Source organism: Ruegeria sp. AF2 (assembly GCF_056542025.1).
Genome location: NZ_JBQFZC010000006.1, coordinates 1 through 57,671, shown reverse-complemented (window position 1 = coordinate 57,671; position 57,671 = coordinate 1). Strand labels below are relative to the sequence as shown.

Here is a 57,671-nt window from a genome sequence, read left to right as displayed (position 1 = left end):
AAAAAGTCCGGCGGACAGGAAAAAGATGCGAAACCCCTCGCCCAATACGCGCGCGATCACTGCCGACATGCCTGTTCTCCTCGGCCTCAATGGCTGTTGGAACAGGTTTAGCAAGGCCGACCAGTGATGGACTTAACCGAAATCAAGCATCCGAAAAACATGTCCCTGAAACTCAGGTTTTCCCTTTGTTTTATGGCTCATTATAGCCCGTCAATTTCCAATTTGCGCGCGCTCCGTTGACTTTCGTCAAGGATGACAAACGCGTGATGTTTCACCCTAGGACCTGCCTCACCAGCAAATGGAGAGTGATCATGTCACTTGGAATCAGCTACAACAGAACTGGCCGCGCCTTAGGGGTCGGTTTGGCAATGTTGCTGGGCAGCGTCGCTGCGCCAGTCTTTGCCGAAGAGCCAACCCTGAGCAAGGAAGCCTTTGAATCATCAAAACAACTTTACTTTGAACGCTGCGCCGGTTGTCACGGTGTGTTGCGCAAAGGGGCAACCGGCAAAAGCCTTGAGCCGCTGGTTGAAACGAAGAATGACGATGGTACCGTAACCGAGTCGGGCACCCTGAAACTGGGGCAGGAGCGGCTGGAAAAAATCATCGCATGGGGCACCGAAGGCGGGATGAACAACTTCTCGGACGTGATGTCCGAAGAAGAAATCCGCGATATGGCGACCTACATCCAGATGGAGCCACCCCAACCGCCAGAAATGTCGCTTGAGCAGATGATGGCGACCCGCAAGGTCTATGTCGAACCCGAAGACTACCCGACCGAACCTCTGCATGGCCGCAACTGGGAAAACTTCTTTGTCGTCATCGAACGTGACGTGGGCAAGGTGGCCGTGATTGATGGTGACACCAAGGAAGTGCTGGCGCATATCCCAACCGGTTATGCGGTGCACGTTCTGAAAGCCTCGGAACACCACAAATTGGAAGAACCGGAAAACCCGGGCCGCTTCTGGTACACCATGGGCCGCGACGGGAAGATGACCAAGATCGACCTGTGGCAGAACCCCGAGAACATGCTGGTTGCCGAGGTTACCATTGGTTATGACGCTCGCGACGTGGCGGTATCGGGTGACGGTAAATACGTCATCGGTGGCGCCTATTGGCCCCCTCATTTCGCCATCGTCGACGCCGAAACCATGGAGCCGAAAAAGGTTGTCTCGACCCGTGGCTACAACGTGGACGGGGATTATGTGGAAGAGGCCCGCGTGGCCGCCATCTACACCACCCCGAACGAGCCCACGTGGATCGTGGCCGTCAAGGAACTCGGTCAGCTGTGGCAGGTGGACTACTCCGATCTGGACAACCTGCGTATCGACAAGATCGACAGCGCAAAGTTCCTGCATGACGGGTTCTTTGATCCGACCGGCCGTTATTTCCAGATCGCCGCAAACGCGTCGAACAAGATGGTCGTGGTCGATACCGAGACTCACAAGCTGGAAGCTATGATCGATACCGCGCCGCTGCCGCACCCCGGCCCGGGCGCCAACTGGGATGACCCGAATTGCGGTCCTGTTGCCGGTACGACCCACTTGGGCGAAGGCACGGTTACCGTTTGGGGCAACGACCCCGAAGGCCGCCCGGACGATGCCTGGAAGGTCTGCTATGAGGTGGAAACCGACGGACCCGGTCTGTTCATCCGGACCCATCCGAACTCGGACTACATCTGGGCCGACCAGACCAAGCACCCCGAGCCTGAGATCCAGCAATCGGTGCAGGTCATCGACAAGGCAACCGGTGAGATCGTGAAAACGATCCAGATCACAGAAGAGGAAGGCAACGTCGCCGTCCACTTCGAGTTCAACCAAGACGGATCCGAGGTCTGGGTGTCCAAGTGGAACCGCTCGACCTCGAAAGAGCCAAATGGCGAGATCGTGATCTTCGACGCCAAGACGCTGGAAGAGATCGGCCGCGTGAAGGGACTGTTTGCACCCACCGGCAAGTTCAACGTCTACAACCGTTCGAACCACGTCACCTGACGGGTTTTGTACTCAGCACCGGAAAGGGCGGGCCCCTCGCCCGCCCTTTCCTCGTTTGACTCATCAGCCAAATCCACAGGCCTGACATCCAGGGCCAGAAAAAGAAGCCAAAACGGAGACCGGATATGACCTCCGAACCGGAAAAGAAAAAACCAATCTGGCGCCGGTATTTCCTGTGGGGAATGCCCGTGGCCGGGATCGCTGCGGCCTTTGCCGCCGGCATCATCTTCTGGGGCGGGTTCAACACCGCTATGGAAGCTACCAACACCAAGGAATTCTGCGTCTCGTGCCACGAGATGCGAGATTTCGTTTACGAAGAATACACCGGCACAATCCACGACGTGAACCGTTCGGGCGTAGGCGCGGTCTGTTCCGACTGTCACGTGCCCAAGGATTGGACTCACAAGATCATCCGCAAGATCAAGGCGTCCAAAGAACTGTATGGCAAGGTGGTCGGCACCATCAACACCCGCGAAAAGTTTGAAGCCAAGCGCGTACATCTGGCTATGAACGAATGGGAGCGGATGAAATCCACGGACTCGCGCGAGTGCCGCAACTGCCATGACTTCGAGTCGATGATGCCCGAGTTCCAGAAACCCCGCGCCCGTCAGCAGCACCTGAACGCGATGACCGTCGGACAGACCTGTATTGACTGCCACAAGGGGATTGCGCACTCGGACGCCCGCGACCGGGCCGACGAAGAGTATCTGGAAAAGCTTGAAGCGCCGAACCCAGATTTCATTCGCGAAATCCCCGCCGAATATCTGGCCAGTCTCGAGCGGATCGAAGCCAAAGAAGCCGCCGATGCCGAGGCTGAGAAAGCCGCGCGTGTAGCCCAGCAAGAGGCTGTTCAGGCCCAGATCGCAGCAGCGGTTGACGCAGCCGTCGCGGAAGAGCGTGCCAAAGCTTCTGGCGAAGATGCCGCAGCCCCGGCAGGTGGCGGCAGCGATGTTGGCACAAATATCGATTGGGCCGCTGTCCCCGGTGCAGATATGAAACTGTTCTATCCCGGTCAGGCCTCGTTTGAATGGGTTCAGAACGGCAGATCCCACGGCGGAGCACGTCCTTTGACCAAGGGCGGAGACAAGTGCACCACCTGTCACGCTGCCGAACTGGACGCGATCGGCAACAAGATCGTGGCCGGTGGGGATCTGGAACCAACCCCGATCCCGGGCAAACGCGGCGTTATAGACGCCACCGTTCAAGCCGCGCATGATGATGAGACCCTGTATATCCGTCTGCAATGGCCGGATGCGGGCCACAACCCCGCCCCCTTTGTCGATGGCGGCAAGATGGACCCGGACAACCAGATCAAGGTGGCCATGATGATCACCGGCACTGGGATTGAGCTGGGCGATCAGGTCGGCTGCTGGGCCTCGTGCCATGCAGACAACAGCTACATGCCCTTTGACCCGGGTGCCGAGGCGATTGCCGCAAATGGCGATGTCTCGGGTCGGCTGAGCACGCAGGACACTGTGACCAAATACATCAGCGAAAGCCGCACCGAGGTCGAGATCAAAGGCCGCCGCGGTAAGGCGCTGGGTGGCTGGGACAAGCTGCAGGCCGCCGATCAGATCGAGCAGTATCTGGCCGAAGGCACCTATCTGGATCTGATGCGCGTCTACGCGGACGGCAGCGCCACCAACGGCTATCTGCTAGAACAGCGCGTGGTCAATGACGGTGAGATCGCCGCCTCGGCCAGCCTTGATGCAGGTATGTGGACCGTGGTCTTCACGCGCCCATTGAACTCGGGCGCAGCTGGTGACGTGCCGCTGGAGGCCGGTCAGACCTATACGGTGGGCTTTGCCATCCACGATGACTTTGCCGCCGCACGGTTCCACCACGTGACGCTGGATACCAGCCTGGCATTGGACGACGACAACGCCTTTATCAACGTCGTCAAACAATAAGGAAGAGGGGCCGGGCGATCCGGCCCCTTCCGCTTAAAAGAGGAGACTTGGACAATGAAACCCAAACACCTTCTCCCTGCGCTGCTGCTTCTGGCCGCGCCCGCATGGGCAGAGGACACCGCCGCGCTGTGTGCCGAAGCCGAAGAGCGCTATGTCGAGCTGTTCGGTCAGCCCTCCTCCGCCGTTGAGGATGCCGATGTGGTGCTGATGTACAAATACACGTTCTGCCCAGCCGAGCTAACCGTGAAACCGGGCACAACCGTGCGCTGGGTGAATGTCGATAAGCGCACCAGTCACTCGGTCCTACTGAAAGACGGCAGCGAGCCCGAAAGCGACCGTCTGTTTCCTGAGGAGACGGTTGACCTGACCTTCCTCACCCCGGGTCCGCAGGACTATCTGTGTGGCCCGCATTGGGAGACACAGAACATGATCGGCATGATCACCGTCGAACCCTGAGCCGAGGCAATCATACAGGCAAGCCGAAAGGAGCGCGGGGCAATTCCCGCGCTCCTTAACTTTAGTCAAGGAGGTTCCTTTCCGATTACGCCAGTCTGCCCGCATGACACGCCCGGCTCACCCAGCAACGTCCCCTGATCGCGCAGGAATTCCGGGCTCCGAAGACATTCAGACCAAGCGAGTTTGCACATGAGCGGTAAGGTTTTTCTGATTGGCGCAGGCCCCGGTGACCCCGAACTTATGACCCTGCGCGCGCTGCGGATGCTGCAAGAGGCGGACGTGGTGGTCTATGACCGTCTGGTCTCGGCCGATATCCTCAATCTGCACGCTGATGGCGCACGGCTGATCCCGGTTGGGAAGGCCCCCAAGTGTCATACCGTGCCGCAGGATCGCATCAACGAAATCCTCGTCGAGGAAGCCAGCGCCGGTCACACCGTTGCTCGCCTCAAGGGGGGTGACCCGATGATCTTCGGACGCGGCTCGGAAGAGGCCGCGCACCTGATGGCAAACGGCATCCCAGTCGAATACGCGCCGGGCATTACCGCAGCGCAGGGGGCATCCTGTTCGACAGGCGTGCCGCTGACCCATCGCGGGTTGGCGACATCAGTGCAATATGTCACCGGGCACCGACAGGCCGACAAGGTGCTGGATCTGGATTGGAAACGTCTGGCCGACCCGGACTCGACCTTAGTCGTCTATATGGGCGTCGCCAATATCGGCCAGATCGCCATGGGACTGATGACCGAGAACCTGCCCGACTCAACTCCGGTTTTGGCGGTAGGCAAAGCGACCACACCTGATGAGCGCCGGATGGTATCCCGGCTGGATCGGCTGGCCGCTGATGTGCGCAAGGCCGGGCTAAAGGCGCCCACGCTGTTCATCATCGGCAAGGTAGTTTCACTTTATGCAGAACGGCCTGTGGCCGACCTTTTGGAGCAGGCGCATGGCTAAGTTCGGTTCCGGAAGGCCGGCACAGCAACCGGCTGTGAGAGGACGCAAAGGATGGGCAGCACGTGCTGTCCTCACTTCCGCAGTGCTTGTTGCCACCACGGCCTTCGCTGCTGACACGCTTGACCCCAACGCACTGAAACGCCTTGTCCATCAGGACTGCGGCTCTTGCCACGGGCTGTCGCTGAAAGGTGGTCTCGGCCCTGATCTGAGATCCGAGACTCTGGAGCACTACGACGCGGACGTTCTGACCGGCGTGATCCTCGACGGCATCCCCGACACCGCGATGCCCCCATGGCGGCCTCTGATCAGCGAAGAAGAGGCCGAATGGATCGCCCGTTACCTGCTGGCACAGGAGGCACAATGAAACAGCTCATCCTTACCCTCGCCGCCACCCTTATGATGACCACCGCCCAGGCTGAACCCACGGCGACCGGCGACCTAGGACTTGTGATCGAACGCGCCAAGGGCTCGGTTCTTCTGGTGGACCAATCCGACCGCGCAGCGCTGGCGCGGATCGAAGGTCTGGGCGATCTGTCCCATGCCTCGCTGGTCTATTCACCCGATGAACGCTTTGCCTATGTATTTGGACGAGACGGCGGCCTGACTAAGGTGGATATCGTCACCCGCCAGATCGTGAACCGGGTCGTGCAGGCGGGCAACGCCATTGGCGGTGCCATTTCGGATGACGGCGAGCTGGTCGCTGTATCGAATTATGAACCTGGCGGTGTGCGCGTCTTCGATGCGGACACGCTAGAGATGGTCGCGGACATTCCTACCGACAGCAAAACCATCGGATTGGTCGATGCACCCGGCCGCCGGTTTGTTTTTACCATGTGGGACACGGGCGAGACCTGGATTGCTGATTTCTCCAACGGCGCACCCGCGATCACCAAGATCCCCGACATGGGCAAGAATCCTTACGACGCGCTGATCACCGCAAATGGCCGCACCTATATCACCGGCTTGTTTGGCGAGGATGGCCTGACCGCGCTGGACCTTTGGGCCGAGACGCCCGAACCCATCCGCGTGCTGCCCAACTATGGGCGCGGGCAAGAGGAGATACCGGTCTACAAGATGCCTCACCTCGAAGGCTGGGCGCTGACGGGGCGCGAATTTGTGCTGCCTGCCGTCGGCCATCACGAGGTTCTGTGGATCGACGCCGACACTCTGACCGAGACCGGACGTACGCAGACCCATGGTCAGCCGGTCTTTGCCATGGCCCGTCCTGACGGGCGGCAGGTTTGGGTAAACTTTGCCCACCCTTTGAACGACACCATTCAGGTTATTGATTCTGTGACCAAGGAGATCATTCACGAATTCAAACCCGGCCCTGCCGTACTGCATATGGAGTTCACTCCGCGAGGGCATGAGGTCTGGATCAGCGTGCGCGACGCCAACAAGGTTATGGTCTACGACACGCAAACGTTTGAAAAACTGCGCGAGATTGAGGCCGACAGCCCATCCGGCATTTTCTTCACCGCCCGTGCGCACAGAATGGGGCTTTGACATGCAACACATCACCGATCCCATCGACCGCCGTTTGCTGGACGAGTTTCAGCGCGACTTTCCGATAACAGAGCGTCCGTTTCTGGTGTTGGCTTCTTTGCTAGGGCTGGACGAAGCCGAGGTGATTGATCGCCTAACTCGCATGCAGGCCACCGGGCGGATTACACGCGTGGGTGCCACCATCGCTCCGGGCGCGGTTTCGGCCAGCACCTTGGCCGCTGTTGCGGCCCCCGAACATCGGTTGGAAGAGATTGCAGCCCTGATCGACGCCGAACCGGGCGTGAACCACAACTACCAGCGGGAGGATGACTGGAACCTCTGGTTCGTCGCAACCGGCCCGGATCGCACCCATGTCGATGACACCCTTGCACGGATATCGCAGCGTTCCGGACTGCGGGTTCTGGACCTGCGCCTCGTACGTCCATTCAACGTCGATTTGGGCTTTCGTATGTCGGGAAAAACACGCAATGTTCCTGGCCTTCGTAAGGTGGATCGCTCAGCCATGCAGCCCGGAGATCGCGAGTTGCTGCAGGCGCTCAGCTCGGGCCTGACCCTGACAGAGATTCCTTATGCCGCATTGGCACAAACGCTGGGCAGAGATGATTCCAACGTAATGGGACGTATCGAAGCGCTGCAAACAGCAGGCATAATCTCTCGTCTCGGGGTTATCGTGCGCCACCGGGCGCTCGGCTGGTCAGCCAATGCGATGGTTGTTTGGGACATGCCGCCCGAACAGGTGGACACGGCTGGACCGGCGCTGGCGGCCTATCCCGGCGTGACGCTGTGCTATGAGCGCAACCCGGTCAAGGATGTCTGGCCCTATCGCCTCTATTCCATGATCCATGCACGCTCGCGCCCCGAAGCGATGGAGGTTCTGGCCGCAGCCGCCGCTCTGCCCGAACTGGCAGGCGCACGGAACAAAGTGCTGTTCTCGACCCGTTGTTTCAAACAGACCGGCGCGTTGATCCAACCGAAAGAGGCAGCAGCATGACTATGGACGCAACCGACCGCGTAATCCTGAACCGGATGCAGGATGACCTGCCGCTGACCGCGCATCCCTTTGCCAGTGTAGCCCAGGAACTTGGGATTCCCGAAGACGAACTCCTAACCCGTCTCGCACGAATGAAAGAGCAGCGGATCATCACACGTTTCGGCCCGTTTTTCGACGCCGCTGCAATGGGTGGAGCGTTCTGCCTGTGCGCCATGGCCGTGCCAGAGGATGCATTCGAAACCGTCCTGACCAAAGTCAATGCGCACGCCGAGGTTGCCCATAATTATGAGCGTACGCACCGGCTGAACATGTGGTTCGTGCTGGCCACCGAAACGCCTGAGGGGATCGAGGCCGCCGCTGATGCGATCGAACGGGAAACGGGGATCGAAGTTCTCCGTTTCCCCAAACTACAGGAATTTTTCATCGGCTTCCGGGTGGCAGCATGATCGACGTTCAGGACAGAGAGATTATCGAAGCGCTGCAAAGCGGTCTGCCGCTTGTGCCTGCGCCTTATGCAGCCGTTGCCGAAACACTTGGGTTGGACGAGGATGCCCTTTTGTATCGTCTGGCAGAGCTGAAATCCCATGGTGTTATCCGCCGCATCGCCGCCGCTCCGAACCACTACAAGCTGGGGATGACGGCAAACGGGATGACTGTTTGGGATGTAGACGACAGCCAGATTGCGGATTTGGGCACACAGATCGGGGCGCTGCCCTTTGTCACCCACTGTTACGAACGTCCCCGCGCCCTGCCCGATTGGCCCTACAACCTGTTCGCCATGGTCCACGGTTCTGACCGGGACGAAGTCGAGAAAAAACGCGCCGAGATCACCGCCATTCTGGGCGAGGCCTGCCGGGCCAAGGACATCCTCTATTCCACGCGCATCCTGAAGAAGACAGGGCTGCGGTTGAAAAAGAAAGGCTGAGACATGTTCCGCCTGACCGAATACATGCAGCAGCTCGTCAAACCGACACCGGTGCGCAGACGCCGTCCCGGCCCGGTGAAGCCGGTAGTGATCTGGAACCTGACGCGGCGCTGCAATCTGAAATGCCGCCACTGTTACACCGTTTCAGCAGATGTCGCGTTCCCCGGTGAGCTCAGTCACGAGCAAGCCATGGTAACCCTTGAGGATCTGGGCCAATTCCGCGTCCCGGCCCTGATCCTCTCGGGTGGGGAACCGCTGGACCGGTTCGATTTCTTCGACATCGCCAAACGCGCTCGCGATCTGGTGCCGATGCTGGCACTGTCGACCAACGGTACGCGGATTTACGACGAAACCGCCGACATGATCGCCGACGTGGGCTTCAACTATGTCGGCATTTCGCTGGACGGGATCGGGGCCACGAATGACTGGTTCCGGGGCGTCGAAGGCGCCTTTGCCGATGCTCTGCGCGGCGTACGCGAATGTAAGAAACGCGGTATCAAGGTGGGCCTGCGGTTCTGCCTGACCGAAGGTACGCAACATCACCTGCCTGACCTGCTGCAACTGTGCGACGATGAGGGTGTCGACAAGTTCTACCTGTCTCACCTCGTCTATGCCGGGCGCGGTGACAAGAACCGAGGCGAGGATGCCGAGCATTTGCGCACCCGTAAAGGTTTGGATTTGTTGTTGGAACGCGCGTGGGAAGCCGTCTCAGGCGGTCGTCCGCTGGATATCGTGACTGGCAATAACGATGCCGATGCCGGGTATTTCCTGAACTGGGTTCGGTCGCATTTCGGCCATGACAAAGCTGCCAATGTGCGGGAACATCTTGCGGCGTGGGGTGGCAACTCTAGCGGTTTGGGCGTGGCCAATATCGACAACCTCGGCCGCGTGCATCCCGATACCTATTGGTCCGATTACACTGTTGGCAATGTGAAGACCAAATCGTTTTCGGAACTCTGGACCAGCGATGACCCGATGCTCGCCATGCTGCGTACCCGTCCGCGTCCTTTGAAGGGGCGTTGCGGGGCCTGTCAATTAAAGGATGTCTGCGGTGGCAACACCCGCATCCGTGCCTTGCAACTGACCGGCGACCCGTGGGCCGAGGACCCGGCCTGCTATCTATCAAACGAAGAAATCGGCGTGCAGGGCGCAGGCGAGCGTCTGCAGGTCACGCCGTTCCGAGGGAAAAGCCATGATCCGGCGCATCAATTCTTTTGACACCTTGAAAATCGGCACATTCTGCTCGCTGCTGCTGACCGGCGCAGCTTGGGCTGATGCACCTTTGGATTATGCCGAATTCTGTGCCTCATGCCATGGTGAAAACCGTCTGGGTGGGGTCGGTCCGGCGCTGATCCCCGATACGTTGAAACGGATGCGTGGGCCACGCGTGGCGGCGGTGATTGCCGAAGGGCGTACGGCCACCCAGATGCCTGCGTTTTCGCACGAGTTGGACGCGTTGCAGATCGAGGAACTGGCGGGATGGTTGAAATCTCCGCTGGAGACCGATCCCGAATGGGGCGAGGCCGATATCATGGCCAGCCGGACTCTGGATGATGAGTACGTATCGGTTGACGCGCCTGTCTGGGACAGCGACCCGATGAACATCACGCTGGTGGTGGAAACAGGCGATCATCATGTCAGTGTGCTGGACGGCGATACGTTCGAGGTTCTGGATCGGTTCGAAACCCCGTTCGCCGTGCATGGTGGGCCGAAGTTCAGCCCCGATGGGCGCTATGTCTTCATCATGTCGCGCGATGGCTGGGTGCAGAAATATGATATCTGGGCGCTGAAACAGGTGGGCCGCGTGCGCGCGGGGTTAAACAGCCGCAACATCGCCATGTCGGGTGACGGCAAATGGGTGGCAGTAGCGAACTATTTACCGAACTCACTGACCCTGCTGTCGACAGAGGACTTGTCGGTCGCGAAAGTCATTGAAGTCAAAAGCAAAAAGGGCGTTCCCAGCCGTGTTTCCGCCGTTTATCAGGCACCGCCGCGCGAAAGCTTTGTTCTGGCGCTGAAGGATGTCCCCGAGATTTGGGAGGTGTTCTACGGGGCCAACCCGCCGCAATCCGGTATAGGCCACGATTTCCGCATCGAGGGGCAGTTCAAGAACCCCGACCCGTTCCCCGTGCGCAAGATCACCACGCCTGATTATCTGGACGATTTCTTTTTCGATCAAAGTTATGAATACGTTATGGGCGCCTCGCGTGATGGCAAGGGCGGGCAGGTGATTGATCTGGTGATCGGTCATAAGATCGCAGATCTGGACCTGCCGGGGATGCCTCACTTAGGTTCGGGGATCACCTGGCAGCAGGGCGACACCACCGTGATCGCGACGCCGCATCTGACCGATGGCACGGTCTCGGTGATCGACATGGGAACATGGGAAACCGTCAAGCGGATCAAAACCGAAGGGCCAGGATTTTTCATGCGCAGCCATGAGAACTCGCCTTACGTCTGGGCCGATGTGTTCTTTGGCCCGAACAAGGATGCCATGCACGTGATCGACAAGCAAAGCCTTGAAATCGTGAGAACTTTGCGCCCCGCGCCGGGTAAGACCGTGGCGCATGTAGAATTCACCAAGGATGGCAGTCACGCGCTGGTTTCGATCTGGGAAGATGACGGCGCGGTGATCGTCTATGACGCGCAAACGCTGGAAGAGGTCCGCCGCCTGCCGATGCGCAAACCGTCTGGGAAGTACAATGTCTGGAACAAAATCACCTTCTCGGAAGGCACCAGCCACTGAAGGCAAATGGCCGGTCTGGAAGCTGGCCATCCTGCTTTATCCGGCCACGGCTCTGACCGTGGCCATCAACCTGTTTCTGGCTGGGCTGATCCTGCACAGCGCGGGGTTTGGTGCGATTGAACCAGTACCTGCGATCTTATGGTCCATCCCCTTGGGCGTGCCCGCCTCATGGCTGGCAGGGCGCTGGGTGCGTGGCCTGATGGATGAGGCAGACGATTGATTTGAAAAGAAAATCAGAAATTTGCTTCACCTAACCTAAGTCAAGTCGCGACTCGGTAGAATCCAATACCCCAAAGGCATAGCTTTCCGAGTCGGAGACTCCATGCCTGCCCTGATCCCTCTGCACAATCTCCCTGTACGCGCAACTCGCGCGGCATGTGGGTTGGCAGGCATATTCCTTCTGTTGTTGCAGGCCTTTGGACCGGTGCTGGCGAGTCCCGGTGAAAGTGTCTGGATGGAGATCTGCTCGGAAGGCGGCGCGGTCTGGGTTGAAGTTGATCTTGAGGAGGACACCGAAGACCCGACCGCGTACTGCCCAAAATGCGCCGATTGCGCGCTGTGCGCTGTCACCAGTGCAGCGCCCGCACCCGAGCTGGTGCAGATACCGCAAATCGGAAACTTCCGTGTTGTACAGCTTCAGAACAGCAAATCTTCCATGTTGTACAAGTCGCATAAGCTGTGGCCCGAAACCCGGGGACCTCCGCGCCCGACCCAAGAAACTGCTGAACGCGCCCTGCGCGCGACCATGGTGTCCACCCTAAGTATCGGAGGTGCGCCGTGGTCGTAAGTCGCGCAATCCATATAATGCTGGCCCTTGCCCTGTCCTGCCTGATGGCGATCAGTGCCCATGCCGACAGCCTTGCCAGCTTCCTGCCCGAGATTGAACCCGCCGATCTGGCCCCCGGTGCTGATGCCATTGGGCCGGTCCGCGATGACGTTCCGGTTGCACCCGTTCTGAAGGCCGGCGAGACCGTTGCCTGGGCCTTCCTAACCTCTGACTTCGTTGGCACCACCGGCTATTCCGGCAAACCGATCCATGTGGTCGCCGCCATCGATGATCAAGCGGTGCTGACCGGTGTGCAACTGGTCAAACACTCGGAGCCCATCGTTCTGATTGGCATCCCCAACGCGCGCATGGTTGAGCTGACCGAAGGCTATGCCGGTCTGGACTTGAAGGTTGAGGCTGAAACCGGCGGTGAGGGGCATGACCTCGATATCATCTCGGGGGCCACCGTCACGATCATGGTGATTGATGACAGTCTTGTGCGCGGCGGCATCAAGGTGGCGCGGGCGCTGGGGTTGGGCGGTTTGTCTCCGCTGCAGGCCGATGGGCCGAAACGCGAAGTCGATCTGGCGCAGGATGCGGTATACGACTGGACCACCCTGTCCGGCGACGGCTCGGTCCGGCGACTAACGCTGGATATCGGGCAGGTCAACGCTGCGTTCGAAGCCACCGGAGATCAGCGCGCCATCAAACGCCCTGAACCCGGCGAACCAGATGACACCTATATTGATATGCATATGGCGTTGGTATCCGTGCCGTCGATCGGCAAGTCGCTGCTGGGTGAGGCCGAATATCAAAACATGGTCGACTGGCTGGACGAAGGCGAGCAGGCCATTCTGGTGCTGGGGCGTGGGGCCTACAGCTTCAAGGGCTCGGGCTATGTCCGGGGCGGGATTTTCGACCGGATTCAGTTGATCCAAGGCGACAATTCGGTGCGATTCTTCGACAAGCAGCAGCGCCGGTTGGGCAAGGTTGCGGCACCCGATGCCCCAAGCTTCACGGAATTGGACATCTTCAAGATCCCCGCTGAGGCCGAGTTTGATCCGGCCGAGCCCTTCCGCCTGCAACTGTTGGCGCAGCGGGCTGTGGGCGCGGTTGAGAAGACCTTTCTGACCTTCGATCTGGGCTACAAACTGCCCGAGCAGTATCTGCTGCCCGTTACGGCCCCTGTAGTCGTCGATGACGCCACCGGCGAGGCAGCAGCCAAGGCCGCGCTTTGGAAACGCATCTGGAAGGATCGCACGGTTGAGATCGGGGTGCTGGGCGTCATGCTTTTGGTGCTGACAGCGACATTCTTCTTCCAGTTCCACGCCACCATGAACGCCCGCGTCTTCGATTGGTTCCGCATCGGATACCTGACCATGACGCTGTTCTTCATCGGCTGGTACGCCAATGCGCAGCTGAGCGTGGTGAACTTGATGGCGCTGGCAGGCAGTCTGCGCACCGGCTTCTCTTGGGATGCCTTCTTGCTGGACCCGTTGGTCTTCATCCAATGGTTCGCTGTCGCTGCCGCGCTGCTGTTCTGGGGTCGGGGTGCTTATTGCGGCTGGCTGTGCCCGTTTGGCGCGCTGCAGGAACTGACCAACAAGATCGCGCGGGCCTTCAAGGTGCCGCAATGGACACTGCCCTGGGGCCTGAATGAGCGGCTCTGGCCCGCGAAATACATGATCTTCCTCGTGCTGTTCGGGATCAGTTTTGTCTCGATCCCGCTGGCTGAAACCTATGCCGAGGTCGAGCCGTTCAAGACCGCGATCATTCTGAAATTCATGCGCGACTGGCCCTTCGTGGTCTTTGCGCTGACCCTGCTGGGGATCGGGCTGTTCATCGAACGGTTCTATTGCCGCTATCTCTGCCCCTTGGGTGGTGCGCTGGCGATCCCTGCCCGTATCCGCATGTTCGACTGGCTGCGCCGCTACAAGGATTGCGGCACCCCCTGTCAGACCTGCGCCAACGAATGCCCCGTTCAGGCGATCCACCCCACCGGTGAGATCAATCCGAACGAGTGCGTCACCTGCCTGCATTGTCAGGTGCTCTACCAGTCCGAGGACAAATGTCCCGTCGTTATCCGCCAGTTGAAACGGCGGGCCAAGACAGGGTCGGTTCAACCGAAAACCCCCCTCGGACAACCACCGGCGAACCATCCGAACGCCAAACCGCAAACCGTTTCCTAAAAAGGAGGAACGATCATGTCGGAACACGATAAGAAACTGAACGTCACACGCCGCGGACTGCTGGGTGCATCTGCAACCGGCGCCGTGTTGGCCGGAACCGGTCTGGGCAGCACCCTGATGACCGCGAAAGAGGCCAGCGCCGCCGCCAATGCCGCGCTGGAGCCCGGCGAGTTGGACGAATATTACGGCTTCTGGTCCTCGGGTCAGACCGGCGAGGTGCGTATCCTCGGCGTGCCGTCGATGCGCGAGTTGATGCGCATTCCGGTATTCAACCGCTGCTCGGCCACCGGCTGGGGCCAGACCAACGAGTCGCTGAAGATCCTGACCGAAGGGCTGCTGCCCGAGACCAAGCAGTACCTGGCCGCCAATGGCAAAGTCACCTATGACAATGGCGACCTGCACCACCCGCACATGTCCTTCACCGATGGCACCTATGATGGCCGCTATTTGTTCATGAATGACAAGGCCAACACACGCGTCGCGCGCATCCGCTGCGACGTGATGAAATGCGACAAGATCATCGAAATCCCGAACGCGCATGACATCCACGGTCTGCGTCCGCAGAAATACCCGCGCACCGGCTATATCTTCGCCAATGGCGAACACGAGGCACCGCTGGTCAATGATGGCGAAATCCTCGACGATCCGTCGCAATACGTGAACATCTTCACCGCCATCGACGGTGATACTATGGAGATCGCATGGCAGGTGATGGTGTCGGGCAACCTCGACAACACCGACTGCGACTATCAGGGCAAATACGCGTTCTCGACCTCGTACAACTCGGAAATGGGGATGAACCTTGCCGAGATGACCGAGAATGAGCTGGACCATGTGGTCGTGTTCAACCTCAAGGGTATCGAAGACGCTGTTGCCGCCGGGAACTATCAGGAACTGAACGGCGTCAAGGTCGTGGACGGGCGCAAAGCGGCCGGTGGCAACCTGACGCGGTATATTCCGATCCCGAATTCGCCGCATGGTGTGAACGCAGCACCCGACAAGAAACACATCATGATCAACGGTAAGCTGTCTCCGACCGTGTCGGTAATCGATGTGGAAAAGGTCGATGCGCTGTTTGCCGACAATGCCGATCCACGCTCGGCCATCGTGGCGGAACCGCAGCTGGGTCTGGGCCCGCTTCACACCGCGTTTGACGGCAAGGGCAACGCCTACACCACCCTGTTCCTGGACAGCCAGGTGGTGAAGTGGGACATCGCCAAGGCCATCGAAGCCTACGGTGGTGCGGATGTTGATCCGATCCTAGACAAAGTGGATGTGCATTATCAGCCGGGCCACAATTCGACCTCGATGGGCGAAACGGCTGAGGCTGATGGCAAGTGGCTGATTTCGATGAACAAGTTCTCGAAAGACCGCTTCCTGAACGTCGGACCACTGAAGCCGGAAAACGAGCAGTTGATCGATATCTCGGGCGATAAGATGAAGGTGGTCCATGACGGCCCGACCTTCGCGGAACCGCATGACTCGATCCTCGTGCACCGGTCCAAGGTGAACCCGGTCAATGTCTGGGACCGCAACGACCCGATGTGGGAAGAAGCGCGCCAGCAGGCTGCCGCCGATGGTGTGGACCTTGAAGAGGGCGCCGAGGAGCCAATCCGCGATGGCAACAAGGTGCGGGTCTACATGACCTCGACCGCGCCGGTGTTCAGCCTTGAGAAGTTCACCGTCAAACAGGGTGACGAGGTAACGTTGTATGTCACCAACCTGGATGACGTGGATGACGTGACCCACGGGTTGTGTCTGTCGAACTTCGGCATCGCGATGGAGGTTGCGCCGCAGGCCACCGCCTCGGTCACCTTCATTGCCGACCGTCCGGGCGTGCACTGGTTCTATTGCCAGTGGTTCTGCCACGCGCTGCACATGGAGATGCGCGGCCGGATGTTCGTTGAGCCGCGGAGCGCGTAACCATGCGTTGGCCCCTGCTCATACCGCTCCTGCTCGGCTCGCCTCTTTGGGCGGCGGATTGGGATGTGCCCAACCGGGCAGGGGCCATCAACGAGATACTGGCGCAGGCGGCGGATGGGGACACCCTCCGCCTGAGCCCCGGCGTTTACACAGAAACGCTGGTTCTGGACCGGCCCGTCACGATTGACGGGCTGGGACAGGCCACCATCGACGGACAAGGCGAAGGCAGCGTCATCACCGTGACCGGGCCGGGTGTGACCGTGCGCGGGCTGACGGTGATCGGATCGGGCTCGGACCATGACGGGATCGACAGCGGCATCCAGTTGACCAAGACGGCCCATGCGCCGGTGGTCGAAGACAATGTGCTGCTAGGCAATCTCTATGGCATCGACATCCATGGGGCCAAGGACAGTATCGTCCGGCGAAACCGGATTGAAGGGCGGCAAGACCAGCGCATGAACGAGCGTGGCAATGGCGTCTATGTCTGGAACGCGCCGGGTGCGGTGGTTGAGGACAACGATATCCGCTATGGCCGCGACGGAATCTTTGTGAACTCGTCGAAGAAGAACACCTTCACCAACAACCTGTTCCGCGACCTGCGCTTTGCCGTGCATTACATGTATGCCGACAATTCGGTGGTCAGCGACAATGTCTCGATCGGCAACGATCTAGGCTATGCGGTGATGTTCACAACCAATGTGACAGTCGCCAACAACGTCTCGATCGGCGACCGCGAACATGGCGTCATGCTGAACTATGCCAACAAAAGCACCATCACCGGAAACGTTGTGAAAGGTGCGAAAGAGAAATGCACCTTCCTCTATAACTCGAACAAGAACGAGTTCACTGATAACTGGTTTGAGGGGTGCGGCATCGGCATCCACTTTACCGCTGGCAGCGAGCGCAACCGCATCGTTGGCAATTCATTCATCGGGAACCGGACGCAGGTGAAATACGTCTCGACCAAATGGGTCGAGTGGTCCGAAGACGGGCGCGGCAACTACTGGTCCGATTTCGCCGCTTATGATGTGGATGGCAACGGCATTGCCGATGCCCCCTATCGCCCCAATGACAGTATGGACCATGTGCTGTGGACCCAACCCTCAGCAAAATTGTTGCTCGGCTCCCCTGCCGTGCAGCTGGTGCGCTGGTCTCAATCGGCCTTCCCGGCGCTGTTGCCGGGGGGTGTGATGGACAGCAACCCATTGATGCAAGCCCCTGAACCCCCAGCTATGAAAAAGGTGCCTCATGACGGATAAGGCCCTGTCAATCGACCATGTTCTCAAGGACCGTGGAAAAAACCGCGTTCTTGACGATATCACCCTGTCTCTTGCCCCCGGTCAGCGCGTTGCGCTGTTGGGCCATAACGGTGCGGGCAAGTCGACGCTGATCAAATCCATCCTCGGCCTGACGCCGATCCATGGTGGCGCCATTCGGATCGGAGACGCCACCCCCGGCAGCGCGCAGGCGCGTCGCGAGACGGCCTATCTGCCTGAAGCGGTGTCGTTTCATCCCGCGCTGACCGGGCGTGAGCAGTTGACCCTGTTTGCGCAGCTTTCAGGTGCAAAGGCCGACGTGCTTGGCCTGTTGGAGCGCGTTGGTCTCAGCGACGCATTGGACCGCCGGATCGGTACCTATTCCAAAGGCATGCGGCAACGTCTGGGTCTGGCGCAGGTGCTGCTGGGCCAACCGAAAGTGGCCTTGCTGGATGAGCCGACAAGCGGGTTGGACCCGATTTCTCGGCAGGACCTGTACGCCATCATCGACGAACTGGCTGCCCAAGGCACCGCCGTTCTGATCGCATCCCACGCGCTGACCGAGGTCGAGGCGCGTACTGATCGCATCGCCATCTTGCGCAAGGGCCGGATGGTCGCTGATGACACCCTGAACAATCTGTCGGCTCTGGCCGGTCTGCCGATCCGCCTGAAGGTGCGCGCCAGTGCCAATCCTGATGTGCTGGCCGCCGAACTGGGTGGCAACCGGATCAATGGGGCATCCGTTGAATTGCTCTGCGCACCCGAAGACAAGATGGAGGCGCTGCGCCGGATCGCCGGGTTGGGCGATGCGGTGGCGGATGTGGAAATGACCCCGCCCAAGCTGGAAGACCTCTATCGCCACTACGCACAGGAGGATTTGCAATGACCCGCTTCCTCGCCATCACCCGCACCGAAATGCTGATCCTGCGCCGCAACCGCTGGCTGTTGGTCGCCACGTTGATCATGGTTCTGTTCGCGCTGGCGCTGACCTTTGCAGGCAGCGCGCCAACCGGCACGCTGGGGGTCGACATGTTGACCGTTTCGGTGGCCTCGATGACCACGCTGTCGGTCTATCTTGCGCCGCTTCTGGCGCTGATGATCGCCTTTGACGCCATCGCGGGCGACGTGGATCGCGGCAGCCTGTCACTGCTGCTGTCTTACCCGGCAGGACGCGGAGAAATCCTGTTGGGCAAGTTCACCGCCCATCTGGCCGCGCTGGCCTTTGCCATGACCATCGGTTTCGGCACCGCTGGCGCAGTGGCCGCCTTCTTTGGCGGCGCGGGTCCGGAAAGCCTGATGGCTCTGGTCCGCCTGATCCTCACATCTATCCTGCTGGGCGCTGTCTTTCTGGCGCTTGGATACTTGCTGTCCGCCCTGGCAAAGGGGGCCACGGCGGCGGCAGGTTTGTCGGCCGGGCTCTGGCTGGTTTTTGTCGTCCTCTATGATCTGGGCCTGTTGGGGGCCGTCGTCATGGACAAGGGCGGCACCTTCACCCAATCCGTCTTTCCATGGGTGATGGTGGCCAACCCGGCCGACGCATTCCGTTTGTGGAACATCGCCGCAACCGAGGGCGTTGCCATGGCCTCCGGCATGACCGGGGCGGCGCAGGCCCTGCCGGTCTGGGCCGCGCCCGCCTCGCTGCTGATCTGGCCGGTGCTGGGCTTTGCCCTTGCGCGTCTCGCATTTCGGAGAGTTGAGCCATGAGATACCTAGCCCTGATCGCTCTGGTCGCGTTGACGGCCTGCAAAGAAGAGGTGGCCGAGGCCCCCGACCCGGTTGATCTCACCCCGGATGCGCTGAGTTATTTCTGCCAGATGAACATCGCGGAACATGGCGGGCCCAAAGGGCAGATCCATCTGGAAGGCTATCCCGCGCCTTTGTTCTTTGCGCAGGTGCGCGACATGCTGGCCTATCTGAAAAGCCCCGAACGCGATGCGAAGATTACCGCTGTTTATGTCAGTGACATGAGCGTCGCGCCCAGCTGGCGGCAACCGGGGATTTCCAACTGGATCGCCGCCGATGGTGCGACCTTTGTCGTCGGCGCCGATGTGGCCGGCGGCATGGGTGCGCGCGAAATCGTGCCCTTTGGCGACCCCGCCGCGGCAGAGGCGTTCATTGCCGAATATGGCGGCGTCGCCCTGCCACTGTCTGATATTCCCGATGCCGAAGTGCTGGGCCCCGTCGATTTGAACCTCGCGCTGGAGACGCCCGCATGACCATTCTGACCCGCCGCCGTTTCCTGGCCATCTCAGCCGCCTGCGCCGCCGTACCCGCTGCTGCTGGCAACGTCGCCCAATGGCGCGGTATCGCGCTGGGCGCACCCGCCAGCCTGAGGCTGGAAGGCTCGACGGGCGCACAGGCCGCGCCGATCTTTGCTGCGGTCGAGGCAGAGCTGAATCGGCTGGAGGATATATTCAGCCTCTACCGGACGCACTCGCAGATCAGTCAGCTTAACCGGATCGGCCACCTGGTCACCCCGGCGCCTGAGCTGCTGGAGGTGCTGAGCCTGTGCTCCACGCTTCACGACGCTTCGGGCGGGGTGTTTGATCCGACGATCCAGCCTCTGTGGCTAGCGCTCGCCAGTGGCGCGGCGGGGTCGCAAGTGGAACATGCACGCCAGGCGATTGGTTGGGACAAGGTTCACGTAAGCGCCGGTGAGATCCGCCTGCCGCATCCCGGACGCTCGGCGATTACCCTGAACGGGATTGCTCAAGGTGCGATCACTGACCGGATTGCCGCTTTGATGCGATCCTTCGATCTGCGCGATGTGCTGGTGGATATGGGCGAAGTCGCCGCCCTTGGCCAGCGGAGCAATGGCGAGCCGTGGCGCGTCGGGCTGGCCAAGCCCGACGGTGCTGTCGCCAAACGGATCACACTGCAGGACCGCGCCGTCGCAACCTCGGCCCCCGAAGGCACCATGCTGCAGGGCGATCAGGGGCATGTCCTGAACCCGAAAGGGTTGGGTGCGCCCTATCAGGCTGTATCAATCTCAGCCTCGCAGGCAGCATTGGCAGACGGGCTCTCAACCGCCCTATGCGTAACCCCGCGTGCCAAAACAAACGCGCTGATATCGCGTTTTCCGGGCGCGCGTATCGAGATGAGTATCTGAGCGCGGGTAAGACTTGTCGTAAGAGGATGGTGCCTCAAGAGGGACTCGAACCCCCGACCTTGTCCTTACGAAGGACCTGCTCTACCAGCTGAGCTATTGAGGCGATGCGGAAGCTCGTTTAACGGCAGCGCGCGGGTCATGCAAGCGTGGATTGCCGGGCCGGTGCGCGGTTGACCACTACGCATTCATCCCGCATCCTGACGCCAACATGATCCGCCCGGCGGGTTACGGTGGTTTATCAGATATTTGGCAAGGTCATTTGGATGTCCGGGAATTCGCAGAAGTCTTATGTGCTAGACACCCACCGGCTGCGCGACCCGGAAGAGACCCTGGCCATCGTCAAACCGTTTCTCAAGCAGATGGGCATAACCCGGATCGCCAACCTGACGGGGCTGGACCGGGTTGGATTGCCGACAGTGATGGTGACGCGGCCAAACTCGCGCTCGGTCGCGGTGTCGCTGGGCAAGGGGCTGTCGCTGAGCGCAGCCCGGGCTTCGGGCGTGATGGAAGCGATTGAATCCTGGCACGCAGAGCGGATCGAACTGCCGCTACGGCTGTCCAGCTTTGCTGATCTGGCGGTGGAGTATGTGATCGATGCCGACCGTCTGCCCAGCGTCACCGGCGGGCAGTTCGACCCTCATCAGGCGATACTGTGGGTGCTGGGGCGCGATCTGCCCTCGGGCCAGCCCTGCTGGGTGCCGTATGAGATGGTGGACACCGATTATACCACCTCGCCCGTGGCTGGGCAGCGGGCGTTTCCGCGAACGACAAACGGGCTGGCGTCCGGTAACAACGTGACCGAAGCCAGTTGCCACGCGATCTGCGAGTTGATCGAGCGTGACGCCACAACGCTGTGGCACCACCGGGGCGCAACCCCGCGTGTTGATCCCCGTACAGTGGACGACCCGCGTTGCCTTGAGGCGATGGAACAGATTACTGCGGCGGGGCTGGATTTGGGAATCTGGGAAACGACCTCGGACATCGGCATCGCCAGCTTTCGCTGCGCGATCTGTGAGGGCGGAAGCACGACGGGCCATATCGGCATCGGCGACGGCTGCCACCCGGATCGCGCCATTGCCCTGCTGCGGGCGCTGACCGAGGCGGCGCAAACACGGTTGACCTATATCTCGGGCGCGCGGGATGATCTGGACCCGGAAGAGTTCTCGGACACTGCCCGGAACTGGCGCAGCGGATACATCCGCGAACTGATCGATGGCTCGGCGCCTATCGGTGATTTCACCGAATGCCCAACCTACGTGACCGGATCTTTCACGGATGACCTGTCTTTGTTGCTGGCGCGCCTGTCCGAGGCAGGCATTGATCAGGTGGTCACTGTTGATCTGTCGCGACCCGAAATTGACATCGCAGTGGTGCGCGCGGTGATACCGGGCTTGGAAGCGCCCCATGACGATCCCGACTTTGTCGCAGGCCCCCGTGCGCGAGCGGTGATGTCATGAGTGTGGTTGTTTTTGTCGGGCCGACGCTACGGGTCGAAGCCGTACGCGAACATCTGAACGCCACTATTCTACCCCCGGTTCAGCAGGGCGATGTGTATCGGGCAGTGCGGGAAAAGCCGCGTGCGATCGGGATTATAGACGGGTATTTCGACGGGGTGCCCTCGGTCTGGCACAAGGAAATCCTGTGGGCCTTGGAGCAAGGTATACCGGTCTTTGGCAGTGCCAGCATGGGTGCGCTGCGCGCGGCAGAGCTGGCGGATTTCGGGATGATCGGGATCGGCCAGATTTTTGAGGGTTACCTGAATGGTGCCATCGAAGATGATGACGAGGTGGCGGTGCTGCACGGCCCTGCCGAGCTTGGCTTTCCACCGCTGAGCGAGCCTATGGTCTCGATCCGCGCCACCATTGCGCAAGCCAAGACAGCGGGTGTGTTGTCGTCAGAGACGGGCGACGCGTTGCAGCAAAAGGCGAAAGACCTGCACTACCGTGACCGGGTTTGGGATCGCATCCTTGAGGGCACTTCGGACCCGCAACCCTTTCTACGATGGTTACCCGAGGGGCAGGTGGATGCGAAAGGGGACGACGCCCGCACGATGCTGGCTGAGATGGCCCGCTTTCTGGATGCTGGAACGAATGTGTCAGACGCACATCGCACCGAACGGACGCTGGTCTGGCGTGACCTCTGCGCTCGTGTGGATGGGGAAGCCGCACAACAGGATAGCGAGGCGCGGGCGCTAGTGGATGAGCTGCGGCTTGATCCGGTTCTCTACGCGCATCTGCGTGATCGCGCGGCGTTAGGCTTGCTGTCCAAAGACGAAACCCGCCGGCAGGGTTTGGAGCCGGATAAAAACGCCGTGGTCAAGCAAATGACAGAGCATCGGCTGGAGGCCAGACTGCCCCGCCACGCGGATTTGCTTGAATGGCTGGAAGAAAATGACCTGACCCTTACGCAGTACGAGGCGATGCTGGCCGACAAATCCCGTGTCGATATCGCAATCCAAACGCTGGCCGAGACAATGGATGCCGCTTTGCTAGCCGAGCTTCGACGCTCGGGCGACTACAGCGCGTTGCGCGACCGGGCGCAGCGCAAAGCGGCGTTGCCGCCGGACCAAAGCAACGCTGCAACCCGGACGCGCGCCTTGATCTGGTATTTTGAAACACGTCTTGACCAGAGGGTGCCGGATGATCTTGACTCCTACGCGGTCGGGCTTGGCCTTGAGGGGCGCGATGCCTTGGTTGATTTGGTTGCCGCCGAGTTCATGTTTTGCCAAGCTGGTGGCGATCTGGTTGACCAAGAGCCCGGATTGGCAGCCGGTCTGCACGCCGGCGGATAACGGGAGGGAAAATTGGCAATCTGGCCCGACTATTCAGAGAATGACCCCCCCGGCACGCGGTTCTTACTATATCCGCAATCGCCCTTTTTAGAGCCGAATTCCAAGCCCGAACTGGTCGAAATATCGGCCCCGCAAGGGACCATAGGCCCAGGCCCATCGGGCCCCCGCATGTATGCGATGTACCCGGTCGACAAAACGACCCCCTATGGCGCGATGATCGAGGGTGAAGACGGCCCCGAGATGTATCTGCCCGCATGGGACGGCTATATCCTGCCGCCGCCCGAGCCCGATGAGTTTGGCAATTTCATCCATATCGATCCCGAGGACCCGGCCTTTGAAGCCGCCCATCTGTTCGGAGCGGCCCATTTCACCATGGATGTGTGGGAGGGCTATTTTAATCGCCCGATCCCCTGGCATTTCGCGCGTGATTTCGAGCGGCTTGAGCTATCGTTGCTGCCAAGTCTAGATAACGCGCATATCGGTTGGGGATTTCTGGAAACCGGTGGCACTCGCGATATCGGTGACGAATACCGCCCCTACAGCCTGAACTTCGATGTGGTCGCGCATGAGATCGGCCATGCCATCATCTACAGCGTGGTCGGCATGCCATCCGAAGAGGATGCGACCGGCGAGTATTATGGGTTCCATGAATCGGCGGCCGATATGGTGGCGCTGTTGGCGTCGCTGCATTTCGGCTCGGTCGTGGATGAATTGCTGAAAAACACGCGCGGCAACCTTTATACCTATAACCGGCTGAGCCGCTTTGCCGAGCTGTCGCAGAACTCGCAAATTCGGATCGCCGCCAATGACCGGACGCTTTCTGAATTCTCGCATGGATGGTCCAGCGAACACGCCCTTTCGGAACCACTGACCGGGGCGATGTTCGATATTCTGGTCGATATCTACCACGAACGACTGGTAGCACATGACGTGATCGACCCGGAGATGGAGGAGCTCTCGGACGAGTTGGAAGGAACCGACGAATACAATGCGATCATGCAGGACCTGTTCGACGAACATTACGCAGCCGACCCCGAAGGCTTTCGGGTCGCCCTGATCGAAGCGCGGGACCTGCTGGGGTCCTACCTTGCAGATGCGTGGGAGAAACTGGACCCCGATATGCTGAGCTACTTCGGCGTTGAACGCGCCTTGGTCATGGTCGATCACGAGGTCACCGGCGGCGCATTCCGGCAGATTATCGAAGGCAATTTCCGCATGCGCCACATCGGATTGACAGCGCCCGGCCCCCGTTTGACCAAGCCCGACGGCACGAGCCATGCCGCGTCGGTTCGTACGCTGTCACCCGAGGTGAATGAACCTTAAAGTCTTTGTTTTTCCCCCGCTATTGTGGCAGGTTACGCGCACGGGGTGATAATAGTGACATTCAACGCGCACTGAATGCGCAAACCGGGACAGGCGAGGCAATCGGCAGCGTCGACCCCCGATAGGGAGAAAGTGATATGTCTGAGTCCTTACTCAGTTTTTCCGAGGTATTACTGTTTGGGCGAGAGTTAAGTGATTTAAAACTGAAACAACGCTCGGTCCGGTTGGCCGAAGAGGTTGAGGAAGACTACGACTTCAGTAAGAAATTCACCAAAATCGACGGCGTACATGTCCGGGAAGACGATCGTGTTCTGGTCCAGGTCGGGGATGCGGCAAACGAAAAGTCCGGAATCTACAAGGTCATCAAGGACGGCGACAAGTTCAAGTTCGACAAGCGGAAGAAGGTTCCGCACGACTCGTTTGTCTATATACGCCGTGGACGTCAGTTCAAGCATACCCACTGGCAGCAGATCGCGAACCGGCACTCGGAACAGCTGTTCATCGAACAGGATGGCCGCCGGAGGGGTCGCGGCGTCAATAATTTCATCGGGGACCAGTTCGGAGGCGATGCACGACTGGCCCGGATTTACGGCTTCGCCTATGACGGCACCTATTACGAGATGCCGGAGCCCACGATCTTTCTGGTGCATGGCGAAGGCGAGAGCGCGACGGGTGGCAACCTGCCCCATGGCTTCAAGCTGCAGACCAGCAATGACGCTAACGCGCCGGACACCACACAACAGGCCGCACGCGCGCCGATGAACCCCTCGGTTTCGGGCGTCGCGGCAGCGGATTACCAGATGGCCAATGATATTCGCGTCTGGAACTACGATCAGGCCGATTACACCATCCGCATGGATATCGCAGCCGGTCAGATCGAAGACGTGCTGCTGGACGTCTATTTTGAGTATGACGCACCGATGATGTCCGGAGCCAAGGTCTCGGGCGCCAAGGTGAGCGGGGCCAAGGTCTCGGGCGCCAAGGTCAGCGGGGCCAAGGTGTCCGGTGCTAAGGTGTCAGGTGCCAAAGTCAGCGGCGCAAAGGCACGTGGTGAATAGGACGGCTGAAATGATCCTGACCTATTGACGTTTGGTTTTATTCCGACGTCTGCTTTGGGTAGGCGGGCCATTTATGCCTGACCCGCCATACCTTTCGAAGATCAGAACTTGCCGTTTTCGTGCGCCATTTCGGCTGGCGTAGGCGAAACTACGTCCCAATGTTCAACGATCTTTCCATCTTCGACTCGCCATAGGTCGAAGAAGGCCCAAGGGTTCCCGCTGACGGTGGCATCTGAGGCGACAAAGACAAAGTTGCCTTCGGCCACCACAATCTGCGGCTCGAATTTGGTGATCACATTCCCCTGCTCTGCCCAGGCTTTGGTGCCCTCGATCAGGCCATCGATCCCATCGGCAAGCATTGGATTGTGCTGCATATAGACCTCGGAATACATCGGAGCTTTCTCGGGCGCGGCACCGCCCAGAACGTCACGCACAAACCCCAGAACCAGCGCCTTGTTTTCTTCTGTTTTCTCAAGATCGGTGATCTCGGTCGGCCCATCTGTCATGCCACGGCCCGACACTGTTGTTTCAGGAACGGGCTGCAAATTGTCCCAATGTTCAGCAACTTTGCCATTCTCGACGCGGAATATGTCAAAGGCGGCGAGGGTCGGTGCACCAAAAGCGTCCGCGTTGTCGAACGTGCTGTGCAATACAACCATATCGCCCTCGGTGATGACCCGGTGGGTAGTTGCAGTCATCCCGGATTGTTCGACCAAAGGGATCAGGCCGGCCAGGCCTTCGGCTCCGGTCGGGACTTGCGGGTTGTGCTGAACATAGTCCGGGGTAACGAGCTGTAGCGCTGCCTCCGGATCATGTTCAGCAAAGGCAGCCGTAAAAAGTGCGATTACAAGTTCTTTGGGGGACATGTTGATTTCCTGTGATTCGTATCTACTGGATACGTGGTAGCAAATCCATACTACATTTCAATTACGTACTTTAAAATGACCTGGTATGCTTGAGGCTACTGCCTGAATTTTCAGGGAGTTGTACCGAAGCTAAGGTGACGCTATTGTGCGATTAAGTTTCGAAACAATACCAGAGACTGAGATGCTACCAATTGGTGTTGCCAACAAGGCAGAAGCTTCCAACTGCTCAATCCGTTCCGTACTGTCCAATGTGACGGGCAAATGGCGGATGATCATCATTCTTGCGCTGGAAGATGAGCCGAAACGCTTTGGCGATCTCAAGCGCTGTATCGGAGACATCACACAAAGTGTGTTGACCGAAAACCTGCGCGGGTTGCAACGTGATGGTTATTTGACCCGCACCGTCGATCCCGGACCGCCAGTGGCAGTGTCTTACGAATTGACACCTTTGGGCAGAAGCTTGCTTGAAATGCTGAAACCGCTCGTCTTCTGGTCGCATGAACAAATGGATGAAGTCAGGCGGTTACGCATGCAGTTCGACCGCGAACAGGCGAGTTGATTTTTATAGGCGAGATCGGGCAGCAGCTCAGAACCCGGCCTTTTTGAGCCCCTCGACAAAATGCTGCGTGTCGTCGGACAGGCGGTCTGGCTGAACCTTGGCCCAGCGCGACAATGAGAAATTGGGATGCGCTGCGCGGTGTTTGTCGGCGATCTGGCGGGCCATTTCCAGCTCGCCCTTATGGGCATAGCTGGCGGCCAGCACGCGCTGCCCCTCGGTCGGGTTGTTCATCTTGTTCACGCATGAGATCACGTCGTCATAGCGTTTGAGATTGTAATAGGCCCCGCCCAGATGCCACAGGTACTGATCGGGGAAATAGGGGTTCAGGCGCATCGCCTGCTGCAGATGTTTGATGGCGGTTTCGTTGTCGCCCCAATGGGCCAGCGCATCGGCGTAGTCCGAATGCATGTCCGCATCGTTGGGGTTAAGCTGCAGGGCGCGTTTGTAGGATTCGATCGCCGAGTCATGCTCTTTACGATAAAGCTGCACATAGCCCAGCTCTCCAAACCCGCGCGCGTCTGTGGGGTCAAGCTCCACCGCGCGCTGAGCCAGCGACAGGGCCTTGTCCAGCGCGCTGTTTGGGTCTTCGGTCCATGAATAGCGCCAATCGATGTTGAGCGTGCGTGACAGCGCCGCCGCGGCCCGTGCATACCCGCCGTCGCGCTCAAGCGCGGATTCATAGCAATGCTGCGCCTTGCGGTTGTCGTTGCGGGTATATTTGAAAATATGGTGCTGCCCCTGCAGAACCGAACCATAAGCCCGCAGATCTGACGGGATTGCCTGCACCATGCGCAGCTTTTCATGCGACTCGATCATGACTGCAGTGGCGGCAACGATGCACTCGGTCACCTCATCCAGAATATCGAAGATATCGTCGAGCTTACGGTCGAACCGTTCACCCCAGATGGTGCGCTCGGTGTTGGCGTCAATCAGCTCGGCCGTGATCCGGATACGACTGGACGAGCGGCGCACACTGCCGCGCGCGATATAGCGCACGTTCAGGCGCCGAGCGGCCTCTTGCGGCGACATCGACTGGGTCTTGAAGAAGAACGAGGAATTCCGGGCAATGATGAACAGGTTCCGGAACTTGGACAGGTTCATGATGATGTCGTCGGTCAGCCCTTCGGCAACCCAGCTATCATCTTCATCCCCGCCTTGGCTAGTAAAGGGCAGCACCGCAACCGACGGGTTATCGGGCCTTTCAAGCACTTCCAGCTGCATCTCAGGACGTAGGGTTGCGGCCATTGTTGCACCCTCGACCTCGGTTCGGACACAGTAGGTCGCGACCGGAGACATGATGTTCTTGAGCTGCTTGGGACCGAGGAATTCATAGCCATAGCGCAGGCGGTTACGGATCTGTTCATAGACGGCTGCGCTGACATAAACCCGTTCTGGCTCGGCAATCTCCTGCAGGCGGGCAGCGATATTGACGTTGTCACCATGGATGCCGCGTTCGTCCATCAGAACTTCGCCCATGTGAACGCCAGCGCGAAATTTGATGTTGTGCTCGTCATCCCGCGCCTGATTATGTTCCGCAGCGATCCGATGCAGTTCGATGCTGAACTCTACCGCACTGGTCGCCGTGTCGAATAAGGCAAGAATGCCGTCACCGCGCACTTCGATGATTTTGCCCTGATACTTTGAGCAAGCCGATTCAAGCTGCGAAAGCAAAGACTTCAACGCGTTATACGTATCCATCTCGTTCTCGCTCATCAGGCGGGAATAGCCGACAACGTCGGCAAAAAGCACCGCGCCTAGTTTCTGTTTTATTGATGCGTCCGAACCGGTCGTGTTCACTGGCAATACTCAATTGTGTTGTCATGTCGAATCCGACAGGACTGTTTTAGCAAAAAATGACTCAGAATACGTAACATTTTAGGTATCTGCACCGGAATCGGGGGGCCAAGACCACCCAGAGGCATCAAAACTGACCACTGTTTGGGTGCCTAACTCCTGCGCGAGCACCTCTCGACGCGCGATCCAGTCCTGCTGCAACATGCCGACGACAACCATGTCATGGAACTGCCCATCCGCGAACCAGGCTTGACGCATCGTGCCCTCGATCTCGCAGCCGATTCGCTGGATCAGATCACGGCTGCTGTGATTGTCGGCCCGGTAATACGAGGTGATACGGTTCAGCCCCAATTGCCGGAATGCGAAATCCAGCATCAGCGCAACCGAACGCACCGCCACGCCATGTCGACGGATGGATTTGTCGACAAAAACCGGAACCACCGCATCCCTGTTGACGCTGGAAATTGCTTCAAGCCCGGTCATCCCCACCAGATCACCACTGTCAGATTCGATTGCGAACCAGCATTTGCAGCAGTCCTTTGAGGCGTTTATCGCGTCTTCCCAATATTGCTCGGTCTGTACCAGGTTCTGCGGAATGCGCGACGTTCGGTCGAACAGTGCCAGGTCATGGATATCCTGAAACCAGCGCGCAACTGTTCCCAGATCCGCCTTTTCCAGAGGGCGCAATCTGAACAACCGGGGTGAGCTATCGGGCAAGAGAAAATATCCTCCGAGTACAATTCTGAAAATCTATTCGCGGGATACTAGCACGAAAATTTCAGAAACAATAAGAGGTTGTTCACACAACGCAGCCGTAGGCCGCTACCCGCTGAACGGGTGCAGCCGACAAACTTGTAATGGGTGGCAGGTCGTAAAGAAGCGTTACGATCAATCAGCGGTTTTCAGCGCGAATAAGGAAGATGTTGCGCAGGTAGATGGACAGGCCCATCGACTGACCCAGAATAAAGACCGGGTCACGGCGATAGATCGCATAGCTCAGCAGGATAAGCCCGCCGCCGATCGAAAGGTACCAGAACGCCATCGGGATGACGGATTTCTTGGCGCGCTCGGACGTGATCCATTGCACGATAAACCGGGCGCTGAACATCAGCTGACCGGCCAGACCGATAAAGACCCAGAGCGCCTCGGTCGGGCTGTCGACGTGCAGGATTTCCAGAATGGTTTCTTTCATGACCGGGACGCCTCGGTTGCGGAAACGGATTTGGCGCGGCGGGTCAGCCAGACGACGCCGAACAGATCCCAGATGCCGACCATGGCCCGCCCGAAATTGGTGTATTTGGATTCGCCCGACAAACGCTGCTGATGCGCCACATCCACCAGCGCGATATTCCAGCCATAGGCCTTAAACAGGGCGGGCAGATAACGGTGCATATGATTGAAAAAGGGCAGATCGAGGAAAGCCTGCCGTCGGAACGCCTTGAAACCGCAGCCGGTGTCGCGGGTGCCGTCTTTCAGCATCCAGCCCCGCAGTGCATTGGCAAAGCGCGAGGCAAGCTTCTTTGACGCAGTGTCTTGTCGGCCAACCCGTTGCCCCGCCACCAGGCCAATCGAGGCATCACCACCCGACACCAGCGGCGCCCAAATCTTTGGCAGCTCTTCCGGCGGGTTCTGTCCGTCGCCATCCAGCGTGCAGCAGATATCCGCGCGTGCCTCCTTGACGCCGGAATGCACGGCAGCACTTTGGCCACCGGCCGTTTTGTGCTGCAGGATGCGCAGTTGCGGACAGTCTTTCTGCATCTGTTGCAGCGCCGCAAAAGTGCCATCGGTCGATCCATCATCAACCGCGACAATCTCGAACGCGGGCAATTCGGTCGCAGCAGTGCAGATGCCCTGGATAAGACCAGGAACAGCCCCCTGTTCGTTATGCATGGGAATCACGATCGACACAGTGGGTCGATTGTCAGCGTTGGCATCATGATCAGCATGCATAGTGGATAGCTTTACTTGTTTCAGTCTCAGGGCTTTTGCGGGATCAACGGCGAAAATTCAAGTGGCCACCGCATCGCAGGCCAACATCTGCGCAACTTGTTGGGGCATTGTTCAGCGATGGGGCGGATTGAACCGTGTCTCCTATTCAGGGGCGGGCGTGACACCGGTTGCTGACCAATAGACCAAACCGTCAACCGCAGTTGGCTGCGTCTCGAGCCCGATCAGGTCAGGTGCCAGCTCAGACAACTCACCCTCCGAACAGAGCCCTCGCAGCGGGCCGGTGGTATAGCCGAACCTGTCGAGGTATTTGTGCAGCTCCAGCCGTCTGAGATAGACAAAGCGCCTACCGTTGGAAGCAAAGACCGATGCGGCCCCGGGCGGTACGCGCAACTTGCGGTCATAGGCGCAGAGCAGCAGGGTTTCATCCGGTTGCAGCATTGCACCCAAAGGGGTCAGAATCTCGGCCTCGGGCACGCCCAAACGCACGCGACCCTTGCCCAGATCGGTGGCATCGCGGTCATAGAACAGGCCGCCTGCAACAAAGACCAGACCCAGCGCGGCCACCATCCCGGCCCAGCGCAGGCGCTTGACCGAAAACAACAAACCGGTTGCCGCGACCATCAGCATCGGCAGGATCAGCAGGGTGTAGCGTGCATAAACCTTGCCGGCTGCGGCCCACATCATGATAACGAAGAACGCTGCTATCCCTGTTGCAGCAAGAAGTCTGGGCCGCTTTTGCAGAAATGGCAGAGCGCAGATGCCGACAAAACCCAGCAGCCGCAACCACGGCTCGCCCGCGATGATCAGATCATAGAGCTTCCCGAAGCCGCGATCGCTGAGCGATGGGCGAAAACGATCCAGCATCTCGCCTTTGATGTTGCCATCCAGCGAGTCGCCAAAGAGGAACCGAAGCTCTTGCAGGATCGGCCAGGCGAAGGCCAGCGGGATCGCAATCTTGAGCGTCCGGCGAAACGTTCTGTTCTGCCAGATCTCGCTAAACGGTTCCGTCTGCCATCTGTTGGTCAACTTCAGCGTCACTAGTGCCAGCGCTAGAAAGGCCAGCGGGGTTGGGCTTTTCTGCAAGGCGGCCAACACCAGAGTTGCGCCGAAATAAGGCCAGTATTTCGGCTTTTCCAACGCTGCCAGCAGGGCTGCAATTCCAAGGGTCGAAAAGAAAACCGCACCGGTATCAAGCATCGCGGATGTGGCGTGTTGCCAGAACTGAAGCGACGTGGCCACCAGCAGGACCGAAGGCAGCATGGCCCAGGGGCTGTCCGGGATCATCACCCGCGCCAGTACGGCCGTTGCCATCAGCGCGCCCAGCGCAAAGATCATCGACGGCAGGCGCAAGGCCAGAATATCAGATACGCCAAACTCCATCAGCAGCGCAGACATCCAATACTGCATGGGCGGTTTTTTCAGGCTAGGTTCGTTGTTGGAATAAACCGCCAGCCAGTCCCCATTGCGCGCAAAGCCTGTACTGCGGTCATAAGTGTAGAATTCATCGTAGTGATAGATGTTCCCAACACCCAGATCAGTCAGATACCAGGACCAGACCAGGACCATCACCAATGCGGTGACGAAGTAAGGAAGCAATCTTAGCCAATTTGGGGAGGTACCGGTCATGCTTTCCGTGGTCCTATCGCGTCATAGAAATATGTGGTGTTGATCCCGCCGGGCCTTGTTTGAAACTGCCGCGCGTCGCGCTCCCATTATTGCGTCGCCCGTCCAAGAGCAAGAAGTTTAGAAAGGCGACCGCGCTTGTCAGACTGCAGGCTTGGCCTCGTCGGGCAACATCAGGCTCAGCTCACCCTCTTTGAAGCCATCGAAGGACAAGTCCCAGCTGGCACCGGGCCAAAGCAGTTGCAACTGCTTCTTCGCAGGCCGATAGACCGCAGTATAGAGCGTGCCGAAACCTGATCTGAAAGCCGTTGAATAAAGCGGCGGACGCAGGAACGCATCGATAAACCGCTTCTCGCTTTCCGGGTGCTGGTTGAGACGGTTGAGCAAGAACCTTTCGCGTTCCACGGTGGCCGTAAAGCGCGCATGGGTGGACCATTCGACATGGCCCTGATGGTTGGTCGCCACTGGTTGGTCCGAGATTTGCGGGTGCCGGTCCGGGGCAAGGTACACCGTGCTGTGATTGTGTTTCGCATCCAGAACGGTGACGTTATAGCTCATATGACAAGGGATGCGACACAGGCAGTCAACCGCTTGCGCAGTGGTCTCGCAGGTTTGAAGGACATAGCGCAGGATCAGCGGCACGCCAAAGCCGTCGCCGACCTCGCGCCGCCCGCCAAAGGTGAGCGAGACCGTCAGACCGGCATCGTTGATGCCATCAAGCAGACCCAGAACGCCGTCGCTCATCCCGATGACCCCGCGCCCGCCCCATTGGGTTTTCAGCAGAGCGGCGTCAAAGGTTTTTGGATGGTAGTCGTAATTGCGCACCAGAAACGGTGTTTTGCCACGCCAAATCGCCTGGCTGCAGCCCGAAAGATATTTCGGCGGGCAGTAAAAGCTGAGAAACCGCGCCTGGCTGTCGCTGCCGCCGACCAATTCGACGATCTCTTCGTACAGCGGCAAAATCTCGGGCATGTGTTTTTGCAGGGCGCGCAGGCATTCGCGATAGGTGGGGCGGGCCGAATATCCCTCTTGCGCCCACCATTTGCGGTAGGCGGGCCAGTATTCGGCAAACAGCCCGGCCAGCTTGGGACCGGGCTGTTCCTCGTCGATTGAGCGAAAAACAAGCGCCATGGGGCTTTCTACATGATTTTGAAGGCGGGGTCTTCCATCGGTTGTGCGGCGGGCAGCGGTTCAGCCGTATAAGCCGAAGTGATCCCATGAATCCACTTCTTCGATTTGTCTGTCAGTTTGAAGCCCTTGGTCATCGACCGCCCGCGAGTCACGAGGATACCCAGATCAGCGCCCTCATAGCGGTAATCACCGACATTCGAGATACGCAGGAAGAACGCTTCGTTCTCGCCCACCGCGCGGCGGTGATAGTCGAAGCGGTCGAACACGACGCGGCCATCTTCCAGCATCTTGTAGATGCCCGACTGTGGGGCCTGCGTGATCCGGTCGACACTGTCATCGGTGTGTTTGATTACCATTTGCGACCAGCTGTCGATCATGTCCGGATCCGCCCAGCGGGCATTCAGTTCCTCGACATCCAGCTCGAAGGGCTTCTTTGAAAACTCCAGCAGATGGAACAGAAACAGCGGCGCATCGGCGTGTGCAAAGGCCGCGTGGTTGGTCATCGAACTGGCGCCAGTGATGCGGGGGTTCAGTTCACCCAGCCACAGCTCATCGGTTTTCTTGTCGATCAGGAAGTCGAGTTCGAAATAGCCGCGATAGCCGGATTTCCGCAGTTCTTCACCGAACTGGAACGTCAGCTGCCGGGCCTGTTCGCGGGCCTTAGGTGGGAAAGCGGTCGAGAAAATCTCATTCCCGCACCAGCCGCCGCGATAAGGCGTGAGTTCCTTGAAGCCCACAAGCTCAGTCATCAGCGGGCCAACGATGGTACCCTCCGAGGTCGCACAGGCCTCGATCGCCGCCCCGCGACAATCGATCCGCTTCATTATCTTGATCTCGCCTTCGCCGATGATCTCGTCTTTGTGCTTGTTGAAATCGGCCTCGGACTTGATGAAAAACGTCGTATGGCCACTGTCGCCGAAGGCGGATTGTAGCACCAGATCATTCCCCAATCCGGCCTTTTCGCAGATCTTTTTCAGGTGATCATAGCTTTTGACAACGCTCAACGTGTTGGGCACCGAAGGCACACCCGCCTTATTGCCGATACGGACAGTTTCGATCTTGTTGTCACATTTGGTGCGCAGCCTGGCTTTGGGGAACCACAGCTGACCGCCAAGCTCCTTGACGAGCTTCTCGGTCGTCTCGTCGAACATCAGGAAGACAAACTTGGGCTTGCCGCCGCGCCGCTTGACCAGGTCGATGACCTCTTTGTGCTGCAGCAGATAATTGTTGATGTCTTCGATGGACTGAAACTCATCATGCGGCATTTCCGAAGGCACAAACACGTTCGGATGTCGCCCGTCAAAGCAATCCATGTAGCAGATATAGGTGAAGTTCATCACCCATTCATCCAGCCCCAACAGGTTGAAATTGGTTGCCGATACGAAATAGATCGGGTCCTTGTTGGTATGGAAATACCGGCGGATTTCCGAGATGTTTTTCAGCACCTTCTTTGGCATGATTGTTGTCCTCCCTGACCCCTTAGGGGTTCTTTACTGACTTCAAAGCGTCTTCGGTAAAAATGCGCAGGCCCAGATCGGCACGGAATCCATGGATTTCCGAGACGTCCAGTTCCTGCATGAATTTGAGGATTTCGGGGCTGATCACCTGCCCCGGTACCAAAATGGGAAAGCCCGGCGGATAGGGAATCACGAAGGTGGCCGAGACCATCTCTTCCCCGGCTTCGAGCCGTTCCAACATCTCCTTGTCGGGTTCGACATAGTCGCAATTGTCTTCGTCATAGGACAGGAAAAACGCCGTACGGATGTCACCGGCTTCGGTACCTGCTTCACAGCGGAACGCATCGTGGAACCGACTAAAATCGGGCAGAGGTGGGACGTGTTCGCTCAGATTCCTGACGCGCTTTTCAAAGGCCCGTTTTTCCATCTTCGAGGCATCGTCCATCAGATCGTCCAACTCCTTGGCGATCTCGACCAGAACCTCGATCAGATAAGCGACCGAGCTGCGCGTGGTGCCGATATTAGTCATAAACAGCACGGTATTACGTGAGGTCTTGTTGATCTGAATGCCGTATTTATCCATCAGGATCTTGGTCTTGAACGTATCGCCGTCCCAGCCCGTGGCGCCCACATGCAGCGTGATGCGGGTGGCATCCAGAACAAACTCGTCCTTGGCCCAGCAATCCCAAACATCGGCCCATCCCTGATCGGGATCGAAATAGCTGGTCATGCCGCTTTCGCGATATTGCTCGGGGATCATGTCGCCCGCCGTGACCAGCCTGAAATACTTTCTGAGCAGCGGATGGGTCGTCACGGCCCGGCGAATTGCCATCGCGCTTTCGACCTGCCGCTGGACGAATTCGTATCCTTCGATCTCAACCTGTCTGCGCCCAACATCCAATGAGGCGATGATCTGATAGTTGGGCGAGGTCGAGGTGTGGGTCATATAGGCCTCGTGAAACGCCTCTTCGACCGCACCTTTGAACTGCTGGTCATTGACGTGGATCATCGAACCCTGCCGCAGCGCAGTCAGCGTTTTATGCGTTGATTGTGTGGCATAGACCCTAACGCGTGCATCGGGCGGTGCGATTAGGCGGGTGTTCAGAAGGGTTTCATCATCCGCGCCCCTCAGTTCCTCCTGCTGGTTGGCATAAGCCTCGGCATGTTCTGGGGTGCGGAATTGTTCGCGCAGGATATTGGCTGATCGCATCGCAGTACGTACGCGCGAATTTGGGGCAAAGCGCGCGTAACCGAACCACGCCTCATCCCACAGGAACACAAGGTCCTTTTTGATCGCCAGGCATTCCTGCATCACCCGCTGCACGTTGTAGACGATGCCATCGAATGTGCAGTTGGTCAGCAGCACCATACGAACCTGATCCAGCTTGCCTTCGGCCTTCAGGGTCAAAAGCTTGTGCTTGATCTCTCGGATCGGTACCGCGCCATACATCGAGTAATCATGCAGCGGATAGCTGTCCATATAGACCACGCTCGCTCCCGCCAGCACCATGCCGTAGTGGTGCGATTTGTGGCAGTCGCGGTCGATCAGCACGATGTCTCCGGGCCGGACCAGAGCTTGCACCACGATCTTGTTGCAGGTCGAGGTGCCATTCGTGGCAAAAAACGTCTGTTTAGAGCCGAATGCGCGGGCGGCAGCCTCCTGCGCCTCTTTTATCGGACCTTTGGGTTCCAGCAGCGAATCCAGCCCGCCAGACGTGGCCGAAGTTTCCGCCATGAAGATATTTGATCCGTAGAACGCCCCCATGTCCTGAATCCAGTGGCTTCGACTGATCGATTTACCCCGGCTGATCGGCATTGCGTGGAACACGCCCGTGGGCTGTTTTGAGTATTCCTTGAGCGCCGTGAAGAACGGCGTCTTATAGCGCCGCTGCACTCCGCGCAGGATGTTCAGGTGCAATTCCAGAAAGTCTTCCTGATTGTAGAACACCCGCCGGCACAGGCCCAGATCGAGACCGGCAATATCTTCCGCCGAACGGTCGGTGATTAGATAAGCGTCCAGCTCGGGGCGCAGCATGCCGATCCTGCGGCAGGTTTCAGGGCCGTATTCCGAGGGGGACAGCGCATCAAGATCGGCGCCCTCGCCATAGAGGCTGATATAGCGGCCCAAAACATTGGTTTCGTTCTTGGACTTCAGGCTAAGGCCCGGGCGAACAATGACCGCCTGTACATTCTGGTTGAACAGAACCCCGATCAGCGCATCCTCGACACTGGGAACGACAACGGTTTCATAAATAAACGGATCTTCACTGCGGCGCATCCGTTGCAGGCTGGTTTGCAGGAACCGTTCCTGATGTTCGTTGACCTTGTCAACGATCATCACCTCGAAATATGGGCGGCCCAGCGCGCGGGCTTCATGGCTTTGAGTGGACTCGTCCTCGAACTCATCAACCTCGGTCTCATCCGCGATCAGCGGGATCGAGCGGCGACGATAGGCCCCTGAGGTCAGCGCCCGCGACACCCGGCGCACGGCGGTTGAAAAATCGCCAAAGTTTCCATGGTCCAGCAAACGACGCAGATAGTCGAACGCCGATCCGCCCGGAAAAGCGAAATACACCTCGATCGGGGCCAGCGCCTGCAGCAACTGCCGTGCCCGGTCCCGATCTTTTTCGTTACCGCCCTGATCCAGGGACTCGGCCGTTTCCCGCAACGCGCTCCATCGGTCTGCCCTCAATTGCGAGGCGCTGTAGTAGTCCGAGATGGTGTGGAGCTTTTCGCTATCGGAAATGCCGTGCATGAAATTTTTCCTTTCTGCCGATACCGAAAAGCTGGGCCGGTATCAGTCTGTGCCAGAGCGCCCTTTGTAGAGATACAGATTGTCGGGCTTGGTCGCGGCGTCTTCAGTATATCCCAGCGCCGTTCTGGGGTCGGATGCAGCGACGCCCGCAACGTCGCCTTTCTGCGGAATGCGCAGCGGGCCGAGCGTGTGCAGATAGGCATCCGCCCCGCTGGTACGGTCATAGACCGGGAACTCCGCCTCGCGGTCGCGGAAGCTTTTGAGAACCTGCCCCAGACCTTTCAGTCCGACCTCGCGTTGGCGGCGGACCTGATCAAGATCGATCTCGATAGGGAAGATATCCTCCTGTCCCGCAGACTGGTGCAGCACGGTGGCCGAGGGATCAACGACCAGTGAGCGGCCCACGCCCCCGGCGGCCAGCCCGTTCACGTCAAACACATAGCATTGGAACTGCGCAGCGGTCGCCTTGGCGATCGACAGCTCGGCCTCGCGGTCGGTTGTGCCGGTCAAAACCGGGTGCAGCAGAACCTCGACCCCTTGGCTAGTCAAGTGGCGGGTGGTTTCGGGGAACCAGATATCGTAGCAGATCGACAGGCCAAACCGGCCCACATCCGGCACATCAAAGATGCAGAATTCGGTACCCGATGCTATGTTCTGTTCATAAGGCTTGAACGGGAACATCTTGGAGTATTTTGAGACGATCTCACCTTCGGGGTTGATCACCACCGAGGTGTTGAAAATCCGTCCATCTTCGTGCTTTTCGAACATCGAACCGGGGATCAGCCAGATCCCATAACGCCGAGCGGCATCCTGAAAGCGCGACAGGTCGTCATTGGGAAAGGGCTGGGCAAACCGGTCGAGCGGACCATGAGGCGCCAGTTCGCTGAACAGGGCCATCTGGGTCCAGGGGAACCGTGCCATCATAATGTCGATCCGGTGCAGCATCGCGTCGACATTCGACTGCAACGCACCGACATGCATCTGGATTCCGGTTATCGCAAAAGGGGTCATTTTTCGTTTCTTCTCATTTTCTTGCCGATTGCGACCGCCGATTTGATCCGGCGTTCTTCATCGGAACATAAAACCGTGTGGTCACGCAAGCCTGCTGTCCTCAGGCTATGGTTTTCCGAGGCGACTGCCTTCATACTGCGGCTTCCTCGGCGGTATCTTCTGCCTGCGGTTCCACAAAATCGATGTCGTTGCGAACCCAGAAGAACCGGAATCCGCAACTGCGCAGCCATTTCTCGAGCCGATCAAGGCTGGACCACTCCCGCCGCAGCCCGCGCGTGGATTCGACCAGCGCCCATTGGCCATCGACCAGAAAGTACACAGTCCAGGTATTGGGATGCGCCGAGTGGTTGGCAAAGCCACCGCTGATCACCTCACGCGCCGTGCGAACGGCGACCGGATAGTCGCCGATGCGACCCTCAGCCGCGAGAATGGCCAGATCGTTTTGACGGATCGTGAATGTGGGAAGGGGGGCGTCGTTCATGCAGCCTCGATCTGCGCCGCGTCTAGAAGCGCTTTGCGCCGTTCACTGATATCCGCTGGCTTCAGGTTTTCGACGCGGGTCGCCAACGTCCAGACATGACCGAACGGATCGGCAATCGTGGCGCAGCGTTCGCCCCAATAGGTGTCCGCCGCCTCAGCGATCAGGCTGGCACCGCTTTCCAACGCGGCTGCAAGGGCAGTGTCCACATCTTCGACATACATATGATGTCCAATCGGTGTGACTGTGCCCGGAACGGCGGGGCCGTGCGCACCCCATCCGGCGGTGACAAACAGCATCGAGTTGCCGATCTTGATCGAGGCAAAGCCGGGGGCCTCATCTGCGTCATAGGCCTGTATCTTCGCATCAAAGGCGCTTTCGTAGAAAGTTAGCGCGGCATCGACGTCGGCGACGGCAAGCGATGCGGTGCAGGTGCGATAGCCACGTGGCAGAGTGGCAGGTTTCTTTTTCATTCCGGTACTCTCTGAATTGGGCGGCGGACACCCTGAATTATCTGCAGGAATTTCCCGCACTATGCATCATACTGTGGATCAAACCAGGAGATACTGCAACACTATGATGCATAGTGCTGAAATTTCTGCCGTGATGCTTAGAATGTAGGCGGAGTGCAGGCGCTGATGACCCGGCAAACTTCGGGGCCGACCTGCCTGAACCGGTGCGGGGTGCGACTGTCGAAATAATAAGCATCGCCTGGTCCCAGTACCTTGCGCTTATCGCCCACGGTCACCTCCACCCGACCCGAGATGACAATACCGCCCTCTTCCGCCTCATGCCCGTACATCACGCGACCGGTGTCAGCCCCTAACTCGTAAGTTTCCTGCAAGATCATCATCGCGCGACCATGCAGGTTTGATCCTACCTGCCGCAGAGACAGCCCACCCTTTCCGATCTCAGTAAGTTCTTCTGAGGCATAAAACACGGTCTGCTCAGGTTCGATTTCGAAGGAAAAGAAATCGGACATGCCAATCGGTATGCCTTGCAGAATACGCCGTAACGCACCAACCGATGGATTCATCTTGCCCGACTCGATCAGCGAGATGGTTGAGTTCGGCACATCCGACTTCTTGGCCAGCGCCCGCTGAGATAAGCCTGCACGCTCTCGCAAGGTTCGCAGGCGCAATCCGAGGGTCAAATCCTCTTGGCTGGTGTTCTTCATGTTCAGTATCCGCAACACTTGATCCTGCCGGGACGGTAAATCAATGGCTTATGAATCACAAGAAACAGGCTTTCGCTTGCAGGCGCAGATACTACAGTCGCGCAGTCAAACTTACGGGCACCGCGCCCGGAAACGGGAAAGGACGCAAGATGCTGAACGCTCAGATTGCTGAACGCCGGAATACCTCGATCGCGCAGGGCGTGGGAATGCAGACACAAGTCTATGTGGACCGTGCCGTGAATTCCGAGGTCTGGGATGTCGAAGGCAAACGCTATATTGATTTCGCCGCAGGCATCGCCGTTGTGAACACCGGGCATTGCCACCCCAAGGTGATGGAGGCTGTTCAGAAACAGGCCGCGAACTTCACCCATACCTGCCATCAGGTTCTGCCTTATGAGAACTACATCCGCCTGGCCGAGCGCCTGAACGAGAAGGTGCCCGGCGACTTCACCAAGAAAACCGTCTTTGTCACTACAGGTGCCGAGGCGGTCGAGAATGCCGTCAAGATCGCGCGTGCTGCCACTGGCCGCCCGGCTGTAGTGGCCTTTGGCGGCGCTTTTCACGGCCGCACCTTCATGGGCATGTCGCTGACCGGCAAGGTTCAGCCCTATAAAGCAGGCTTCGGCGCGATGATGCCCGATACCTATCACGTCCCGTTCCCGATCGATCTGCATGGCACCTCGACCGAAGATTCGCTGGGTGCTTTGACTAAACTGTTCAAGGCCGATCTTGATCCGGGCCGGGTGGCCGCGATCATCATCGAACCGGTTCAGGGCGAAGGTGGCTTCTACCCCGCTCCGGCTGAGTTGATGCGTGGTCTGCGCGCGCTTTGCGACGAACATGGCATCGTTCTGATTGCCGATGAGGTACAGACCGGCTTTGCGCGCACTGGCAACCTGTTCGCGATGGACGCTTATGACGTCTCTGCTGATATCACCACCATGGCCAAAGGTCTGGCCGGTGGTCTGCCGCTGGCCGCCGTCACCGGTCGTGCCGAGCTGATGGACGCCGCGCACCCGGGTGGTTTGGGCGGAACCTATGGCGGCAACCCGCTGGGGATCGCCGCCGCCCATGCTGTGATGGATGTGATCGAGGAAGAAGACCTGTGCACGCGCGCCAATGAGCTGGGCTCGCGCTTGAAACAGCGTCTGGAATCGATCCGTTCCCGCACGCCCGAGATCGTAGATATTCGTGGTCCGGGCCTTATGGTTGCGGCCGAGTTCAACACGACCGACGGCAGCGCCCCAAATCCCGATATGGCAAACGCCATACGGGTCGAGGCATTGAAGCGTGGATTGATCCTGCTGACATGTGGCGTATATGGGAACGTAATTCGTTTCCTCGCGCCGTTGACGGTGCAGGACGAAATCTTCGCCGAGGCCATGGATATCCTCGAAGCCTCGATCGACGCTGCCAAAGGAGCCTGAACATGCTGGATACCAAAGTGACCAAGCTGGAGCTGAAAGATCCCAGCCTTCTGGAACCCCGCGCCTATATCAACGGTGAATGGGTCGAAGGTGAGGCAACGTTCCCTGTCTACAACCCTGCAACCGGTGATCTGATCGCCAATGTGACAGATGTCAGCATCGAAGGCACAACACAGACCATCGATGCAGCTTACGCTGCGAAGAAGGAATGGGCTGCTCAGACTGGCAAGGAACGCGCCGCCATTCTGCGCAAATGGTTCGACCTGATGGTCGAAAACGCAGACGATCTGGCAACCATCCTGACCGCCGAGATGGGTAAACCCTGGCCCGAGGCGCGCGGTGAAATCCTATATGGCGCGTCCTTTATCGAGTGGTTCTCGGAAGAGGCCAAGCGTGTTTACGGCGACGTCATCCCCGGCCACCAGCGCGACAAGCGCATCGTGGTGCTGAAGCAGCCCGTGGGCGTAGTGGGATCAATCACGCCTTGGAATTTCCCCAACGCGATGATCGCGCGCAAAGTTGGCCCGGCGCTGGCCGTGGGCTGTACTTTTGTGGCGCGCCCAGCGACGTTGACGCCGCTGTCGGCGACGGCGATGGCGGTTTTGGGTGAACGTGCGGGTATACCAGCGGGCGTGTTCAACGTGATCCCGGGCACAGACAGCTCGGGCGTTGGTAATGAGCTTTGCACCAATGACAAGGTCGCCAAGATCACCTTCACCGGCTCGACCCGTGTAGGACAGATCCTGATGCGTCAGGCGGCGGGCACCATCAAGAAGATGTCGCTGGAACTGGGCGGTAACGCACCATTCATCGTCTTTGACGATGCCGACGTGGATGCCGCCGTGGATGGCGCGATGATCGCGAAGTTCCGCAACAATGGCCAGACCTGCGTCTGTGCCAACCGCATCTATGTGCAGGCGGGCGTCTATGACGAGTTTGCTGCCAAGCTGGCCGAGAAGACAAAATCTTTGAATGTCGGCGACGGCTTTGGCGACGGCATCACCACAGGTCCCCTGATCAATCAGGCGGCGGTCGACAAAGTTGAAGAACATATCTCGGACGCGGTTTCCAAAGGGGCGACTGTAACGCTGGGTGGCAAACGCTCGGATCTGGGTGGAACATTCTTTGAACCCACCGTTCTGACTGGCGTAACCCGCGACATGGTTGTGGCAAAGGACGAAACCTTCGGCCCCGTCGCTCCGCTGTTCAAATTCGAGGAAGAAGACGACGTCGTCAGCATGGCCAATGACAGCGAGTTCGGCCTGGCCTCGTATTTCTACAGCCGCGATCTGGCGCGCGTCTGGCGTGTGGCCGAGGCGCTGGAATCGGGCATGGTGGGCATCAACACTGGCCTGATCTCGACCGAAGTCGCCCCGTTCGGCGGTGTCAAACAATCCGGTCTGGGCCGTGAGGGTTCGAAATACGGGATCGAGGATTTCCTTGAGATGAAGTATCTCTGCATGGGTGAAATTCAGTAAGCGCCTCGTGCCTTGAAAATTCAACGCACTCGCAGTCCGCTGCGGGTGCGTTTTTCGTTTCAGACCGATGCGTGCCCGCGCAGACGGAACACCAACGGCATCATCACCAAGACCAGAGCCGCCGAGAAAAAGAACGGTGCGCCGGGCAGATAAGTGCCTTCGCCATCGACCGACGCCTGAAAGATGCCGGTCATCACCAAAGGCGACAGAACCGCAGCGACAGAAGACAGTGACGCGATGACTCCCTGCACCACGCCCTGCCGGTCTTCGTCCGCCTGGTTCGAGGCCATAGCCGTGATCAAGGCAGGCACGAGGTCGGACAGCGCGGCAAGCAGAATAAAGATGACAAGGGCCGTAACCGTTACGGTAAACCCAAAGCCGATCATTCCGACCAATGCCGATACCATCCCCAGCAGCAGGGTTCGGTAATCGCCGATCCAGCGAATGAAGACCGGCATCAGTCCGGCTTGGACGAAGGCCAACAGCACGCCGTATGCGGCCAGCGACAGGCCGATATACAGCGTGGACCAGCCAAACACCTCTCGTATCCAGAAGGCCCAGAGGGTGGGGTAGACCATGTTGGCAAATTCAAAGATGAAAATGCACAGCAGCGGCACTGCCAGCCCCGGAAAGCGGAAGGAGTCAAAGATCGATTTGAACGGGTTCAGGTCGCGCTTGCCAAAGGGGCGGCGTTTTTCTGGTTTCAGGCTCTCGGGCAGGACGAAGACTCCGAACAGGGCGTTGGCGGCGGACAAGACCGCAGCAATCCAGAACGGCGCAGTAATGCTGATCCCGGCAGCGATGCCGCCGATGGCCGGGCCAAGCACAAACCCAATCCCGAAGGCCGCCCCGATCAGACCGAAATTCGCCGCCTTCTCGGTCGGTGATGATATGTCAGCAATGTAAGCCGTTGCGGTGATATAGGTCGCCCCCGCAAGCCCCGCGAGCGTTCGCCCCAGGAGAAGCAGCCAGAATGTTTCGGCCAGCGCCATGATCACATAATCCAGCGCCAACATGGTCAGCGCTGCGATCAGGATCGGCCTGCGGCCAACCGCATCCGAAATGCTGCCGACAATGGGTCCGCACAGGAACAGCGCCCCGGCATAGGCGGCCATCAGCAGCCCACCCCAAAAAGCTCCTTGTCCGGTGTTGCCCGCACCGACGCGATCCATCAGGTCGGGCATGATCGGGAACACGATGCCGATACCGATGGCATCAATCATCAGTGTGATCAGAATGAAGGTTATTGCGCGGCTTTTGAACATACCGCCCTATCGGACGAGTACGCTGTTAAAGCAAGAGAAAAGGGCTGTGTGGTACAATTGTCCAGCAGCCCTTTTCCAGTTCATGTTTATTGGCCCAATGCCACGCCTTCGCGACGAGGATCAGCAGCGCCGATCAACTGCCCGTCCTTGATCAGGATGGCATGCAACCCGCTGTTGAGATCGACTTCTTTCACCTCATGCCCCTTGGCTGTCAGAGCATCAGCGAATTCAGCAGCGGATGTTCCCTGCTCCAGATCCATCGCAGACCCGTTGCGATGCACGAAATGCCCGGTTTCGATGGCATCCTGCGGGTCCATTTCCCAATCCAGGATCGCAATGATCGTTTTGGCCACATAGTTGATGATGCGGCTACCACCGGGTGAGCCGATCAGCAGATAGGGCTCACCATCCTTCATCACGATGGTTGGTGACATCGAGCTGCGCGGGCGTTTGCCACCCTCAACGCGGTTGGCCACCAGACGGTCGCCATCCTTTGGTGCGCGGTCGAAATCGGTGAGTTCGTTGTTCAGCAGGAAACCCCGCACAAAAACCCGGCTGCCAAAGGCGGTCTCAATAGTGGTCGTCATCGACAGCGCGTTGCCGTACTGATCTCGGATCACGATATGGCTGGTGCCGGGACGACCCGGGTTTTGCGAGGGCGCAAACAGGGCGGTGTGATCACGTGGCGGCTCACCTGCCTGACGCTTCTCGCTGGCTGCAGCAGGGTCGATCATCTCCGAGCGCAGCTTTAGATAGTCCGCGTCCAGCAGACCCTTGACCGGTACATCGATAAAATCGCCGTCGGCCATGTAAAGCGCGCGGTCGGCATAGGCCAGCTTGGCGGCCTCGGCATAGAGATGCGCCATCTCGGCGTTCCAACCGGTGCCTTCGAGGTCGAAGTTGCTGAGGATCCCCAGAATCTGGCCCACGGTCAGGCCGCCGGAGGTTGGCGGACCCATTCCGCAGACATCGTAGCCGCGATAATCGGCGCAGACGGCGGGGCGGATTTTGACGCGGTAGTCGGCCAGATCTTCAAGCGTGATGTTGTTTTCCACCTTGGATGTGGCATCCACTGCCGCCACGATATCTTCGGCGATGGGGCCGCTATAGAAGGCGCCTGCACCCTGATCGGCCAGAATGCGCAGGGTTTCGGCAAACTCGGGGTTCCGTAGTAAGGTTCCAGCCTGCAGCGGCGTGTCATCTTCGTTGAAGAAATACGCTTTGCCCGCCGGGAACACACCGACTGAGCGCTCACGTTCAATCGTGCTTTGGATCGAGTTTGCCATGCGGGGCGAAACCTCAAACCCCTGCTCGGCCTGATCGATGGTAGACTGGAACAGCGAGGCCCAGTCTTTCTTGCCATAGAGGTTATGGGTCACTTCCATCAGGCGCAGAATGCCCGGAACGCCAACAGATTGTCCGCCTACAACAGCTTCGGGCCACGGCATCTTTTCACCGTCCGGTAACAGAAACCGTTCAGGCGTGGCTTTCGCAGGGGCTTTTTCACGCGCATCAAAGGTGGTCAGAGTTTTAGCCGACGCATCCCAATACAGCATGAACGCACCACCGCCGATGCCCGATGATTGCGGTTCAACCAGATTGAGCATCAGCTGCACGGCAATCATCGCATCTGCGGCTGTGCCACCTGCGGCCAGCACATCATATCCGGCTTTGGCAGCAATGGGATTGGCGGCCGAGACCATGAACTCGGTGCCAGTCACCGAGTTTTTGTCCTCCCAACCATAGCCATATTCCGGCGCAGGGTCCTGCGCATTGGCCGCGCAAGCGACAACACCCAACGCCAGAACGGCGCCGGTTTTCATGAATGTCTTCATCATAGAAATCTCCCGGTAAGGATCTGCGAGATTGGCTACTGAGTAACAAACTTCAAATGGCAGATTCTCAGCTTAAATCCGATCGATTTACCGCACAACATATACTGACGTGTGCGAATGCCTCACGACCCGCGCCGCATTCGGACCAAGCAAATAGTCTTTCAAGTCAGGCTTATGCGCGCCGATCACGATCAAGTCCGAGCCCGCGCCTTCCGCGGTTTTGAGGATCTCCTGATAGGCGCTGCCAGTTGCCACCACATGACGGACTTTGGCGTTGCGCTCTTCCCCCAGCGTGGCGGCGCAGAGGGCGACCAGCTTTTCATGAGCCTCTTCAATCACCTTTTCGTGGTGGTGGGGCTCAAAAAAACTGCTGACGAAACCTTCGCCATAGTCGGGTGTCACGGTCACGACATCCAGCCGCGCGCCATCCATTTCGGCCAGCGCTGCGGCGCGTTCTAGGACAGCAACATCAAGATCGCCATTGCTGATATCCACGGCGCACAGAATAGCTTTGGTCATGCGGGTTCTCCCTGTTTTGCGGCACGGCCGCGCTGGAGGAAGGCGACAAGACCCAACAGGATCAGCGCCGGGATAAAGATCAGCTCTTTCGCGGGCTGGCTTTGCGGGGCCTGAATGCTGGTGATGCGAACGGCATCGTCAGCATAATAGTCGAACATGTCCAGCTCATCCGCGACCGGCGTACCGAACATCGGCTCGTCGAGCTTGACCAGGCCATCCTCTTCCAGCGTCATCAGCCCTAGGGCGTCGACACGCGCTGTGCCGTCGGCCCCTTCCGGAATGTCCAGAACCACAGTGGTTTCGGTCATATTGCCGGTGTCAAAGTCAGGACCTGCAACCTCGATCCGCATGGTGCTGCCCGGTGCGGCCTCACCCACGGCCTGCGTCAGCTGTGCCGGTTCGATCTGCGCAAAGGGCGGTGCGATGCGGTTCATGAAGAAATCCGGACGGAACAGCGCAAAGGCGATCAGAATCAGCGCCACGCTTTCATAGATGCGGTTCTTGGTCAGGAACCAGCCCATGGTGCCGGCAGTGAAGATCAGGATCGCGATGGTCGCAGAGACGGCCACCAAGATTCCCTGTACCCAGCCCACATCGATCAGCAACAGGTCAGTGTTGAAGATGAACACGAAAGGCAGTGCCACGGTGCGCAAGCTGTAGAAGAAGGCGGTAAAGCCCGTCTTGATCGCGTCCCCGCCCGAAACGGCGGCGGCGGCAAAGCTCGCCAGACCAACCGGCGGTGTCACATCAGCCATGATACCGAAGTAGAACACGAACAGGTGCACCGCGATCAGCGGCACGATCAGCCCATCCTGCGCGCCCAATTCCACGACCACACCCGCCATCAGCGAGCTGACCACGATATAGTTCGCCGTGGTCGGCAATCCCATCCCGAGGATCAGGCTGAGCAGACCCACCAACGCCAGCATGGCGATCAGGTTACCGCCTGACAGGAACTCGACCAGATCGGCCATCACTTGGCCCACGCCGGTCAGCGTCACGGTGCCCACGATCACACCCGCAGTGGCGGTGGCCAGCGCGATACCAATCATGTTGCGCGCGCCGTCGATCAGCCCGTTCCACAGGTCGACGACACCGGCCTTGAAGGCATTCGCTGTGTCACTTTCACCCCGGAAGATCGACTTGAGCGGTTTCTGCGTCAGCAGGATCACGAACAACAGCGAAGTCGCCCAGAAGGCTGATAGGCCCGGTGATTTCTGTTCGATCATCAGGAAATAGACCAACACGATGATCGGTAGCAGGTAATGCAGACCGGCCTTGTAGATTTCGGCAATTACCGGCAGTTCAACCTCTTTGGCATTAGGATCGTCAGGCACCAAGTCCTCTACTCCGGAAGCCAGCCAAAGCAGGATCAGATAGGCCAAAACGATCAGCGCCGACAGGACCAGACCCGACGCATCGGGCATGAGCGCGACAATCGCTTTGATCGGGTACTGGATGCCATAGCACAGCCCGGCAAAGCCCACGAAGAACAGCGCCATTCCACCGATTGTGCGCCCCATCGAAACGACGCGGTCGCCCAGCGTCGGCATGTTCCGCTTCACCGCTTCAAGATGCACAATGTAGACCAGCGCGATGTAGGAAATCGCAGCAGGCAGGAAGGCGTGGGTGATCACCTCAACGTATGAGATGCCCACATATTCCACCATCAGGAAGGCAGCAGCGCCCATCACCGGTGGCATGATCTGGCCGTTCACGGATGAGGCGACCTCAACCGAGCCCGCTTGTTCGCTGGAAAAGCCCACACGCTTCATCAGTGGGATAGTGAAGGTGCCGGTCGTGACAACGTTCGCAATGGACGAGCCCGAGATCAGGCCGGTCGCCGCAGAACCAACAACAGCCGCTTTGGCCGGGCCACCGCGCAGGTGCCCCAGCGCGCCAAAGGCCATCTTGATGAAGTAATTGCCCGCGCCCGCCTTATCCAAAAGCGCGCCGAACAGCACGAAGAGGAAGACGAACTTGGTTGAAACGCCCAGCGCGATGCCAAAGACGCCTTCGGACGTGATCCACATATGGCTCATCGCCTTTTGCAGGCTGGCACCTTTCCAGCGGATCACCTCGGGCACCCACTCGGAGGAACCAAAGAAGACGTAGGCCAGAAAGATCGTGGCGATGATCGCCATTGCCGGGCCAAGCGCGCGACGCGCGGCCTCGAACAACAGCAGCAGGCCAACAAGGGCAAACCACTTGTCCGTATCGTCTGCGAGACCGCCCGCATCGACGATCTTTTGGTAGAAGAAATAACCATAGAGGGCCAGAAATGCGCCCACGATCCCCATGATCCAATCCTGAATCGGGATGTAGTTCCGCGGGCTGGATTTCAGCGCCGGATAGGCCGAAAAGGCCAGGAACATCGCAAAGGCCAGATGAATCTGGCGTGAGTTGTTCACTACACTGCCCGGCAGCAGATAATTCGATAGGGGAGAGGCCAGAACGACCTGAAACACCGACCACAAGACCGCAACGATCGCCAGAAACAGCCCGACATTACCCGCCGGATCACGCGCGCCTGCGTCTGATGAGGCAACCAGTTCCTGAAGCTCTTCTTCGGAAAGAGGGCGATTGCCCTGTGTGTCGGAACTCATGTTGGTATCTCCCTGTCCTTCGGCCTTGGTTTTTGCGGCCGTCTTGTCTCCGGTTTAGCCCGGATATGAATCGGGGCGCCCCGAAAGGCGCCCCGTGTCAGGTCTGGTTACTGAATCCAGCCTTTTTCTTTGTAGTACTTCTCAGCGCCCGGATGCAGCGGTGCCGACAGGCCGTCCGCAATCATCTCTTCTGGTTTCAGGTTGGCAAATGCCGGGTGCAGCTTTTTGAAGTCATCGAAGTTCTCGAAGACCGAGCTGACAACCGCATAAACCGCGTCTTCCGACACGTCAGCCGAAGTCACGAAGGTTGCACCAACACCAAATGTCGAGGTGTCACCATCCGAACCGCGGTACATGCCACCTGGGATGGTTGCGGTACGGTAGAAGGAGTTGTCACCAACCAGCTTGTCAACCGCGTCGCCGCTGACGTTCACCAGAACCGAGTCACAGGCGGTGGTTGCTTCCTGGATCGAACCCGAAGGGTGACCCACGGTGTAAACCATCGCATCGATCTGGTTGTCACACAGAGCAGCGGATTGTTCAGCCGCTTTCAGCTCGGTCGCCAGTTCGAAATCATCGGTGGTCCAACCCATTTCGCCCAGCAGCACTTCCATGGTGCCGCGCTGACCGGAACCGGGGTTGCCGATGTTGACGCGCTTACCCTTCAGGTCTTCGAAATTCGAGATACCCGCGTCGGCACGCGCCACAACCGTGAACGGCTCTGGGTGTACCGAGAACACGGCACGCAGGTTCTCAAACGGGCCGGCTTCTTCGAATTTCGAGCTGCCGTTGAATGCGTGGTACTGCCAGTCCGACTGTGCCACCCCAAACTCAAGCTCGCCTTCGCGAATGGTGTTGATGTTGTAAACCGACCCCCCAGTCGACTCCACCGAACACCGGACCCCGTGCTCTTTCCGGCCCTTGTTGACCAGACGGCAGATCGCGCCACCCGTCGGGTAATAGACACCCGTAACGCCGCCAGTTCCGATCGTGATAAATTCTTCAGCATATGCCGCTGGTGCCATCAGGGCCGCCGCGGCAAATGCGGTGATTGAGGTTTTCTTGAACACTTTGACACTCCTGTTGTCAGTCTTTTTTGATCTGTGGGGTGCCTGAAACCTTTCAGAACACAACAGAAAAAATCGCACTGGAATCAGGCCCCCCGATGATAAAGAGGAAAGCGAAACCAAACAGCAGGTGTCTATACGGTAGATTACGTATAGGCTTGGATTCAGATATAGGGGAAAGAGGGTAACTGATCACATTCTGTGACTGTGATACCGACCCGTGCAGAAGGTCGTTTGGACAAGAATTGAACTACGCAGGGCAACAAGAAATACGCCAGGACCACACTGAGCCAGCCCGCAGGCGAAGATCGCTGCGCGCCACGCTTGCGCTGTGTTTGGGTGGGCTGCAGTTCATCGCCATCCTTTCGGTAATCCTGTCGACCTTTGTCAGCTCGGAGAACGCGCTGTTGCGGCAATCCCGAACATCACTGAACGAAGTCAGTGTCAATGTCATCGGCCAAGTCAAAAGTTTTCTGAACCCCGCCCGGCAGGCCTTGGATGCAACTCGGCGACTTGCTGAAAATGACGTACTGGATATCAGCGATCCTGGCGTATTGGAAAGCCATTTTTTTCAGCAGCTACAGGTCGCGCCTCAACTCGCAGGGATGTATCTGGCCGATGCGACGGGCAGGTTTGTCTACGTCATGCGCGCGGAAGAGCCCGGACGTTATCGCACCAAGTTCGTTCCGCCATTCCTGCCCGGCACCGCGGAACATCCCGCCGATTTCCAATGGCGCAACGATCAGTTCACATTGCTGGAAACGGCCACTACCCAGACTGACACCTATGAGGCGCGCACCCGGCCTTGGTTCAGAATGGTGACCGAAGCCAAAGCACCGATCTGGACAGAGCCTTATATCTTCTTCACCACGCGCCAGCCGGGGATCACTTATAGTGTCCCCATATTGGACGATACCGGAGCTATCCGTGCCATTTTGGGTGTCGATATCCAGATCGACGCCCTGTCGGGATTCCTGCTGGACATCTGGTCGGAACGACGCGGTGCCGCGCTGGTTCTGAACGAAAATGGCGCGGTGCTGGCGCATCCAACGCTGGTGCTGATCCGGCAGGAAGCACATATGGAAGCGCCCGAGCTGACGCGTGTGGACCAAATCGCAGACCCCATCGCACAAAAGGCGTTCGGAGATGTCGTGCAAACCGGTCTGAGCGACACGGAAGGACCGGTTCATACCGATTTCCAGCTGAACGGTCAGGACTATGTGGCGATGCTGATCGAGGTGTCCGAGCCGGGGCTGCGTTGGTTGATCGGGCTTTATGCGGCCGAGGACAACTTTATTGGCGAGATCAAGAAGAACCGGACGCAAGGCGTCTGGATCGCGCTTGCCATTGCCATTCTGACCGGCGCAATTGGTTTGGCCATGGCCGACCGGATCTATGCCCCTGTGCGCACCTTTGCCAGCCAGAGCCAGCAATTGCGCAGCGGAGAGATCACCACCGAAGAAGGCCTGCACAGCCCCTATCGCGAGCTGGAAGATACCGGCGCGGCTCTGACACAGGAAGTTCGACAACGGCAACGGTTCGAAACCGCCTATGGCCGCACCTTCGATCTGGCCTCGCGCGGGATGGCGCAGATCTCACCCGAAACGGGGCGTTTTCTGCGGACCAACGAACAGCTGTGCGATATCATGGGATATCAGCCGGATGAATTGGAGAAGATGACGCTGGCCGACATCCTGCCGGAAGATGAACAGCAGATCGCAGTCAAGTTTCGCGAAACCCTGCTGCAGGATTCCGAGTTCATCGCCGAAAACCAGTTTATCCGAAAAGACGGATCCCCCATCTGGTTGCGGGTCAATGCCATCCTCATCCGCGATGAAAGCGGTACCCCTGATCATGCGGTTGCCATTATCGACAACGTCAGCGATCGAAAGCAGGCCGAGGATGAAGTAAGCCGCCTCAGCCGCGATCTGTCCCATGTGGCACGGGTCAACCTGATGGGCGAGATGGCCTCGGGGCTGGCGCATGAGCTGAACCAACCGCTAAGCGCGATTTCCTATAATGTCGACGCCGCGAAGATCACGCTGGATGAAATCGGCGATCCCGATCCTGAGGTTATAGAAATCCTTTCGGATATCGACCGCCAGTCGCGCCGTGCGGGCGACATCATCCGCGCCCTGCGTGATGTGGTGCGTAAGGATCGCGGACGTCAGACTCCGTTTGAACTGAACGGGCTGATCCGGCAAACCGTCAGCCTGATGGACGCCGAGGCGAAGTTACACGAGATCAAGCTGCTTTATGAAGAAACCGACCTTCCTCTTGTCGTCGGAAACCGGACACAGATCGCGCAGGTACTGGTTAACCTGTTGCGCAACGCAATCGATGCACTGGCCCTCGATCCGGATGGCAAGGGTAAAATCACCATCACTACAAAGACCAGCGATGAACTGGTCGAGGTGCGGGTTGAGGATAACGGGCCCGGGATTAGCGATGGTGTCACCTTGTTCAACTCGTTTGACACCCAGAAGACCGACGGGATGGGGCTGGGCCTGTCCATTTGTCGGACCATCGTCAAAGCCAATGACGGAGCCATTTGGTACGAGCCTACTGAGACGTCCGGGGCGCGCTTCTGTTTCACCCTGCAGCGCCGCGATCAGCCCAAGGAGGATCACGCATGACCTTTGAGCCGCTGGTCGTCTATATCGTCGATGACGATGAAGATGTGCGCGTCGCCTTATCACGCTCGCTCAGCAAACGCGGACTAAGGGTCGAGCATTTTGCCGATGCGCAGACATTTCTGAATCAGGTGCATGAGGACGCAAAAGGTTGCCTGATCCTGGACTATGGCATGCCCGGGATGGACGGGCTGGAATTGCAGGAACATCTGAACCGGCGCGAGTCGACCATACCGGTCATTTTCATCTCGGGTCATGGCGGCATTCCGGAATCCGTGCGGGCCACCAAGGCGGGTGCAATTGATTTTCTGGAAAAACCCTTTGACCTGCAGGTGCTGATCGAACGGATACAGGCCGCGTTTGAAATAGGCGACCGGCTGCGCGCCGAGAAATCGCGACGTCAGATGCTTGCGGATAAGCGCAGACTTTTGACCGACCGCGAGGAGCAGGTCTTGCAACATATTCTGACCCACCCCGCGCGCACGTCGAGCAAAGAGATCGCAACCGCCTTGGGTATCAGCCCCCGCACGGTAGAAATTCATCGCGGGCGCATACAGCAAAAGGTCGGCGTGAAAACCACGATAGAGCTGTATGAACTGTTCGGGCAGATGCAATGATCGCAAGCCTGATGATGTATGCCCGCCCTCAGCTTGATGAGGCACATCTGCGATACTGGAACCTCATCCGTGACAATCTGAACCGCGCCGGGATCGAGAGCCCTGAGCATCTGTCGCAGGACGTCGAGGAATTCTCGGTCTGGCAGCACCCGGAACTGGTGCTGAGCCAGACTTGCGGCATGCCGTACCGGACATGGCTACACGATAAGGTCGCGTTGGTTGGCACGCCAGACTATGGTCTAGACGGGTGCCCGCCCGGCTATTACCGCAGTGCTCTGGTCGTGCGCGCCGATGATCCACGCACAAATCTGATGGCGTTTCGGGAAGCGGTGTTCGCTTACAACCAGACATTTTCGCAATCTGGCTACGCCGCGCCTTATTGGCATCTTGAGCCGCATGGCTTCTGGTTCAAACACCGTGTGCAAACCGAAGGTCACCTGAAGTCGGCGCAGTCCGTTGCGGAAGGTCACGCAGATATCGCCGCCCTTGATGCGGTTTCTTGGCGATTGATGGCTGAGTATGAAGAGTTTGCCGCATCTCTGCGGGTGTTAGAGTGGACGGACCCGACGCCTAGCCTGCCATTGATCACTGCGGAGGGTAACGATCAGCAAGCGATTTTTACAGCGGTTGAACGGGCAATTGCGCAGTTGGATGATGCGGATCGTACTGCCTTGGGGATCAAAGGTCTCGTGAGGATTCCGGCCGAACGTTATCTGGACGTGCAAAACCCGCCGGGATCGGTTTAGTCGTCTTGTGTGCCGGTGTCGCCGACGACAGCCGATAGCACATAATGGCTTTGGTCGCCCTTGATCAAAATCGGTGGGCCGGGCTGTTTAAGCTACGGAACGACGCTTTCAACGCCGAGACCGCGCGTTAGGTCTGTCGCGCGACTTCCTCCGTGACCGGCTCGACCTTTCCCTCGATCATGTCCTCTTCGACCGGCTCTTCAAGTGACTCTTCAGCACTTTCTTCAGGTTCCTCTGCCTCTTCAGCCTCTGATTGATCCTCAAGCGCGCCAACGATCAGAGGCAGCATGTGCACACCCGTCACACTAGCAATCTCGGGCGTCTGAGGCGTCTGCCAACTGAGCGTATCGAAGCTGCCGCAGTTCTGGCACACCGGTCCCCATTCAGGCTGAATGTCGTGGCAATTGGTGCAGACCCATTGCGGCCCGCGCGGTGCGTTCAACGCCTTGGCCAGCCAACCCTGAACCACCGCGTCCGAGGCGCCCTCGCCCCGTTCAATCGCAGCCATCAGCGTGTAGGCCCGTGCATCCCCCTGCTTTTCGACAACATCACCCAGCGCGCGTCGCGCTTCGGGGAAGTCTTCGGCTACGATGTTCAGCTCGGCCAAAATCAGGCGTGTTTCCATATTATCTGAATGAATGCGGGTCAAAGCGGTGAACCGCTTGATCCGCTGTTCAGGTGTTTCGTCTGGCACAATCTCGGCAAAGGCATGGGCCAGATCGGGGTGAGGCTGTACTTCCCACGCCTTTTTCAGAATCTTGGTGGCTGCACGCGGTTTGCCCTTTTCGATATAGGCGCGCGCGGCCATGGCGGCTGCTGGGACAAGATCGGGTGAAAGGCGGTTTGCCTCAATCGCGTGTTCCTGTTGTTCGACCGTCGCCGTGTTATCCAGCAGCACCTTGGCCTCGGACAAGGCCAGGACCGCATCACGCCGTTTGAACACATCGCGCGGCAAATATCCGGCCTTGAGCTTTGACGTCAGCGTGGACCGCGCACCGGCCCAATCCTGCGCCTTGGTCTGCAGGTTCAGCAGCACATCCTGTGTCTCTTCGTGCCGGGGTTTCAGAGCCAACGCCTTCTCAGCCAGTTTGCGTGCGGTTTCATCGTCGCCCTCGGCCAGCTTTTGTTTCATGATCCCGCGCACGCCAACAAAACGCGTGGCATTGTTGGTGACCAGCTTCTTGTAGGTCTCGGACGCTTTCTTGGTATCACCGGTCATCTCGGCCGCTTGTGCCACCAGCAAATTGGTAAGCTCGGGCTTGTTCAGCAGCTTTTCGGCCTTGCTGGCCTTGGTCATGGCAACGCGCCCTTCACCCGAGGCAAGCGCCATCAACCCGTCGGCCAGCGCCTGATATCCGCGCTGTTCACGGCTGCGATCAAAGTAGCGCGACAAGGCGGTCTCATCACCGTTGAGGAATTTCAGCGTCGCAATCAGCAGCGTCAGAAGTTTGAAGAACAGCCAGACCGCAAACACCAACACGCCCAGCGCGATCACCGATTGCAGCGGCCCCAGCGTGTATTCGGTGCCGGCGACGGTGATCTGTACGCCGCCTGATGATTCCATAAGAAACCCGGCGCCCATGGCCAGCAGGCCGATAATCGCAACAAAAACAAGGATCTTTAACAATGACCACAGCATGGCAGGTCCTTCAGTTCGAGTTCAGGCTTGAAGCAAGCGTGTTTGCGGCCTCGACGGTAGAGACCCGCGTCTGCGCCGCCTGCTCCCAATCCGCCAATGCAGTCTGCGCCGCCTCTGGTAATGCTTTCAGTTCGGTCAACGCCTTTGCGACGTCTCCATCCGCCAAGGCCGCCTGCGCGCGCGACAGGATCGCATCGGGGTCATCCCCCTCTTGCGGCGTCACCGACCGCGCGCCCGTCTGACGCTGCAGGAAGGCCATCAACCCGGTGCCTTTGTCGGCATCACGCGCATCCGCCAGCGCCGTGCGTGCTGCGGGGGCAAATGCGCTGCGCAGGGCTGAAAGCGTCTCGACCCCGTCCTTCGCGGAGGAGGCCAGGGTATCCGGCACGTCGACCCCACCGGCCTTCAGTTCCGAGACCAGATCTTCATAAGGCTGACCGGCGTCCAACTGGCCATGCAGACGAGACAGGATGGCCGCGTTGGTTGCAGCGCGGGCCTCGGCCGAGGCTTTGGCTTCAAGCGCCTGCGCATCGGAAACCATCTTTTCCACTTCGCTACGCTGTGCGGCCAGAGAATCCTGCAGTTTCTTCAACTCGGCCTCAAAGGCTGCCGTCGCCTCGGGCGAGACATTTGCCTCAAGCGGTTGCTTCTCAAGCGCGCTCAGGCGTTCCTCCAACGGGTCGACCTTCCCGGTCAGACCATCAACGCTGGTCTTTACGGAGCTCAGATCGCTTTCGACCGGCGATAGCTTGTCTGACAAAGCCTTGATCTGATCCGAAAGGCCCGAGACATCGGGGCCATCAGCAAGAGATTTTGTCAGTTGGGCAATCTGATCGGATTGTTCCGACAGCTTCTTTTCAAGCGCGGCAATTGCGTCCGAGCTTTCTGCCCCACTGGACAAATACCCGCCGCTGCCCACGGCAAACCCAATTCCAGCCGCAACAACGCCGCCCAGCAGCGCCGGAACAAACCCGCCGCGCTTTTCAACGGTGCGTTCGATCACCTTCTCTTCGGTCGGCTCGGCCCTGTTCAGGGCTTCGGCTTCGGCTTCGGCTTCGGCTTCGGCTTCGGCTTCGGCTTCGGCTTCGGCTTCGGCTTCGGCTTCGGCTTCGGCTTCGGCTTCGGCTTCGGCTTCGGCTTCGGCTTCGGC

52 protein-coding genes and 1 tRNA gene (1 of these 53 running past the window's edge) are annotated in these 57,671 nt (G+C 58.8%); 30 read left to right on the top strand and 23 right to left on the bottom strand.

Annotated features, from left to right (window positions below):
- Positions 1–69, bottom strand: partial view of an NnrS family protein gene (locus tag ACR0NM_RS17150; RefSeq protein ID WP_480562910.1) — the 5' portion only. The gene continues 1,122 nt to the left of window position 1, outside the view; only the first 69 of its 1,191 coding nucleotides appear in the window; its start codon is at positions 67–69; its stop codon lies off the left edge, out of view.
- Positions 70–311: 242 nt separating this feature from the next.
- Between ACR0NM_RS17150 and ACR0NM_RS17145 the strand changes: the two genes are divergently transcribed.
- The 20 genes from ACR0NM_RS17145 (at position 312) to ACR0NM_RS17050 (ending at position 20,716) form a co-directional block, all read left to right on the top strand.
- Positions 312–1,988 (top strand): cytochrome D1 domain-containing protein, encoded by a 1,677-nt coding sequence (locus ACR0NM_RS17145; protein WP_170398146.1) that lies wholly within the window; start codon positions 312–314, stop codon positions 1,986–1,988.
- 125 nt (positions 1,989–2,113) lie between these two features.
- Entirely contained in the window at positions 2,114–3,898 is a 1,785-nt protein-coding gene (locus ACR0NM_RS17140) for a NapC/NirT family cytochrome c (protein ID WP_170595051.1), read from the top strand.
- A gap of 54 nt (positions 3,899–3,952) precedes the next feature.
- Positions 3,953–4,354 carry a plastocyanin/azurin family copper-binding protein gene (locus tag ACR0NM_RS17135; RefSeq protein ID WP_170425535.1) on the top strand — a complete coding sequence of 134 codons (402 nt, stop codon included), beginning with the start codon at positions 3,953–3,955 and terminating at the stop codon, positions 4,352–4,354.
- A gap of 189 nt (positions 4,355–4,543) precedes the next feature.
- A complete protein-coding gene (gene cobA / locus ACR0NM_RS17130) occupies positions 4,544–5,305 on the top strand; it encodes a uroporphyrinogen-III C-methyltransferase (protein WP_480615846.1) in 762 nt (253 codons plus the stop codon).
- Positions 5,298–5,669 (top strand): c-type cytochrome, encoded by a 372-nt coding sequence (locus tag ACR0NM_RS17125; protein WP_480588172.1) that lies wholly within the window; start codon positions 5,298–5,300, stop codon positions 5,667–5,669. The genes cobA and ACR0NM_RS17125 overlap by 8 nt, the downstream gene beginning before the upstream one ends.
- Entirely contained in the window at positions 5,666–6,811 is a 1,146-nt protein-coding gene (locus tag ACR0NM_RS17120) for a cytochrome D1 domain-containing protein (RefSeq protein WP_480615844.1), read from the top strand. Before ACR0NM_RS17125 ends, ACR0NM_RS17120 begins: the two co-directional genes overlap by 4 nt.
- Position 6,812: 1 nt before the next feature.
- Positions 6,813–7,802 carry a siroheme decarboxylase subunit beta gene (ahbB, locus tag ACR0NM_RS17115; protein WP_170733817.1) on the top strand — a complete coding sequence of 330 codons (990 nt, stop codon included), beginning with the start codon at positions 6,813–6,815 and terminating at the stop codon, positions 7,800–7,802.
- The gene (locus ACR0NM_RS17110) at positions 7,799–8,248 is read left to right on the top strand and encodes an AsnC family transcriptional regulator (protein ID WP_170625392.1); all 450 of its coding nucleotides are present in this window, start codon (positions 7,799–7,801) and stop codon (positions 8,246–8,248) included. The genes ahbB (ACR0NM_RS17115) and ACR0NM_RS17110 overlap by 4 nt, the downstream gene beginning before the upstream one ends.
- Positions 8,245–8,727, top strand: a complete 483-nt coding sequence (ahbB, locus tag ACR0NM_RS17105; RefSeq protein WP_480615842.1) for a siroheme decarboxylase subunit beta — start codon at positions 8,245–8,247, stop codon at positions 8,725–8,727. The genes ACR0NM_RS17110 and ahbB (ACR0NM_RS17105) overlap by 4 nt, the downstream gene beginning before the upstream one ends.
- 3 nt (positions 8,728–8,730) lie before the next feature.
- Entirely contained in the window at positions 8,731–9,945 is a 1,215-nt protein-coding gene (nirJ, locus tag ACR0NM_RS17100) for a heme d1 biosynthesis radical SAM protein NirJ (RefSeq protein ID WP_480615840.1), read from the top strand.
- A complete protein-coding gene (locus ACR0NM_RS17095; protein WP_480615838.1) occupies positions 9,920–11,473 on the top strand; it encodes a cytochrome D1 domain-containing protein in 1,554 nt (517 codons plus the stop codon). The genes nirJ and ACR0NM_RS17095 overlap by 26 nt, the downstream gene beginning before the upstream one ends.
- The gene (locus tag ACR0NM_RS17090; protein ID WP_170398115.1) at positions 11,430–11,693 is read left to right on the top strand and encodes a hypothetical protein; all 264 of its coding nucleotides are present in this window, start codon (positions 11,430–11,432) and stop codon (positions 11,691–11,693) included. The genes ACR0NM_RS17095 and ACR0NM_RS17090 overlap by 44 nt, the downstream gene beginning before the upstream one ends.
- Positions 11,694–11,795: 102 nt before the next feature.
- Positions 11,796–12,260, top strand: coding sequence for a DUF2946 family protein (locus ACR0NM_RS17085; RefSeq protein ID WP_170625389.1), 465 nt, complete (start codon positions 11,796–11,798; stop codon positions 12,258–12,260).
- 17 nt (positions 12,261–12,277) lie between these two features.
- Positions 12,278–14,428: a 4Fe-4S binding protein gene (locus ACR0NM_RS17080; RefSeq protein WP_480615945.1), complete on the top strand. Its 2,151-nt coding sequence runs from the start codon at positions 12,278–12,280 to the stop codon at positions 14,426–14,428.
- Positions 14,429–14,443: 15 nt separating this feature from the next.
- Positions 14,444–16,351, top strand: a complete 1,908-nt coding sequence (nosZ, locus tag ACR0NM_RS17075) for a TAT-dependent nitrous-oxide reductase (protein ID WP_480615836.1) — start codon at positions 14,444–14,446, stop codon at positions 16,349–16,351.
- Between the two features lie 2 nt (positions 16,352–16,353).
- Positions 16,354–17,610 (top strand): nitrous oxide reductase family maturation protein NosD, encoded by a 1,257-nt coding sequence (locus ACR0NM_RS17070; protein WP_480615834.1) that lies wholly within the window; start codon positions 16,354–16,356, stop codon positions 17,608–17,610.
- A complete protein-coding gene (locus ACR0NM_RS17065) occupies positions 17,600–18,493 on the top strand; it encodes an ABC transporter ATP-binding protein (protein WP_480615832.1) in 894 nt (297 codons plus the stop codon). Before ACR0NM_RS17070 ends, ACR0NM_RS17065 begins: the two co-directional genes overlap by 11 nt.
- A complete protein-coding gene (locus tag ACR0NM_RS17060) occupies positions 18,490–19,311 on the top strand; it encodes an ABC transporter permease (RefSeq protein WP_170513553.1) in 822 nt (273 codons plus the stop codon). Before ACR0NM_RS17065 ends, ACR0NM_RS17060 begins: the two co-directional genes overlap by 4 nt.
- On the top strand, positions 19,308–19,823 hold the full coding sequence (locus ACR0NM_RS17055; RefSeq protein WP_170408064.1) for a nitrous oxide reductase accessory protein NosL: 516 nt from the start codon (positions 19,308–19,310) through the stop codon (positions 19,821–19,823). Before ACR0NM_RS17060 ends, ACR0NM_RS17055 begins: the two co-directional genes overlap by 4 nt.
- Positions 19,820–20,716, top strand: a complete 897-nt coding sequence (locus ACR0NM_RS17050) for an FAD:protein FMN transferase (RefSeq protein WP_480615830.1) — start codon at positions 19,820–19,822, stop codon at positions 20,714–20,716. Before ACR0NM_RS17055 ends, ACR0NM_RS17050 begins: the two co-directional genes overlap by 4 nt.
- Positions 20,717–20,743: 27 nt before the next feature.
- On the opposite strand, the gene ACR0NM_RS17045 is transcribed toward ACR0NM_RS17050, so the two are convergent.
- Positions 20,744–20,819: transfer RNA gene (locus tag ACR0NM_RS17045), tRNA-Thr, on the bottom strand.
- 160 nt (positions 20,820–20,979) lie between these two features.
- Between ACR0NM_RS17045 and ACR0NM_RS17040 the strand changes: the two genes are divergently transcribed.
- The 4 genes from ACR0NM_RS17040 (at position 20,980) to ACR0NM_RS17025 (ending at position 25,888) form a co-directional block, all read left to right on the top strand.
- Positions 20,980–22,173 (top strand): YcaO-like family protein, encoded by a 1,194-nt coding sequence (locus ACR0NM_RS17040; RefSeq protein WP_170514659.1) that lies wholly within the window; start codon positions 20,980–20,982, stop codon positions 22,171–22,173.
- On the top strand, positions 22,170–23,507 hold the full coding sequence (locus ACR0NM_RS17035; RefSeq protein WP_480615828.1) for a TfuA-like protein: 1,338 nt from the start codon (positions 22,170–22,172) through the stop codon (positions 23,505–23,507). Before ACR0NM_RS17040 ends, ACR0NM_RS17035 begins: the two co-directional genes overlap by 4 nt.
- 12 nt (positions 23,508–23,519) lie before the next feature.
- Complete coding sequence (locus tag ACR0NM_RS17030) at positions 23,520–24,830, top strand: gluzincin family metallopeptidase (RefSeq protein ID WP_170397993.1); 1,311 nt, start codon at positions 23,520–23,522, stop codon at positions 24,828–24,830.
- A 137-nt stretch (positions 24,831–24,967) separates the two neighbouring features.
- On the top strand, positions 24,968–25,888 hold the full coding sequence (locus ACR0NM_RS17025; protein WP_170397991.1) for a pentapeptide repeat-containing protein: 921 nt from the start codon (positions 24,968–24,970) through the stop codon (positions 25,886–25,888).
- 101 nt (positions 25,889–25,989) lie between these two features.
- Here the strand turns inward: ACR0NM_RS17025 and ACR0NM_RS17020 are convergent, their stop codons facing one another.
- Complete coding sequence (locus ACR0NM_RS17020) at positions 25,990–26,754, bottom strand: nuclear transport factor 2 family protein (RefSeq protein WP_480615826.1); 765 nt, start codon at positions 26,752–26,754, stop codon at positions 25,990–25,992.
- A gap of 181 nt (positions 26,755–26,935) precedes the next feature.
- On the opposite strand from ACR0NM_RS17020, the gene ACR0NM_RS17015 reads away from it, so the two are divergent.
- Complete coding sequence (locus ACR0NM_RS17015) at positions 26,936–27,313, top strand: winged helix-turn-helix transcriptional regulator (protein ID WP_170397987.1); 378 nt, start codon at positions 26,936–26,938, stop codon at positions 27,311–27,313.
- A 27-nt stretch (positions 27,314–27,340) separates the two neighbouring features.
- Here ACR0NM_RS17015 and ACR0NM_RS17010 read toward each other — a convergent pair whose 3' ends face one another.
- The 13 genes from ACR0NM_RS17010 to ACR0NM_RS16950 form a co-directional block, all read right to left on the bottom strand.
- Complete coding sequence (locus ACR0NM_RS17010) at positions 27,341–29,110, bottom strand: adenylate/guanylate cyclase domain-containing protein (RefSeq protein ID WP_170407986.1); 1,770 nt, start codon at positions 29,108–29,110, stop codon at positions 27,341–27,343.
- A 78-nt stretch (positions 29,111–29,188) separates the two neighbouring features.
- Positions 29,189–29,824: a GNAT family N-acetyltransferase gene (locus ACR0NM_RS17005; RefSeq protein ID WP_170397983.1), complete on the bottom strand. Its 636-nt coding sequence runs from the start codon at positions 29,822–29,824 to the stop codon at positions 29,189–29,191.
- A gap of 175 nt (positions 29,825–29,999) precedes the next feature.
- Complete coding sequence (locus ACR0NM_RS17000; RefSeq protein ID WP_039542759.1) at positions 30,000–30,299, bottom strand: lipid-A-disaccharide synthase N-terminal domain-containing protein; 300 nt, start codon at positions 30,297–30,299, stop codon at positions 30,000–30,002.
- A complete protein-coding gene (locus tag ACR0NM_RS16995; RefSeq protein WP_170407982.1) occupies positions 30,296–31,057 on the bottom strand; it encodes a glycosyltransferase family 2 protein in 762 nt (253 codons plus the stop codon). Before ACR0NM_RS16995 ends, ACR0NM_RS17000 begins: the two co-directional genes overlap by 4 nt.
- Positions 31,058–31,198: 141 nt before the next feature.
- The gene (locus ACR0NM_RS16990; protein ID WP_480615824.1) at positions 31,199–32,683 is read right to left on the bottom strand and encodes an ArnT family glycosyltransferase; all 1,485 of its coding nucleotides are present in this window, start codon (positions 32,681–32,683) and stop codon (positions 31,199–31,201) included.
- Positions 32,684–32,821: 138 nt separating this feature from the next.
- The gene (locus ACR0NM_RS16985; protein ID WP_480615822.1) at positions 32,822–33,811 is read right to left on the bottom strand and encodes a C45 family autoproteolytic acyltransferase/hydolase; all 990 of its coding nucleotides are present in this window, start codon (positions 33,809–33,811) and stop codon (positions 32,822–32,824) included.
- Between the two features lie 8 nt (positions 33,812–33,819).
- Positions 33,820–35,268, bottom strand: coding sequence for a biotin carboxylase (locus ACR0NM_RS16980; protein ID WP_480615820.1), 1,449 nt, complete (start codon positions 35,266–35,268; stop codon positions 33,820–33,822).
- Positions 35,269–35,290: 22 nt separating this feature from the next.
- A complete protein-coding gene (locus ACR0NM_RS16975; RefSeq protein ID WP_480615818.1) occupies positions 35,291–38,023 on the bottom strand; it encodes an aminotransferase class I/II-fold pyridoxal phosphate-dependent enzyme in 2,733 nt (910 codons plus the stop codon).
- Between the two features lie 42 nt (positions 38,024–38,065).
- A complete protein-coding gene (locus ACR0NM_RS16970; RefSeq protein ID WP_170407972.1) occupies positions 38,066–39,034 on the bottom strand; it encodes a carbon-nitrogen hydrolase family protein in 969 nt (322 codons plus the stop codon).
- The gene (locus tag ACR0NM_RS16965; protein WP_170684571.1) at positions 39,031–39,168 is read right to left on the bottom strand and encodes a hypothetical protein; all 138 of its coding nucleotides are present in this window, start codon (positions 39,166–39,168) and stop codon (positions 39,031–39,033) included. The genes ACR0NM_RS16970 and ACR0NM_RS16965 overlap by 4 nt, the downstream gene beginning before the upstream one ends.
- Complete coding sequence (locus ACR0NM_RS16960; protein ID WP_170397963.1) at positions 39,165–39,515, bottom strand: hypothetical protein; 351 nt, start codon at positions 39,513–39,515, stop codon at positions 39,165–39,167. The genes ACR0NM_RS16965 and ACR0NM_RS16960 overlap by 4 nt, the downstream gene beginning before the upstream one ends.
- On the bottom strand, positions 39,512–39,985 hold the full coding sequence (locus ACR0NM_RS16955; protein WP_170819077.1) for a VOC family protein: 474 nt from the start codon (positions 39,983–39,985) through the stop codon (positions 39,512–39,514). The genes ACR0NM_RS16960 and ACR0NM_RS16955 overlap by 4 nt, the downstream gene beginning before the upstream one ends.
- 137 nt (positions 39,986–40,122) lie before the next feature.
- On the bottom strand, positions 40,123–40,689 hold the full coding sequence (locus tag ACR0NM_RS16950; protein WP_170425413.1) for a cupin domain-containing protein: 567 nt from the start codon (positions 40,687–40,689) through the stop codon (positions 40,123–40,125).
- A gap of 149 nt (positions 40,690–40,838) precedes the next feature.
- Between ACR0NM_RS16950 and ACR0NM_RS16945 the strand changes: the two genes are divergently transcribed.
- Entirely contained in the window at positions 40,839–42,116 is a 1,278-nt protein-coding gene (locus tag ACR0NM_RS16945; protein ID WP_170397954.1) for a 4-aminobutyrate--2-oxoglutarate transaminase, read from the top strand.
- Between the two features lie 2 nt (positions 42,117–42,118).
- On the top strand, positions 42,119–43,594 hold the full coding sequence (locus tag ACR0NM_RS16940) for an NAD-dependent succinate-semialdehyde dehydrogenase (protein WP_170609187.1): 1,476 nt from the start codon (positions 42,119–42,121) through the stop codon (positions 43,592–43,594).
- A gap of 59 nt (positions 43,595–43,653) precedes the next feature.
- Here the strand turns inward: ACR0NM_RS16940 and ACR0NM_RS16935 are convergent, their stop codons facing one another.
- The 5 genes from ACR0NM_RS16935 to ACR0NM_RS16915 all read right to left on the bottom strand — a co-directional run bounded on the left by ACR0NM_RS16935 (position 43,654) and on the right by ACR0NM_RS16915 (position 50,889).
- Positions 43,654–44,859 carry an MFS transporter gene (locus tag ACR0NM_RS16935; protein WP_170819076.1) on the bottom strand — a complete coding sequence of 402 codons (1,206 nt, stop codon included), beginning with the start codon at positions 44,857–44,859 and terminating at the stop codon, positions 43,654–43,656.
- A gap of 86 nt (positions 44,860–44,945) precedes the next feature.
- A complete protein-coding gene (gene ggt, locus ACR0NM_RS16930; protein ID WP_480615815.1) occupies positions 44,946–46,697 on the bottom strand; it encodes a gamma-glutamyltransferase in 1,752 nt (583 codons plus the stop codon).
- Positions 46,698–46,781: 84 nt separating this feature from the next.
- Positions 46,782–47,213 (bottom strand): universal stress protein, encoded by a 432-nt coding sequence (locus ACR0NM_RS16925; RefSeq protein WP_480615813.1) that lies wholly within the window; start codon positions 47,211–47,213, stop codon positions 46,782–46,784.
- Positions 47,210–49,819, bottom strand: coding sequence for a TRAP transporter permease (locus tag ACR0NM_RS16920; protein ID WP_170397940.1), 2,610 nt, complete (start codon positions 49,817–49,819; stop codon positions 47,210–47,212). Before ACR0NM_RS16920 ends, ACR0NM_RS16925 begins: the two co-directional genes overlap by 4 nt.
- Before the next feature lie 107 nt (positions 49,820–49,926).
- Positions 49,927–50,889 (bottom strand): TAXI family TRAP transporter solute-binding subunit, encoded by a 963-nt coding sequence (locus ACR0NM_RS16915; RefSeq protein WP_170397937.1) that lies wholly within the window; start codon positions 50,887–50,889, stop codon positions 49,927–49,929.
- 242 nt (positions 50,890–51,131) lie between these two features.
- On the opposite strand from ACR0NM_RS16915, the gene ACR0NM_RS16910 reads away from it, so the two are divergent.
- From ACR0NM_RS16910 to ACR0NM_RS16900, 3 genes are read left to right on the top strand one after another with little or no spacing between them, the layout of a single operon-like run.
- Positions 51,132–53,522: an ATP-binding protein gene (locus ACR0NM_RS16910; RefSeq protein ID WP_480615811.1), complete on the top strand. Its 2,391-nt coding sequence runs from the start codon at positions 51,132–51,134 to the stop codon at positions 53,520–53,522.
- A complete protein-coding gene (locus ACR0NM_RS16905; RefSeq protein WP_170397932.1) occupies positions 53,519–54,136 on the top strand; it encodes a response regulator transcription factor in 618 nt (205 codons plus the stop codon). Before ACR0NM_RS16910 ends, ACR0NM_RS16905 begins: the two co-directional genes overlap by 4 nt.
- The gene (locus ACR0NM_RS16900; RefSeq protein ID WP_480615809.1) at positions 54,133–54,882 is read left to right on the top strand and encodes a phosphate/phosphite/phosphonate ABC transporter substrate-binding protein; all 750 of its coding nucleotides are present in this window, start codon (positions 54,133–54,135) and stop codon (positions 54,880–54,882) included. Before ACR0NM_RS16905 ends, ACR0NM_RS16900 begins: the two co-directional genes overlap by 4 nt.
- 127 nt (positions 54,883–55,009) lie before the next feature.
- Here the strand turns inward: ACR0NM_RS16900 and ACR0NM_RS16895 are convergent, their stop codons facing one another.
- Together ACR0NM_RS16895 and ACR0NM_RS16890 are read right to left on the bottom strand one after the other, a co-directional pair.
- Complete coding sequence (locus ACR0NM_RS16895) at positions 55,010–56,521, bottom strand: heme biosynthesis HemY N-terminal domain-containing protein (protein ID WP_480615807.1); 1,512 nt, start codon at positions 56,519–56,521, stop codon at positions 55,010–55,012.
- A gap of 10 nt (positions 56,522–56,531) precedes the next feature.
- A partial coding sequence (locus tag ACR0NM_RS16890) for a COG4223 family protein (RefSeq protein WP_480615805.1) occupies positions 56,532–57,671 on the bottom strand: 1,140 nt, incomplete at its 5' end.

Bases quoted from the DNA above. Each gene is read 5' to 3' on its own strand.
- ACR0NM_RS17120 (WP_480615844.1), top strand. From the start codon at position 5,666: ATGAAACAGCTCATCCTTACCCTCGCCGCCACCCTTATGATGACCACC.
- ACR0NM_RS17135 (WP_170425535.1), top strand. From the start codon at position 3,953: ATGAAACCCAAACACCTTCTCCCTGCGCTGCTGCTTCTGGCCGCGCCC.
- ACR0NM_RS16935 (WP_170819076.1), bottom strand. From the start codon at position 44,859: ATGTTCAAAAGCCGCGCAATAACCTTCATTCTGATCACACTGATGATT.
- ahbB (WP_480615842.1), top strand. From the start codon at position 8,245: ATGATCGACGTTCAGGACAGAGAGATTATCGAAGCGCTGCAAAGCGGT.
- ACR0NM_RS17050 (WP_480615830.1), top strand. From the start codon at position 19,820: ATGACCATTCTGACCCGCCGCCGTTTCCTGGCCATCTCAGCCGCCTGC.
- ACR0NM_RS17015 (WP_170397987.1), top strand. From the start codon at position 26,936: ATGCTACCAATTGGTGTTGCCAACAAGGCAGAAGCTTCCAACTGCTCA.
- ACR0NM_RS17035 (WP_480615828.1), top strand. From the start codon at position 22,170: ATGAGTGTGGTTGTTTTTGTCGGGCCGACGCTACGGGTCGAAGCCGTA.
- ACR0NM_RS17125 (WP_480588172.1), top strand. From the start codon at position 5,298: ATGGCTAAGTTCGGTTCCGGAAGGCCGGCACAGCAACCGGCTGTGAGA.
- ACR0NM_RS16945 (WP_170397954.1), top strand. From the start codon at position 40,839: ATGCTGAACGCTCAGATTGCTGAACGCCGGAATACCTCGATCGCGCAG.
- ACR0NM_RS16895 (WP_480615807.1), bottom strand. From the start codon at position 56,521: ATGCTGTGGTCATTGTTAAAGATCCTTGTTTTTGTTGCGATTATCGGC.
- ACR0NM_RS17095 (WP_480615838.1), top strand. From the start codon at position 9,920: ATGATCCGGCGCATCAATTCTTTTGACACCTTGAAAATCGGCACATTC.
- ACR0NM_RS16925 (WP_480615813.1), bottom strand. From the start codon at position 47,213: ATGACCAAAGCTATTCTGTGCGCCGTGGATATCAGCAATGGCGATCTT.
- ggt (WP_480615815.1), bottom strand. From the start codon at position 46,697: ATGATGAAGACATTCATGAAAACCGGCGCCGTTCTGGCGTTGGGTGTT.
- ACR0NM_RS17140 (WP_170595051.1), top strand. From the start codon at position 2,114: ATGACCTCCGAACCGGAAAAGAAAAAACCAATCTGGCGCCGGTATTTC.
- ACR0NM_RS17060 (WP_170513553.1), top strand. From the start codon at position 18,490: ATGACCCGCTTCCTCGCCATCACCCGCACCGAAATGCTGATCCTGCGC.
- ACR0NM_RS17110 (WP_170625392.1), top strand. From the start codon at position 7,799: ATGACTATGGACGCAACCGACCGCGTAATCCTGAACCGGATGCAGGAT.
- ACR0NM_RS16985 (WP_480615822.1), bottom strand. From the start codon at position 33,811: ATGGCGCTTGTTTTTCGCTCAATCGACGAGGAACAGCCCGGTCCCAAG.
- ACR0NM_RS16980 (WP_480615820.1), bottom strand. From the start codon at position 35,268: ATGCCAAAGAAGGTGCTGAAAAACATCTCGGAAATCCGCCGGTATTTC.
- ACR0NM_RS16950 (WP_170425413.1), bottom strand. From the start codon at position 40,689: ATGAAGAACACCAGCCAAGAGGATTTGACCCTCGGATTGCGCCTGCGA.
- ACR0NM_RS17070 (WP_480615834.1), top strand. From the start codon at position 16,354: ATGCGTTGGCCCCTGCTCATACCGCTCCTGCTCGGCTCGCCTCTTTGG.
- ACR0NM_RS17020 (WP_480615826.1), bottom strand. From the start codon at position 26,754: ATGTCCCCCAAAGAACTTGTAATCGCACTTTTTACGGCTGCCTTTGCT.
- ACR0NM_RS17145 (WP_170398146.1), top strand. From the start codon at position 312: ATGTCACTTGGAATCAGCTACAACAGAACTGGCCGCGCCTTAGGGGTC.
- ACR0NM_RS16920 (WP_170397940.1), bottom strand. From the start codon at position 49,819: ATGAGTTCCGACACACAGGGCAATCGCCCTCTTTCCGAAGAAGAGCTT.
- ACR0NM_RS16955 (WP_170819077.1), bottom strand. From the start codon at position 39,985: ATGAAAAAGAAACCTGCCACTCTGCCACGTGGCTATCGCACCTGCACC.
- ACR0NM_RS17055 (WP_170408064.1), top strand. From the start codon at position 19,308: ATGAGATACCTAGCCCTGATCGCTCTGGTCGCGTTGACGGCCTGCAAA.
- ACR0NM_RS17000 (WP_039542759.1), bottom strand. From the start codon at position 30,299: ATGAAAGAAACCATTCTGGAAATCCTGCACGTCGACAGCCCGACCGAG.
- ACR0NM_RS16990 (WP_480615824.1), bottom strand. From the start codon at position 32,683: ATGACCGGTACCTCCCCAAATTGGCTAAGATTGCTTCCTTACTTCGTC.
- cobA (WP_480615846.1), top strand. From the start codon at position 4,544: ATGAGCGGTAAGGTTTTTCTGATTGGCGCAGGCCCCGGTGACCCCGAA.
- ACR0NM_RS16905 (WP_170397932.1), top strand. From the start codon at position 53,519: ATGACCTTTGAGCCGCTGGTCGTCTATATCGTCGATGACGATGAAGAT.
- ACR0NM_RS17090 (WP_170398115.1), top strand. From the start codon at position 11,430: ATGTCTGGAACAAAATCACCTTCTCGGAAGGCACCAGCCACTGAAGGC.
- ACR0NM_RS16965 (WP_170684571.1), bottom strand. From the start codon at position 39,168: ATGAAGGCAGTCGCCTCGGAAAACCATAGCCTGAGGACAGCAGGCTTG.
- ACR0NM_RS17085 (WP_170625389.1), top strand. From the start codon at position 11,796: ATGCCTGCCCTGATCCCTCTGCACAATCTCCCTGTACGCGCAACTCGC.
- ACR0NM_RS17065 (WP_480615832.1), top strand. From the start codon at position 17,600: ATGACGGATAAGGCCCTGTCAATCGACCATGTTCTCAAGGACCGTGGA.
- ACR0NM_RS16960 (WP_170397963.1), bottom strand. From the start codon at position 39,515: ATGAACGACGCCCCCCTTCCCACATTCACGATCCGTCAAAACGATCTG.
- nosZ (WP_480615836.1), top strand. From the start codon at position 14,444: ATGTCGGAACACGATAAGAAACTGAACGTCACACGCCGCGGACTGCTG.
- ACR0NM_RS16900 (WP_480615809.1), top strand. From the start codon at position 54,133: ATGATCGCAAGCCTGATGATGTATGCCCGCCCTCAGCTTGATGAGGCA.
- ACR0NM_RS17040 (WP_170514659.1), top strand. From the start codon at position 20,980: ATGTCCGGGAATTCGCAGAAGTCTTATGTGCTAGACACCCACCGGCTG.
- ahbB (WP_170733817.1), top strand. From the start codon at position 6,813: ATGCAACACATCACCGATCCCATCGACCGCCGTTTGCTGGACGAGTTT.
- ACR0NM_RS17025 (WP_170397991.1), top strand. From the start codon at position 24,968: ATGTCTGAGTCCTTACTCAGTTTTTCCGAGGTATTACTGTTTGGGCGA.
- ACR0NM_RS16995 (WP_170407982.1), bottom strand. From the start codon at position 31,057: ATGCATGCTGATCATGATGCCAACGCTGACAATCGACCCACTGTGTCG.
- ACR0NM_RS16940 (WP_170609187.1), top strand. From the start codon at position 42,119: ATGCTGGATACCAAAGTGACCAAGCTGGAGCTGAAAGATCCCAGCCTT.
- ACR0NM_RS16975 (WP_480615818.1), bottom strand. From the start codon at position 38,023: ATGCACGGCATTTCCGATAGCGAAAAGCTCCACACCATCTCGGACTAC.
- nirJ (WP_480615840.1), top strand. From the start codon at position 8,731: ATGTTCCGCCTGACCGAATACATGCAGCAGCTCGTCAAACCGACACCG.
- ACR0NM_RS17080 (WP_480615945.1), top strand. From the start codon at position 12,278: ATGCTGGCCCTTGCCCTGTCCTGCCTGATGGCGATCAGTGCCCATGCC.
- ACR0NM_RS16970 (WP_170407972.1), bottom strand. From the start codon at position 39,034: ATGACCCCTTTTGCGATAACCGGAATCCAGATGCATGTCGGTGCGTTG.